Here is a 56667-nt window from a genome sequence, read left to right as displayed (position 1 = left end):
GCGGATAGTCCGGCCAGCGACCCGATACGACTGCTGCCCTCTCCGTCGCTGGGCTTTCCCGCCGGGGAAATCGTCCGCGCGGAGCCGGCTGACCCCGACACCGGCTGCCCACCGGTGCTGCGCACCACCTTTATGGGGCTTTACGGAGTCGACGCCGTGCTGCCCTATTACTTTCTGGACGATATCGCCGTCCGTCGCGAGGGCCACGAACCGCTTGCGGCGATGCTGGACTTGTTCAGCCATCGCCTCACCGCCCTGCTCTATCGCGCCTGGGGCAAATACCGTTATCCGCAAACCTTCAAGGCCGGCGGGCGCGACCCCTTATCCAAGGCCTTGCTGGGCCTGATAGGCATGGGTTTGGGCGAGGCGGCGGAACAGCGTCAACTGCCCGCCGGCCGCCTGCTGGGATTGCTGGCCCTACTGGGCCAGCGCACCCGCCCCGCCTCCGGCCTGGCCAGCGTCATCCGCCATGCGCTGCCCGGAGCCGGTGTCCGGGTGCGGGAGTTCCTGCCCCGCTGGGCGGCGCTGGACGAACCCGCCCCCCTCTCCGGACGGCCACCGCTGCGCGCAGGTGAATTCGTTCTGGGCCGCCGATTGCGCGCCGCCAATCACGCGATCGCCGTCACCGTGCGCCCAAGTCACGCAGACTGCGTACCCTCCTTGCTACCCGGCGGGCTCTTGCATCAGGACGTGCTGGCGCTGACCCGGGTTTACCTGGGATGGCGGCTGGAAGCTGAAATCTGGCTTGAATTGCCCGCCAGCTGGTTGCCGGCCAGCCGCCTCGACCCCAGCGCCCAGCCCAGGCTGGGCCTGGGCTCAACCTTGGCCGGGGCAGCGGGCGAACGCTGGCGCCGCTTGCGCATCGGCCATTATCAACCACTGCCGGACGCCTGCGCCCGGCAGCCAGGAGAACCCGGATGAAACACCTCTTTCCCTCCCTGCGCGCCGGACTGCTCTTGCTTGCCCTGACCCTGCCACTGAGCGGCTGCGGCCTGTGGCAAAGCACCAAGAACGTTACCGTCAGCGCCGCTCAAAAGATATTCCTGACCCGTATAGACCGCCTGAATCTGGATTTGATCGCTAGCGAGGAACTGAACGCCGAAGCCGGACAACGACCGTTGGCGGTAGTGGTGAGGGTGTACCAGTTGAAGGACAAGGCCGCCTTTCTCGCCGCCCCCTACTCAACGCTGCTGGAACAGGATCAATCCGCGTTAGCCGACGACCTGCTGGCCATCCGCCAAACGCTGTTGCGGCCCGGCGCGGCGGTCAGCCTGCGCGAGCCTTACCATCAGGACGCGACCTATGTCGGCGTGGTCGCGCTGTTCCGCCAAGTGGATGCGGAACGGCAATGGCGGCTGCTCTTGGATAAGAAGGAACTCGACAATGACAAGCCCCTGCAATTGGAGCTGCGCGGCTATGCGCTGGAGCGCCGTCAGACGGAGGGATGAATATGGGACCCGCATTATATGAAATGCTGACAGGGCAATTTTCCGACGGACAAGAGCTAGACGCTTTGGCGCCGGAACAGCAGTTCTCTCACAGCGTGATCGACAGCATCCGGCGCATCCTGAACGCGCGCGCGGGATCGCTCAAACATTTACCGGACTACGGCCTGCCGGATCTGGGCCACGTTTATCGCCATTTGCCCGCCAGCGCTCACCAGTTGATGCGCAGCATCGAGCAGACCTTGCTGCGCTACGAACCTAGGCTGGACGCGGTGGAAGTCGCTTTCCAAGGCGATCACGAGCAAATGGTGTTGCGCTACCGCCTGCGTTGCCGCTTGAAACAGCACGGCGAACTAATGCTGGACGCAAGCTTCACGCCCGAGGGCGGCGTCAGATTAAGGGATGGGTCACAGTCGTAAAAAAACTCTAAGCCGACGGGCCGCCAAGCGCCGCGTAAAAGCCTGTTCAAAGTCTCGCGAGCAAGAGAGAGACAAGGCGGAAACGACCGAAGAAGCGGAATGTACATACGGTACATGAGCATTCTGAGGTCTTTTCCAACGCCGTATCGCCGCAGCGCAGCAGATCGTAAACAGGTTATAAGAAAAAAGCCGGGGCTGGCCGCCCCGGCTTGATGCCGGCCAATGCGCGAACCCGGCTCAGACCAGGCCGCTGTCCTTCAATTTGCGTTCGAATGTCTCCATGCAACGCGCGGCCACGCCCAGCATTTCATCGATTTCAGCCTTGCTGATCACCAGCGGCGGCGCGGAGACGATGTGGTCGCCGCAGGCTCGCATGATCAGGTTGTTGCTGAAGAAGATGTCGCGGCACATCAGACCGACGTCGCCAAACTCAGGGAACAGCTCGCGCTTGCTCTTGTCCTTGACCAGGGTGAACGCCTGGATCAGGCCGACACCGCGCACATCGTCCACGTGTTCGAACTGGCTAAAGGTCTCGCGCCAGCGCTTCTGCATATAAGGACCGGTTTCGTTCTTGACGCGGTCGATGATGCCTTCATCGCGCAGGAGCTCGATATTGACGCGCGCCACGGCGCTGGCCACCGGGTGGCCGGAGTAGGTGAAGCCGTGGTTGAAATCGCCGCCGGCAATCAAACCCTGGGCCACGCGTTCGCCCACGAAAACCGCGCCGATGGGCAGATAACCGGAAGACAAGCCCTTGGCGGTGGTGAAAATGTCCGGGCGGAAGCCGAAGTGCTCGAAACCAAACCATTCGCCGGTGCGGCCAAAGCCGCAGATCACTTCGTCGGCCACCAGCAGCACATCGTATTTGCGGCAGATGCGCTCCACTTCCGGCCAGTAAGTGGCCGGCGGAATGATCACGCCGCCGGCGCCTTGGATGGGTTCGCCCACGAAGGCGGCCACTTTTTCCGGGCCGATTTCCAGAATCTTCTCTTCCACCCAGCGCGCGGCCACCACGCCGAACTCGTCCGGGCTCAGATCTTTGCCGTATTTGTACCACCATGGCTGCTCAACGTGGGCCATGCCTGGAATCGGCAGGTCGCCCTGCTCGTGCATATACTTCATGCCGCCCAGGCTGGAACCGCCGATGGTGGAGCCGTGATAACCGTTCCAGCGGCCGATCAGGGTTTTCTTGTCCTTCTTGCCCTGCACATCCCAGTAATGACGCACCATGCGTATCATGGTATCCACCGCCTCGGAGCCGGAGTTAGTGTAGAACACATGCTCGTAGCCGGCCGGCGTCACTTGCGCCAGCAGGTGGGACAGCTCCACCACCGCCGGGTGAGTGGTCTTGAAAAAGGTGTTGTAGAAGGGCAGTTCGTCCATCTGGCTCTTGGCCACGTCGGACAGTTCCTTGCGGCCATAGCCGATATTGACGCACCACAAGCCGGCCATGCCGTCGATGATCTTATTTCCCTCGGAATCCCACAGGTAAATCCCCTCGCTGCGAGTCATCACCCGCGCGCCCTGCTGGTTCAACGATTGGGTATCGGTAAACGGATGCAGATGATGCGCGGCATCCAGTTGGCGCCATTGTTCGGTCGTGCGTTGTTGATTCTGCATAGGACTTCCTTCCAGTATTCTCCAACGGGGCGTAGATGTTCTCTGCCGCCCCTCCTTCGCCATTGGCGTATTTTCAGTGCTTATCCTGGCTGTCCGGGCTGATTCTAACGGACAAATCAGCCCAATGTCATAGCTAAATCACACGTGCAGCAGCAGGAACTTGCGCTCCCACGGGCTGATCACGCGGAAGTATTCGGAGAACTCCTTCTCCTTCATCCCCACGTACATGCTGACGAAGCGTTCGCCCAGCACCTCGGCCATTTCCTTGCAGGAAGCCAGTTGCTCCAGGGACTCCTCCGAGGAGTTGGGGAACTGGTAAGGCAGCTCATACGCGTCCGTCTGGCGCGGCTCGCTGGGTTGCAGCTTGTTGATGATGCCCAGGTAGCCGCAGGCCAGCGTCGCGGCCATGGCGATATAAGGGTTGACGTCCACGCCGGGCACGCGGTTTTCAATGCGGCGCGCCGCCGGCGAGGAATGCGGCACGCGCAGCCCCACGGTACGGTTGTCGTAACCCCATTCGACGTTGGTCGGCGCCGCGGTATAGCGCGATAAACGGCGGAATGAGTTCACGTACGGCGCAAACAACGGCATGGACTGGGGCACGTATTTCTGCAGACCGGCGATGTAGTGGAAGAACAGATCGGACGGGCTGCCGTCTTCATTGGTGAACACATTGCGGCCGGTGTTCTTGTCCACCAGGCTCTGATGCATGTGCATGGCCGAGCCCGGCTCGTTCTCCATCGGCTTGGCCATGAAAGTGGCGTACATATTGTGACGGAACGCCGCCTCGCGCACGGTGCGCTTGAACAGGAACACCTGGTCCGCCAGTTCCAGCGGGTTGCCGTGCAGGAAGTTGATTTCCATCTGCGCGGTGCCCACTTCGTGAATCAGGGTGTCCACTTCCAGATTCTGCGCGTGGCAGTAATCGTAGATGTCCTCGAACAACGGGTCGAACTCATTGACCGCATCAATGGAATAAGAACGGCGGCCGAACTCGGCGCGGCCGGTTCGCCCCACCGGCGCGGCCAGCGGGATATCCGGGTCCGGGTTGGGGGACAGCAGGTAGAACTCCATTTCCGGGGCCAGCACCGGCTCCAGACCCATCTCGTCAAACAGGCCGATCACGCGTTTGAGCACATTGCGCGGCGCCACGTCCACCGGGCTGCCGTCGGCGCGCTGACAGTCATAGATCAATTGCGCGGTGGGATCGACGGCCCAGGGCACGAAGCGCAAGGTGTTCGGGTCCGGGGCCAGCACCATGTCCGGGTCGGTCAGGTCCAGCATGCTGTCGTCGGGGTAGTCCCCGGTCACGGTCTGGATCAGCACGACTTCGGGCAGGCGCATTTCCGGGTCGGACACGAATTTGTCCTTGGGCACGATCTTGCCGCGCGCCACGCCGGTCATGTCGGGGACGATACACTCGACTTCAGTGATTCGGTGCTCTCGCAGCCATTCATTGATCTGATGGGTCATGATGTTCTTCCTCTGTGTGTGTTATTCCGAGTGGTGACACAAGGTCTCGGTTAATTGCGGCCCGCGTTGCCGCTGGTTGCGGCGTTGGCGGCAGGCGTCGCCAAATGCTTTGAAGATGGCCATGGACAGCGGGTTGTCCCAGTACTTCCATTCCGGATGCCATTGCACGGCGAAGGCGAAGCCCTTGGCGTCGCGCACGCGGTAGGCCTCCACCAGGCCGTCGTCGGCCACCGCCTCGCAGATCAAGCGATCGGACAGCCGCTTGATGCCCTGCTGGTGCAGGGAATTGACCATGGCGGAGCCCTGCCCGGTCCATTGCCGCAGCAGGCCGTCATCGGCGAAACGCACCGAGTGGGACAAGGCGTACATCGCATCCACGTCCGGCGTGTCCGGCTCGCGGTGATCCCGCTTGCCCTCTTCTTCCTGCACGTGCTGGTACAGTTCCCCGCCCATCGCCACATTGATTTCCTGAAAGCCGCGGCAGATGCCCAGCAGAGGGATGCCTTGCTCCAGCACCTGCTGGATCAATGGCAAGGTGGTGGCGTCGCGCATCGGGTCGTGCATGGTGCCGGGCCGGCTGGGCGCGCCGCCGTAACGGTGCGGTTCGACATTGGACAGCGAGCCTGGCAGCAGCACGCCGTCCACCAGCTCCAGCACGTCCTTCAGCGCGGTCTTGTCGCCCAGCGCCGGCAGCAACACGGGCACGCCGCCGGCGCCGCCGGCCGCAGCGGCGATGTATTTTTCGCCTGCGGCGTGGAACGGCAACGGGCCTACCATCTTGATGTCACAGGGTATGCCGATGATAGCTTGCAACATTTCGAATCCTTGATACGGGTTAGGAAGCCGCCTTGATGGCTTCTATCGGGTCGATGAACGGGTGACCCAGCGCCTGAGCCACCGCCTGGTAAGTGAGCCGGCCGCGACAGACGTTGAGGCCGTTGCGCAGATGAGCGTTGTCCAACAAAGCTTGGCGCCAGCCCTTGTTGGCCAGTTCCAGCGTGTACGGCAGCGTGGCGTTGGTCAGCGCCTGAGTGGAGGTGCGCGCCACGCCGCCGGGCATATTGGCTACACAGTAATGGACGATGCCGTCCACCACATAAATGGGGTCTTGGTGCGTGGTGGGCCGGCTGGTTTCAAAGCAACCGCCCTGGTCTATGGCCACGTCCACCAGCACCGCGCCGGGCTTCATGATCTTCAGCATCGGCCGCGTCACCAGCTTGGGCGCCGCCGCGCCCGGAATCAGCACCGCGCCGATCACCAGGTCGGCCTCGCGCAGACAGTCTTCGATATTGGCGGAGTTGGACACCAGCGTCTTGATGCGGCCGCCGAACACCATGTCGATTTCTTTCAAGCGCGGCAGCGATTTATCCAGTATGGTGACCTCGGCGCCGGCGCCCATGGCCATGCGCGCGGCGTTCAAACCCACCACGCCGCCGCCTATTACCACCACTCGCGCCGGGGCTACGCCCGGCACGCCGCCCAACAGCACGCCGCGGCCGCCCTGGGCTTTTTCCAGCGCGTGAGCGCCAGCCTGTATCGCCATGCGGCCGGCCACTTCCGACATCGGCGCCAGCAGCGGCAGGCCGCCGCGTTCGTCGGTGACGGTTTCGTAAGCAATGGCAATAGCATCCGATTCCAGCAATAATTTGGTCTGTTCCGGATCCGGCGCCAAATGCAGATAGGTGAACAGGATCTGATCCCGGCGCAGCATCCGGCACTCCACCGGCTGCGGCTCTTTCACCTTGACGATCATGTCGCTGCGTTCGAAGGTTTCTTCGGCGCTGGAAGCAATGGAAGCGCCGGCCTGGATATACTGTTCATCGGTGAATCCGATGGCGAGGCCGGCCTGGGTCTGGACCAAAACCTTGTGACCGTTGGCGACTAACTCCCGGACTCCAGACGGGGTTAGGCCAACACGATACTCGTGGTTCTTGATCTCCTTGGGAACACCGATCAGCATGTCGCTCTCCTCACTTAGATTTGTTGCGGAAGTGCCGCGCAAGCGTTTAAGAAAATTCACAACACGCTTGCCCCTTGTTTCTGATTCTGACTATAAACCCCCAACGATGCAAAGATATTCGATTTTGCGTCGCAGCAAGTAGTGCAGAGTCCGTACAAAATAATTATCATAAAGCGTCTAAAATTATTAACATACTGACGGAGCAGGAATCCATGGACGTTGGCGCGAGATTACGCATGGTCAGGGATCGTTTCGGGCTGTCTCAGCGGGAGCTGGCCAAACGAGCCGGAGTCACCAACGGCACCATTTCGCTGATAGAGCAAAATCGGGTCAGCCCTTCGATCAGCTCGCTGAAAAAAGTGCTGGAAGGCCTGCCGATGACGCTGGCGGATTTTTTCACCTTCGATTCCGACCCGGAACAAGCCCGAGTGTTCTACCAAGCCCACGAATTACCCAATCTGGGCAATGAACAGATCCAGCTGCTGCTGGTGGGCACCGCCCACGACAAGCGCGACATCGCCATCCTGCGCGAAGTCTACGAAACCGGCGCAGACACCGGGCCGGACATGTTGACGCACGAAGGCCAAGAGGGCGGCGTCATCATCAAAGGCAGTATAGAAGTGACCGTGAACAACGAGAGCCGCATCCTGGGACCGGGCGACGCGTATTACTTCGACAGCCGGCTGCCGCATCGCTTTCGCAATACCGGGGCTGAAACCTGCGAAGTGGTCAGCGCCAGTTCGCCGCCCACATTCTGAGCATCATTGAGAACAAGAAGCGCCGGCAAGACCGCATCCGGCGACCAGCAGGCCATAAGGCCAGGCCGGGGAGCTTTGCCCGCCGCGCCGGCTCCAAGCCCACGACAGACGACAACGCAGTCAAACCCGCGTCAAGCGATACCGGCGCCGCCAACGAACGGCGCAGGATCAATCAAAGGAGAGAGTAAATGGCTAGAACGCATGCCGAATGGAAGCAATTCGCCGCTCAACTGAAGATCGAAGGGCGCGCCTTCATCGCCGGCGAGTACTGCGCGGCGCAAGACGGCAAAAGCTTTGCCTGCAACAACCCCGCCAACGGCGAGAAGCTGGCCGACGTGGCCTGGTGCGGCGAAGCCGACGTGGAGCGCGCGGTGCGCGCCGCCCGCCAAGCCTTCGACTCCGGCGCCTGGTCCGGCCTGCCGCCGCGCGAGCGCGGCCGCATCCTCAAGCGCTTCGCCGCGCTGATCCACGAGCATGGCGATGAGCTGGCGCTGCTGGAAACCCTGGATGTGGGCAAGCCCATCAGCGACACCCTCAGCGTGGACCTGCCCGGCAGCGCCTACTGCGTGGAATGGTTCGCCGAAGCCATCGACAAGATTGGCGGCGAAGTGGCGCCGGTTGACCCCAAGGTAGTGGGCCTGGTCACCCGCGAAGCCATCGGCGTGGTGGCCGCCATCGTACCGTGGAACTATCCCATCATGATGGCCAGCTGGAAGTTTGGTCCGGCGCTGGCCGCCGGCAACCCAGTGATCATCAAGCCTTCGGAAAAATCCCCGCTCACCGCCATCCGCCTGGCGGCGCTGGCCAAAGAAGCCGGCATCCCCAGCGGCGTGTTTCAGGTGCTGCCCGGCGCAGGCGACGTGGGCAAGCTGCTGGCGCTGCACATGGATGTGGACTGCGTCGCCTTCACCGGCTCCACCGGCGTGGGCAAATTGATCGCCGGCTACGCCGCGCAATCCAACCTCAAGCGCGTCTGGCTGGAGCTGGGCGGCAAATCGCCCAACATCATTCTGCCGGATTGCCCGGACATCGCCCAGGCGGCGCGCGCCGCCGCCGGCGGCATCTTCTACAATATGGGCGAAGTCTGCACCGCCGGCTCCCGCGTGCTGGTCCACCGCGACATCAAGGCCCGCTTCCTGCAGGAGCTGGAAGCGGCGGCCGCCCGCTATTACCCGCAAGATCCGCTGGACCCGGCCACCAATATGGGCGCCATCGTGGACCGCATCCAGTACGACAAGGTGCTGTCCTACATCGGCAAGGGCGACAGCGAAGGCGCGAAGAAGCTGTTCGGCGGCAAGCCGGCCCACGCCGACACCGGCCTGTTCATCGAACCGACGGCGTTTGACTGCCCCAGCGCCGACCTGACCATCTGCCGCGAGGAAATCTTCGGCCCGGTGCTGTCGGTGATCACCTTCGACGACGTGGAAGACGCCATCCGCATCGCCAACGACACCGAATACGGCCTGGCGGCCGCGGTGTGGACCTCCAACGTCAGCACCGCTCACCAGGTGGCGCGCCGCCTGCGCGCCGGCACGGTGTGGGTGAATTGCTATGATGAAGGCGGGGACATGAACTTCCCCTTCGGCGGCTTCAAGCAATCCGGCAACGGCCGCGACAAATCGCTGCACGCGCTGGAAAAATACACTGAGCTGAAGAGCACGCTGATCAAGCTGTAAACCGCGCGTACAGCGCCGCCGACAGGCTGCCCCTCCGGCAGCCTGTCTTGTTTTCATCCACCCTCGGCAAGGATGCGCCATGAGCAAGTACCTGACCGCCCTCCTCTGCCTTTGCGCCGCCGCCGCGCATGCCGCTTCCGCGCCGCCCGCCTGCCCGGCGGAAGGGCTGAAGGTTGGATACTACCCAACGGCCACCGCCTATGAAAACGGCAAGGGCTACGACGTGGACCTGGTCCACGAGCTGGCGCGCCGCTTGGGCTGCAAGATCCGCGAGGAGCGCGAATATCCGCGCTTGCGCGTGCTGCTGCTGGTGCAGCACGGCAAGCTCAATCTGGCCACCTCCACCATCCCCCTGCAAAAGCGGCTGCGCTACGCCTGGGTGCTGCCCTATACCCGCGACCGCAATATGACCCTGCTCAGTCCGGCGGTGCAGGGCAAGACGCCGGAACAATGGCTGAACGACCCCAAGCTGAAATGGGGCGCCGTCATCGGCTACCGCAACAGCCCGCTGCAGGACTATTTCCTGCAGCAGATGGCCAAGCGCGACAAGCTGATCTGCGCCGCCAACGAAGAAGACCTGCTGGACATGCTGCGCAGCGGCTCCATCTCCGCCGCCTTCTCCCAACCCCAGGTCTACGACCACTGGGTCAGCAGCCAGCCACGCGCCCGGCTGCAAGTCAAAGTCATGGACCCCTTCGGCGACAGCAGCCTGGAGAACGGCCTGGTGCTGTCCCACCGCGGCTTCAGCGAGCCCCAGATGCGCCTCTGGCGGGCGGAGCTGGAAAAAATGCGCGCGGACGGCAGCCTGCAACGCATTCTGCGCAAATACCTGAGCGAAGACAGCGTGCGCGGCATGCTTGAATAACAATCACTCTCACGCGGCAAGACCCGTCGAATCCGGCTATAGCTAAACGGAACGCGTACGGGAGAACGGCATGAAAGCACACTGGGCGGCGCTGCTTGGCGGCGCGCTGGCCTCGGCGGCGGCGCTGGGCGATTCGCCCTGCCCGGCGGACGGCCTGAAAGTGGGTTATTACCTGATCGGCAGCGCCTACGAGAACGGCCACGGCTACGACGTGGACCTAGTGCACGAGCTGGCGCGCCGCTTGGGCTGCAAAATCGCCCAGGAAGACGTCTATCCGCGCATCCGCGTGCTGAAAATGCTGGAGCACGGCCAATTGAATCTGGGCACCTCCACCGTTCCCACATCGGATCGCCGGAAATACGCCTGGATCTACCCCTACTTCTACAGCAAGAACATGATCTTGCTGTCCAAGCAGATCGGCTCGCGCACGCTTGATCAACTGCTGGCCGAGCCTGCAGTGAAATGGGGAGTGATCCGCGGCTACCGCCACAGCCAAGAACAGGACGCCTTCATCGAACAACTGGCCAAACGCGGCAAGGTGGTGATGGCCAACGACGAACGCGACCTCTACGCCATGCTGTCCCAACGCATCGTCACCGCCGCCTTCGCCCACCCTTTCAGCTACGACAGCTGGCTCAACTCCCCGGCCCTGGCCGGACAGGTGACGGTGCTGGACCTATTCCCCAGCTCGGAACGCATCGCCGGTGGCCTAATGCTGGCGCACAACGCCTTCAGCCAACAACAGGCTGAACAATGGCAGGCCCAACTGCAGCAAATGGTCAAGGACGGCTCCCTGCGCAAGATCTTCGGCAAATACCTGAGCGCGGACAGCGTGGCCCAACTGCAACTGCAGCCCTGATCCTTGTCCCAGCTTGCGCCTCCGCCGTCCGCTGCGGGACACTGAGTGGGTTTCGACCCAACGGACCCCGCGATGAAACTTTCCCGTCTCAGCCTGCTGCTGGCCATGCTGGCCAGCCCCCTGCTGCACGCCGCCCCGGCACCTCAGACCCAAACGCTCGTCATGCTGCGTCATGGAGAAAAGCCCGAGGGCGGCTACGGCCAGCTCAACTGCAAAGGCTTCAACCGCTCTCTGGAACTGGCCAAGCTGCTGCCCAAAAAATACGGCCGGGCCGACCAAATCTTCGCGCCCTCCACCGCCAGCCAGACCCGGGACCCCGCCGGAACTTTCAACTACATCCGGCCGCTGGCCACCATCGAACCCACCGCCATCTCGCTGGGCCTGCCGGTGAACAGCAACTTCGACATGGAAGCCATCGCCGCCTTGCAACAGCAGCTGGTCAACCCTCTGCAGCACGGCAAAGTCGTCTATATCGCTTGGGAACACAAACTGTTGCGCGAACTCGCCGTCAACCTGCTGCAGGACTACGGCGACAAGGGCGCGGCGGACAAAGTGCCCAAATGGGACAAGAACGACTTCGACAGCCTCTACGTCGTTACCCTCGACTACGGCCACAATCCGCCCAAAGCCAGTTTCCGCCATGAGCAGCAGGGCCTGGACAAGCTATCGGACAGCTGCAAACTCCCCTAAAGAACCGGTTACGCGTCCGCGGAATAACCCGACAAAGGCATTGAGCAGATTCTCCACTCGCACCGGACGCAAAACAGCCGGCCCATCAAGGGCCGGCTGTCTTCGTTTGCGGCAGGAGAATTACAGCGCCAGCTTGGCGATGGCGTCCTTGGCCGCGTGGATAGCGGTGGCGCGCTTGTCTTCGCCCATGTTCACCGCCTCGGCGCGGACAAAGGCCACGTCGTTTACACCCAGGAAGCCCATCACCGTCTTCAGGTAGTCTTCCTGGAAATCCATCAGTTGGCCTTGCTCGGTACTGTAAACGCCGCCGCGCGAGGACACCACGATCACCTTCTTGCCGCCGGCCAGGCCCACCGGGCCGTTCTCGGTGTACTTGAAAGTGCGGCCGGAGGCGGCCACGCGGTCCACCCAAGCTTTCAGCTGCGACGGGATGGAGAAGTTGTACATCGGCGCGCCGATCACCACCACGTCAGCGGCCAGGAATTCTTCGATCAGCTCATTGCTCAGCGCGGCTTCGCTGCGCTGGGCGGCGGTCCAATCCGCTTCGGCGGTGAAATTGGCGCCGATGATTTCGCCGGACAGATGGGCGATGGGCTGGCTGGCCAGGTCGCGGTAGGAGGTTTCCACATTGGCGTGGCGCTGGCGCAGAGTGTCGGCGACCACGGCGGTCAGTTGGCGGGATACCGAGTTGGCGGCGAGGATGCTGGAGTCGAGATGCAACAGTTTCATGGTCGGGTCCTTCGTGTCTTGGTAGAGAAAGTGATTGCATGATAGTTTTCCGAACCAATCCGCACTAGACTGCAAAAATCGGAAACATTGTTCCATCAGCGAGACAATCATGCAGGACCTGAACGATCTGCTCTACTTCGCCAAAGTGGTTGAGCACGGCGGCTTCATGGCCGCCGGCCGCGTGCTGGGCATCCCCAAATCCCGGCTGTCCCGCCGCGTGGCGGAGCTGGAGCAGCGGCTGGGCGTGCGGCTGCTGCAAAGAACCACCCGCCGCCTGTCGCTGACCGAAATCGGCCAACAGTATTACCAGCACTGCCAGGCGATGCTGGAAGAGGCCGAGGCCGCCGACGAAGCCATCGCCCGCAGCAGCGCCGAGCCGCGCGGCCTGATCAAGGTCAGCTGCCCGGAGCTGCTGTCCAAAACCCTGCTGGCCCCGGCGCTGCCCCGCTTCATGGCCCGCCACCCGCTGCTGCGGGTGCAGCTGGACTCCAGCAACCGACGGGTGGACTTGATAGAAGAAGGCGTGGACGTCGCCATTCGCGTGCGCAACGTGATAGAAGACAGCGCCAATCTGGTGGTGCGCCGGCTGGCCACCGCCCAGACCTCGCTGGTGGCCAGCCCGGCCTTGCTGGCCGAGCGCCCGGCTCCCAGACATCCGGCCGACATGGCCGGCTGGCCGGCGCTGACCATGAGCCGCCCCGACGGCCGCGGCCAATGGGCCTTGCTGGACCAGGCCGGCCACGCCTACACAGTACAGATAGACAGCCCGAGGCTGATGACCGACGACCTGATCGTCCTGCGCGACGCCGCCATCGCCGGCCTGGGCGTGGCCGCGCTGCCGGAGTTGGTCTGTCACGAGGCGCTGCAGACAGGCCAACTGGTGCGGCTGCTGCCGGACTACGACATACCCTGGGGCATCCTGCACGCCGCCTTCCCCACCCGCCGCGGCCTGCTGCCGGCGGTGCGCGCCTTCATCGACTTCCTCGCCAACGAGCTGATTCCGCCGGACCACCCGGTTTATCAGGTCGCGCCTTAGAACCTGTTTACGATCTGCCGCGCGTCGTAAGACGTGACACTTCGAAATGCTCATGCACCACTCGTACATTCCGCTTTCTCAGCCGCAACGCCTTATCTCGCTCTTGCTCGCGAGATCGTAAACACGTTCTTAAGGCCTGCTCGAAGTCTCGCGAGCTAAAGCGTTTGAACCGATGCTCAACCCAGCATCCACGGCCGTCTCCCGACGGCCGCCCCTCCGGACGGGCGCTCCCCGGCGGACGCCGCGCAGCCAGGATGATGACAGGCCCGCTCATTGCGCGCCGCGGCCCGGCTGGCCGCGCCCGGCAAGCTCAGCGCAGGCGCCGACAGCAGGCGCTCCAGGCTGGGCTGGCCGCAGCCGGGACAAACCGCCGGCTCGGCGCGTGCCGCCACCGCGCGCAGCAGCACGAAAGGACCGCAAACCGGACAACGGTATTCATAGCTTGGCATCGCGGCGTCCTCAGTTCCGGTCATAAGACAGCGGCAACGGCACGCCGTCCAACGGCCGCCGTTGCGGCCCGCCGGCCTGCGGCCGGATGTCGAAATCGAAGATGTCCGTCGGCAACCACAAGGTGGCGCAGGCATTGGGCACGTCCACCACCCCGCTGATATGCCCCTGCACCGGCGCGCAGCCGAGAATGCTGTAGGCCTGGGCGCGCGAATAGCCGAACTTGCCCAGATACTCGATGGCGTTCAGACAGGCCTGGCGATAAGCCACTTGCACGTCCAGATAATGCTGGCCGCCATGCTCGTCCACCGACACCCCCTCGAAAATCAGGTAGTCGCCTTGCCGCGGCGTCAACGGGCTGGGCTGGAACACCGGGTTGCGAATGCCGTAGGCCGCCACGCCGCCCTTGATCAGGTCCACCTTCAGATGGGCCCAGCCGGCCATCTCGATGGCGCCGCAGAAGGTGATTTCCCCGTCGCCCTGGCTGAAATGCAGATCGCCCACCGACAGGCCGGCGCCGTCGACGTAGACCGGCAGGAACACGCGGGCGCCGCGCGACAGATCCTTGATGTCGCAGTTGCCGCCATGCTCGCGCGGCGGCACCGTGCGCGCGGCTTCTTCCGCCGCCTCCCGCGCCGCCGCGCCGGCCAATTGCCCCAGATGGGCGCTGGAGGCGAAAGGCAGGTGGGCCACCGCGCGCGGATTGTCGCGCAGCAGCTCGGCCTCGCGCCGGTTCCATTCCCGCAGCAGCGGTCGGCTAGGCAAGCAGCCGATCAGCCCGGGATGGATCAAGCCGGCGAAACGCACGCCGGGAATGTGGCGGCTGCGGGCGTAAAGCCCCTGGAAATCCCATACCGTCTTTTGCGCGTGCTGAAAGTGCTCGCTGAGGAAACCGCCGCCGTTGCTGCGCGAAAAAATGCCGTTGAAGCCCCATTGCCGTTCCGGCAAGGCGCCGATGTCCAGCAAATCCACCACCAGCAGGTCGCCGGGCTGCGCGCCGGACACGCCCACCGGGCCGGACAGGAAATGCACGGTGCTCAGGTCCAGGTCGCGGATGTCGTCGGCGCAATCGTCGTTGCGCACATAGCCTCCGGTCCAGTCGTAGCACTCCAGCACGAAATCGTCGCCGGGCCGCACCCAGCACGCCATCGGAATGTCCGGATGCCAGCGGTTGTGAATCTGCGGATTGTCGTACGGGGATTGATCGAGATCGATCTTGATCAGGGTGGTCGCCATGACGCTTGCTCCTGCACGGTCGGGGCCACGCGGGCCCCGATTGCGAATGCCCGCAACCGGCGGCCGCCGGTTACGGTCCGTCCCCGCGCCGATGGCGCTGACGCCACGGCAATCCGCGGCCTGCGCCGCCTTGTTTTCTTTGTCGTTCGCGCAGCCCAGCAGACAGGCTGGCGCCAAGCCTAACAAACCACGACTTATCGCGCCGCCTTGCCTGGCGAGTCCTCCAGACACGCCAAGGCCCGCGCCGCCAGCGGAGCCAGGCCGCTCGCCGCGCCGGCGCTCCGCCAATGCGCCAGCAGGCCTTCCCGCATCGCCGGCGTCCAGAAGCGCCGCAGATGCTGGGCGACTTCGGCCGCCGCGTCGTCGCCCTGCGCGTTCTCGAAGAAGCGCGCGATTTCGTTGGCCATCTTCACCAGCGGCTGCGGCCTCATTCCGCCTCGCTCCCCGCCCGCCTGGCGGCGGCCAGCAGCTTTTGCTGCTCGTCGCCGAAACCATGGAAGCGGCGCTGCCAGTCCGACGGCCGCGCGGTCTTGTTCACCTCCACCGCGGTGACCTTGTATTCCGGGCAGTTGGTGGCCCAGTCCGAGTTGTCGGTGGTCACCACATTGGCGCCGGACTCTGGATGGTGGAAAGTGGTGTACACCACGCCCGGCGCCACCCGCTCCGTCACCTTGGCGCGCAAGGCGGTGTCGCCGGCGCGGCTGCGCACCGCCACCCAGTCGCCGTCGACGATGCCGCGGTCCTCGGCGTCGGTCGGATGGATTTCCAGCCTGTCCTCGGCGTGCCAGACCCGGTTATCGGTGCGTCGCGTCTGCGCGCCGACATTGTACTGGCTGAGAATCCGCCCGGTGGTCAGCAGCAAGGGAAAACGCTTGCCGGCCCGCTCTGTCGTGGGCACGTAGCGGGTGAGCACGAAGCGCCCCAGCCCGCGGGAAAAACTGTCGACGTGCATCACCGGCGTGCCCTCGGGCGCCGCCTCGTTGCACGGCCATTGCAGGCTGCCCAGCCGGTCCAGTTTGTCGTAGCTGACTCCGGCGAAGCTGGGCGTCAGCCGCGCGATCTCGTCCATGATCTCGGACGGGTGCGCATAAGCCATCGGATAGCCCAGCGCCGCCGCCAGCGCCGCGGTCACCTCCCAGTCCGCCTTGCCGGCCAGGGGGCGCATCGCCCGACGCACCCGCGAGATGCGCCGCTCGGCATTGGTGAAGGTGCCGTCCTTTTCCAGGAAGGAGCTGCCCGGCAGGAAGACGTGGGCGTACTTGGCGGTTTCGTTCAGGAACAGATCCTGCACCACCACGCACTCCATCGCCGTCAGCGCGGCGGCCACGTGCTGGGTGTTGGGATCGCTCTGCGCGATGTCCTCGCCCTGGCAGTACAGGCCCTTGAAACCGCCGTCCAGCGCCGCGTCCAGCATATTGGGAATCCGCAGCCCCGGCTCCGGCTGCAGCGAGACGCCCCAGTCCTCCTCGAAGCGCGCGCGCACGCCGTCGTCGGACACATGACGGTAGCCGGGCAGCTCGTGCGGGAAGGAGCCCATGTCGCAGGAGCCTTGCACATTGTTCTGGCCGCGCAGCGGGTTGACGCCGACGCCGGCGCGGCCGAGGTTGCCGGTGGCCATGGCCAGGTTGGCGATGGCCATCACCGCGGTGCTGCCCTGGCTGTGCTCGGTGACGCCCAGGCCGTAGTAGATGGCGGCGTTGCCGCCGCCGGCGTACAGCCGCGCCGCCTCGCGGATCAGCGCCGCCGGCACGCCGCAGACTTCGGCGACGCGCTCCGGCGCGTTGTCCGGCTCGGCGACGAAATCGCGCCAACGCCGGAAGGCCTCGGCCTCGCAGCGCCGGTCGATGAAGTCCTGATCCAGCAGCCCCTCGCTCACCACTACGTGGGCCAGCGCGTTGAGCACCGCCACATTGCTGCCGGGCCGCAGCGCCAGGTGCAGCGCCGGCGCCGCGTGCGGCGAATCCGCCAGATCAATGCGGCGCGGGTCGACGACGATCAGCCGCGCGCCCTCGCGCAGCCGCCGCCGCAACAGCGAGCCGAACACCGGGTGGGCGTCGCTGGGATTGGCGCCTATCACCAGGATCACGTCCGCGCTCAGCGCCGAATCGAAATCCTGGGTGCCGGCGGATTCGCCCAGCGTCTGCTTGAGGCCGTAGCCGGTGGGCGAATGGCAGACGCGGGCGCAGGTGTCGATATTGTTGTTGCCGAAGGCGGCGCGCACCAGCTTCTGCACCAGATAGGTTTCCTCGTTGGTGCAGCGGCTGGAGCTGATGCCGCCGATGGCCTCGCGACCGTAGCGCGATTGCAGCCGGCGGAACTCGCTGGCCACATGCTCCAGCGCCTGCTCCCAGCTCACTTCCCGCCAGGGTTCGTGGATGCCGGCGCGCAGCATGGGTTTGACGATGCGGTCCGGGTGGGTGGCGTAGCCCCAGGCGAAGCGGCCCTTGACGCAGGAATGGCCGTGATTGGCGCGGCCGTCCCGGTCCGGCGTCATCCTCACCACCCGCTCGCCCTTGAGTTCGGCGCGGAAGCCGCAGCCCACGCCGCAATAGGCGCAGGTGGTCGCCACGCTGCGCTCCGGCTGCCCCTGCGCAAGCACGCTTTTCTCCACCAGCGTGGCGGTGGGGCAGGCTTGCACGCAGGCGCCGCAGGACACGCACTCCGAGCCGAGGAAGTCCTCGCCGCCGACGGCGCGGACGCGGGAACCGAAGCCGCGGCCGACGATGCTCAAAGCGAAAGTGCCCTGGGTTTCCTCGCAGGCGCGCACGCAGCGGTTGCAGACGATGCACTTGGCCGGATCGTAATCGAAATAAGGGTTGGACTCGTCCTTGGCCTCGGCCAGGTGGTTGGCGCCGGCCAGGCCGTAACGCACTTCGCGCAGCCCCACCTGGCCGGCCACGGTCTGCAGTTCGCAAGCGCCGTTGGCGGCGCAGCCCAGGCAATCCAAGGGGTGATCGGACACGTACAACTCCATCACCCCGCGCCGCAGCCTGGCCAGCGCCTCGCTCTGGGTGCGCACCGTCATGCCCGCGCTCACCGGCGTGGTGCAGGCGGCCGGATAGCCGCGCTGGCCTTCTATCTCCACCAGGCACATGCGACAGGAACCGAACGGCTCCAGGCTGTCGGTGGCGCACAGCCTGGGCAGGCGCGCGCCCTGCAGCGCGGCGGCCCGCAGCACCGAGGTGCCGGCCGGCACGGTGATGTCGACGCCGTCTATGCTCAGGCTCACCGGCGCGCCCTCTCGCGCCGGCGTGCCCAGGTCCTCCGTCGGAACAAGCGTGGGGTCAAACTGGCAGCTCATGGCGCCTCCTCCTCGACGATGGCCGGGTCCAGGCCGAAATCCGCGGGAAAGCCCCGCGCCGCGCTCAGCACCGGCAAGGGCGTCAAACCGCCCAGCGCGCACAGCGAACCGTGCCGCATGGTCTCGCACAAATCGCGCAGCAAGGACCACTGCCGCCCTCGCTCCGCCGCGTCGCCGGCCGCCAGCAGCCGGTCTATCACCTCGACGCCGCGGGTGGAGCCGATGCGACAGGGCGTGCATTTGCCGCAGGACTCCTCAGCGCAAAACCGCATGGCGAAACGCGCCATGCGCGCCATGTCGACGCTGTCGTCGCACACCACCACCCCGCCGTGGCCCAGCATGGCGCCGACGGCGGCGAAGGCCTCGTAGTCCAGCGCGGTGTCGAACTGTTCCGGCCTCAGCCAGGCGCCCAGCGGCCCGCCCACCTGCGCCGCCTTGACCGGCCGGCCGCTGGCGCAGCCGCCGCCGTAGTCCTCGATCAACTCGCGCAGGCTCAGGCCGAAGCCGCGCTCCACCAGGCCGCCGCGCCGCACATTGCCGGCCAGCTGAAACGCCATGGTGCCGCGCGAGCGGCCGACGCCAAAGTCTCGATAAAACGGCGCGCCGCGGGCCAGGATGGTCGGCACCGAGGCCAGCGTCAGCACGTTGTGCACCAGGGTGGGACGGCCGAACAGGCCGCTGACCGCGGGCAGCGGCGGCTTGGCCCTGACTTCGCCGCGCCGGCCCTCCAGCGACTCCAGCATGGACGTTTCTTCGCCGCAGATATACGCGCCCGCGCCCAGGCGGACTTCCAGCTCCAGCTCGCGGCCGCTGCCCCGCAGATCGGGGCCCAGGTAGCCGCGCTGGCGGGCGATCGCCAGCGCCTGTTCCAGCGTCGCCGCCGCCGCCGCGTATTCGGAGCGGACATAGATGTAGCCGCGGCTCGCGCCCACCGCCAGCGCCGCGATGGTAATGCCCTCGATCAGCAGGAAGGGGTCGCCCTCCATCAGCATGCGGTCGGCGAAACTGCCGGAATCGCCTTCGTCGGCGTTGCATACCACGTATTTGCGGTCCGCCGCCGCCTCGCGGACAGTGCGCCATTTGAGACCGGCGGGAAAGGCCGCGCCGCCGCGGCCGCGCAGGCCGGACTCCAGCACGCAGTCCAGCGCGCCCTCTTCGCCCAGCTCCAGCGCGTGGGCCAGGCCGCGATAGCCGCCGTGGTCCAGATAATCGTCCAGCGACAGCGGCCGGGTCAGCCCGGCGCGCGCGAACAACAGCCGCTGCTGGCCGGCAAGGTAGGGCAGGCTCTCCAGCAGGCCCAGCGCCAGCGGGTGCTGGCCGTCCGCGCCCAGCACGGCGCCCAGCACGCTGTCCGCCTGTTCCGCCGTCAGCGGGCCGAAGCCGACGCGGCCTTGCGGCGTGTCCAGTTCCAGCAAGGGTTCCAGCCAGTACAGGCCGCGCGAACTATTGCGCCGGATCTCCACTCCCAGGCCGCGTCGCACCGCGGCGTCGGCCAGCGCCTGCGCGCTCAGGTCCGCGCCCACCGCCCGCGCCGCGGAATCACAGGGTAGATGGAAGCTCAGCATGCGCCGCCCTCCTCCAGACAGCCGGCCAGCAAGGCGTCCAACGCGGCGGCGTCGACGCGCGCGTGCAATTCGCCGTCCAGCAACAAGGCCGGCGCGCAGGCGCAGGCGCCCAAACAGTACACCGGCCGCAGTTCCAGGCCGCCGTCGGCGCTGCGGCCGGCGTCGTCCAGGCCGGTGCGCGCGCGCAGCCTTTGCGCCAGCGCCTCCGAGCCCATGCTCTGACAGGCCTCCGCCCGGCATAGCCGCAGCTCGTGGCGCGCCGGCGGCTCGCCGCGGAAATCGTGGTAGAAGCTGAGCACGCCGCGCACCTCCGCCTGGCTCAGGCGAAAGGCGCGGGCGATATCCGGCGTCGCCGCGTCCGGCACATGGCCCAACTCGTCCTGCACGGCGTGCAGCAAGGGCAGCAAACCGCCCGGCTGCGCTTGGTGATCCGATACCAGCGCGGCGATGCGCGACTGTTGTTCTGTAGTCAAGGGCATGGCGATTCCCAGTGAGTGCAAACAGGCCCCCTGCTTCGCTTACCTGATCTGCTCGGCCAGACGCAGCAGCCAAGCCGAATTATAGGTTTGCCGCGCATCGGGGCCGACCTCGTCCCATACTTTGAGGCTGTAAAGCTTTTGCCGGCTGGCCCAGCTCAGCTCGGACACCCGCTTGCCTGAGGGCGTGCTCCGGAGCTGAAAGCGGGCCGGATGACCCCGCACGCTCATGTTCATGTCTTCCCGCAGCGCCAGCACGCCGCCGCCGTCGGCGACGAAATCCCATTCGCTCAACACCAGCAACACGCCGTCGGGCCGGGTGAACACCCAGTCGAAGCTGCTCCAGGGCCCGCGCCGCTTCGGTCCCTGCGGCACGATGCCCTCGAGGCGGTAAGCGCTCAACTCGCTGGCGCTGAGGTCGCTGAGCCGGGATTCAGCATGCGCCCGAATCGCCTCGGGATTCAAGAGGCGGCTCCGGTAGGCCTCGGAGACCAGCGCGGCTTCGTCCTCCGGCGGAGAGACGTCGCTCGTCAAGGGCGTTGCCGGCAGCCCAGGACCCAGGCTCGCCCTGGGCGCCACAATGCGCTGCCCGGGCGCGATGCCGCCGGGCAGCGGGCTGGTCGCGGACAGGTCCCAGGCCTGCGCGTCCAGGACCAGGCCGCCCATCCCCAGCCAACAAAGCAGGCTAACGCAGCTGCCCATGCGGATCGATGACGAATTTCTTCGGCGCGCCGCCGTCGAACTCTGCGTAGCCCCTGGGCGCGTTGTCCAGGCTGATGACCTCCACGCCCACCACTTCGGCGATGGGAATGCGGTCCCACAGAATCGCCTGCATCAGCGCGCGGTTGTACTTCATCACCGGAGTCTGGCCGGTGAAGAAGCTGTGCGACTTGGCCCAGCCCAGGCCAAAGCGCACCGACAGGCTGCCCTGCTTGGCCGCCTCGTCCGCGGCGCCGGGGTCGTCGGTGACGTAGAGGCCGGGTATGCCGATGCGGCCGGCCTCGCGCGTCACTTCCATCAAGGCGTTGAGCACGGTGGCCGGAGCCTCCTGCCGCGAACCGGCGTGGCCATGGCCGCGCGCCTCGAAACCGACGGCGTCGATCGCGCAATCCACTTCCGGCGCGCCCAGGATGGCGGCGATCTGCTCGCCCAGCGACGCGTCCAGCGACAGATCCGCGGTTTCAAAACCGACGGCGCGGGCGTGGGCCAGCCGCGCCGGGTTGACGTCGCCGACGATGACCACCGCCGCGCCCAGCAGGCGCGCGGAAGCCGCCGCCGCCAAGCCCACCGGGCCGGCGCCGGCCACGTAGACCGTGCTGCCCGGCCCAACGCCGGCCGACACCGCGCCGTGATAGCCGGTGGGCAGGATGTCGGACAGGCAGGTCAGGTCTCGGATCTTGGCCAACGCCTGGTCCCGGTCCGGAAACTTCAGCAGATTGAAGTCGGCGTAGGGCACCATCACGTATTCCGCCTGGCCGCCCACCCAGCCGCCCATGTCGACGTAGCCGTAAGCGCCGCCGGCCCGCGCCGGATTCACCGACAGGCACACCCCGGTGTGCTGCTCCTTGCAGCAGCGGCAGCGGCCGCAGGCCACGTTGAACGGCACCGACACCAGGTCGCCGATGCGCAGCGTTTCCACGTCGCCACCCGCCTCGATCACCTCGCCGGTGATTTCATGCCCCAGCACCAGGCCGGACGGCGCCGTGGTGCGGCCGCGCACCATATGCTGGTCCGAGCCGCAGATATTGGTGCTCAGCACCTTGAGAATGACGCCGTGGCCGAGCTTCCGCCCGGCCGGGGACGCCAGTTCCGGAAAGGGAATCGGCCGCACTTCCACCTGGCCCGGCGCCAGGTACACCACTCCGCGATTGCCTGTCATCACTGTCTCCTCGCTGCCGCGCCGGCGGATTACCAGCGGCATCTGTTCCCGATGCTAGGAAAGAAACCGATGCCGGCCTTGAGTCAAAGCGACCCCTTTGCGATCAAACGCGCCATGCCGGCTCGGGACCGGTTCAAAGTCCCGCGAGCAAGGGCGAGACCAGGCGAGAGCCGCTGAGCAAGCGGCGTTTACAAGCGGCAAATGAGCAAAGCCGCAGCCGTTCGCAACGCCGCATCGCCAACGCGCAGCCGATCGTAAACAGCTTCTCAGCGCGCCAGCGCCTCACCGACGACGCTCAGCCCCGGCCGGCCGTCGAAAGTGTTGACCCCTGCCAGCCAGCCGGCCAGCGCGGCCGGATTCTTTTTCAGGTAATCCCGCGCCGCGGTCTCCGGCCTGATCTTGTCCATGATCGGCCCCATCACCCGGTTCTCCATATCGGTGCTGAAGCGCAGATTGCGCAACAGCCGGCCGACATTGGGACAGCGCGCCTCGTAATCCGGCGGCACCGCGGTAAACACCTTCGCCGCGCCGAAATGGGGACCGAACACCGCGTCGCCGCCGGACAGATAGCGCAGCTTGTGCCTGACGTTCATCGGATGCGGCTCCCAAGCCAGGAACACCATCCACTTTTTCTGACGCACCGCGCGTTCCAGTTCGGCCAGCATGCCGGCCTCGCTGGATTCCACCAGCCTGAAGCCGCCCAGCCCGTACTGCCGCGCGCGGATCATGCCGTCTATCAGCCGGTTGCCGTCGTTGCCGGCTTCGATGCCGTAGATCTTGCCGTCCAGCTGCGCCTTGAAGCGGGCGATGTCCTTGAAATCGCGCAGGCCGGCGGCGGCGACGTAGTCCGGCACCGCCAGCGTGTACTTGGCCCCGGTCAGATTGGGCTCGGCCAGCACCTTGACCTGGCCCGCCTTGAGGAAGGGCTCGATCAGCGGCGTCATCGACGGGTTCCAATACCCCAGGAAGACGTCGATCTGCTTGCTCTTGAGGCCGGAAAACGCGATGGGCACCGAGGCGATGGTGGTGACCGGGCGATAGCCCAAGGCCTCCAGCACCACGCTGGCCAGCCCGGTGGTGGCGGCGATGTCGGTCCAGCCCACGTCGACGAAACGCACATTGCGGCAGGCGGCAGGCTCCTGTGCCGCCGCGCTGCCGGCGATGGCCAGCAGCAGCGCCGCGGACATGGCTTTGATTCTATTCATGCATTCACTCCCCGGCAGCGAAGATGGCGAAAATCCGCGCGGCGGCCGCTGCCGCGCCGCGATGCGGCCGACCGTAGACCAGGCCTCAGGCGATCGCGCCCGCCGCCACCAGATATTGCTGTCGCTCGCGGCTGGGCGGGTAGCCGAACAGCCCGCGGTAGGACTTGGAAAAATGCGAGGAGGACAGAAAACCGCAGGCCACGGTGACTTCCATCACGCTCATATTGGTTTGCAGCAGCAGCTCGCGCGCCCGGCGCAGGCGGAGGTCCAGATAGTATTGCGCCGGCGTGGTGCTCAGATAGCGCTTGAACAGCCGCTCCAGATGGCGCAGCGACACGCCCAGCTCCGCCGCCAGATGTTCCAGCGAGCGCGGGTTCTCGATATTGCTCTCCATCGACAGCGCGGCGTCCAGCAAGGCCTCGTGTCCGGTGCCGATGCGCGCCAGCAGCGGGATGTGCTGACGGTCGCCGTCGTCGCGCAGCCGGTCCACGATGAATTGCACCGAGACATCGGCCGCCAGGCTCTTGCCGCCCTTGTGGCGGATCAGGTGGCACATGAAGTCCAGCGGCGCGGTGCCGCCGCTACAGGTGAAGCGGTCCCGGTCCAGCACGAACAGGTCCGAGGTGAACTGGGTGCGGGGAAACTCCTCGCTGATGGACAGCAGGTTTTCCCAGTGGATGGCGCAACGATAGCCGTTCAACACCCCGGCCCGGGCCAGCGCGAAGGTGCCGGTGCAGATGGCGCCCAAGGGCACGCCCTGGGCGGCGAAGCGGCGGATCAGCGACTGCACCTTGTCGGTGGCCGCATCGCGCACCTGGCAACCGCCGCAGACGATGAGCATATCGTACTGCTGCGGGCTGCCCGGCACCGCCACCGGCGACAGGCTCAGGCCGTTGCTGGCGCTGACCGGCTCGCCATCCGCCGACAGCAGGCTCCAGCGGTACAATTTCTTGCGCGACAGGTAGTTGGCCATGCGCAGCGGCTCCACCGCGTTGGAGAACGCGATCATGGAGAATTGATCGAGCAGCAAAAAGGCGATATGCGACAACGAGGCGATCTGTTGCGGTCCCATCACGACCTCCAGGGTGTGCGTTGCAAGGAGTGTTGCCGGCTCCCAAGCTGCTCGCGGCCTGCCGCGCGCGGTGGAGCCTGATACGGTGAGTGCACCTTATACGGTGAGTACGCCTTCGGAACTGCTCATGCGCCACTTGATCGAAGCCGCTTTCTCGGCGGTTCTTGTCTCTCGCTCTCTCCGCTCGCGAACTGGCGAACAGGCTCTCAGCCGTCGGCCTCGGCGCCCGCCGCCGGCGCGCGGCCGAAGCTTTCGGTGATCCGGTCCAGGATGATGGCCAGCAGCACCACCGCCAGCCCGCTCTCGAAGCCCAGGCCCACGTCCAGCCGCTGGATGCTGGCCAAGACATCGTTGCCCAGGCCGCCGGCGCCCACCATGGACGCGATGATCACCATGGACAGCGCCATCATGATGGTCTGGTTGACGCCCGCCATGATGGACGGCAGCGCGATGGGCAGCTGCACCTTGAACAGCAGCTGCCAGGAGGTGCAGCCAAACGCGTTGCCGGCCTCCACCTGTTCCTTGTTCACTTGGCGAATGCCCAGGCTGGTCAGCCGCACCGCCGGCGGCACCGCGAACACCACGGTGGCCAGAATGCCCGGCACCCGCCCCAGTCCGAAGAACATTGCCGCGGGAATCAGATAAACGAAAGCCGGCATGGTCTGCATGAAGTCCAGCGCCGGACGCACCAAGGCGTTGACCAGCCGCCGGCGCGCGCAGCAGATGCCCACCGGCACCCCAAGCAGCAGGCTGACGCAGGTGGCGGACAAGGTCAGCGCCAGCGTGGAGACGGTCTGGCTCCAGAAGCCGGTGGCCCAGATCAGGCCCAGCGCGGCGCAGACGAAGACGGCGAACTTCCAGCCCAGCCGCCACAGGCCGACGCCGGCGAACAGGCCGGCCAGCGCCAGCGGCGGCACGCCCAGCAACAGCGCCTCCACCTGGGTGGCGAACCAGTCGATGCCGCCGCCGATGGCGTCGAAGGCGCCGGCGTTGTTTTCCAGCAGAAAGTGGATGATCTGGTTGACCCAGCTGCCTATCGGCAGCGGAGTCTGGGGACTGATCTCAGCCATGCGGCGTGTTCCTCGTCTCGCCGGACGCGCCCGGAACCGCGAAGGCCGTTCCGCCTCCGTGGCCGCGGCGCCCCTTGGGTTCAGTGATGGGCGGCCGCGCTCAGGCGGTGCTGGGATAGCTTGTTGAGCACGCTGCTGGGCGTGATCACCCCCAGACAGCGGCCGTCGTCGTCGCGCACCAGCAAGGGCTCGGTCTGGCCCAATAGCCGCTGCAACACGTCGGACAGGCTACAGGACGGCGCCACGTGCGGCGCGCCGTCGACGCGCGACGGCGACGCGGCCTCGATCAGGTCCTTGGCCTGCAGATAGCGCGAGGTGTCCACGCTCTTGAAGAAGTCGCGCACGTAATCGTCGGCAGGACGTTCGATGATTTCGCGCGGGCTGCCCACTTGCACCAGCCGGCCGCCCTCCATGATGGCGATGCGGCTGCCTATGCGCAGCGCCTCTTCCAGATCATGGGAAACGAAGACGATGGTGCGGCGCTGCTCGCGCTGCAATTGCAGCAGCAGGTCCTGCATCTCGGCACGCTTGAGCGGGTCCAGCGCCGAGAAGGCCTCGTCCATCAGCATCAGCGAGGGGTTGACCGCCAGCGCGCGCACCAGGCCCACGCGCTGCTGCATGCCGCCGGAGAGTTCGTGCGGGTGTTTGCCGGCAAACGGCGCCAGCCCCACTTGCTCCAGCACTTCCAGCGCCCGCGCCTCGCGCGCCTTGCGCGCGACGCCGGCGATTTCCAGGCCGAAGGCGGCGTTGTCCAGCACCGTCCGGTGCGGCATCAGCGCAAAGCTCTGGAACACCATGCTCATGTCGCGGCGGCGCAGCGCCACCAGTTGCCTGGGCGTCAGCCGGGTCAGGTCCTGGCCGTCCAGCAGGATCTGGCCGGCGCTGGGCTCCAGCAGACGGTTGATCAGGCGGATCAGCGTGGATTTGCCGGAGCCGGACAAGCCCATCAGCACGAAGATTTCGCCGGCCTGCACCGAGAAGGACACGTCGTTGACGCCCACCACCGCCCCGGTGCGCCGGAACACTTCGTCCTTGCGTTCCCCGGCCCGCAGCAGGCGCATCACTTCCGCCGTCTTGCCGCCGAATACCTTGTAGAGATTCCTGACCTCGATCTTGCCCGACTGCATCCCTGTCTCCTTCGGCGCGGCCGCTGACGCGGCGACGGTGGATAAAGCGACGAATGTTTAATGTAAATCAAGGTTCACGATAGGAAGTAAGGGCTGCGCCAAATAACGGTATTCCGACAACAAGCCGTCTGAATCCGACATCCGCGCGCAAAACCAGCCGCTGCGGGCCTCATCGCCCGCTTTCATCGCCGCCGCGGTCCTTGCGGCGGCCGACAGTGTCGTAAAAAAACCGCAATCCGCCGCCCGCTGCGCAAAAAGCAAACGCCTGCCGCGGCCGGAGCGGGCAGGCGTGGAAGCGGAGCGGCGGCGAACGCGTTCTCTACGCCTCGCCAAAGTCTCGCGAGCGGGAGCGGAGTCAGATGAAAACCGCGGAGGAGGCGAAACGTAGTCGTGGCAGATAGCGTTTCGAAGCCTGACTCTCCGCGCCAGGCTCCACGACGCGCAGCAGATCGTCAACGGCTTCTCAGAGCCTGTTTACGATCTCGCGAGCTAAGGCGAGACAAGGCGAAAACAAGCGAAAAAGCGGAGTGTACATACGGTACATGAGCATTTTGAGTTTGTTTTTAACGCCGTATCGCCGACGCGCAGCAGATCGTAAACAGGTTCTCAGGGCCTAGCGGTCGATCACCAAATCGCTCAACGGCAAGCTGCAGCAAGGCAGGAAATAGCCCTGCTCCACTTCGCGCGGCCGGATGCCGCCCTGATGCCGCATATCCACCCGCCCCTCCAGCAGGCGGGTCTTGCAGCTGCCACACACGCCGCGGGTGCAGGAGGACGGCAGCCGCATGCCCTGGGCCAGCGCCGCCGCCAACACCGTCTGCCCCGGCGCCACCGCCAGCTCGTCCCCCATTTTGGCGAAACGCACCTTGAAGCCGCCCTCGGCTCCGGCCGGCGGGGTCCGCGCCGGCTGGTCCGGCTGCGCGGCGCCGAGTTCGGCGAAGCTGAAGCTTTCCTCGTGATAGCGGGCCATATCGAAACCGCACTGGCGCAGCAGCTCGCGCACCGCGGCCATATAGGGCGCGGGGCCGCAGCAAAACACCTGGCGCGCGTGCAGGTCCGGCGCCAGGCGTTCGATCAGCGCCCGGTCCAGCCGGCCGATCAGGCCGGCCCAGTCCGGCTCGCCCGTCCTGTGCTCGCAAATCACCGCCTGGCGGAAGCCGGGGTGGGCGCTGGCCAGCAGGCTCAGCTCCTTGCGGAACACGATGTCGCGCGGCGAGCGGGCGCTGTGCACGAACAGGATGTCGGCGTCAGCGGCCAGATCGGTCAACGCCCGGCTCATCGACATCAGCGGGGTGATGCCGCTGCCGGCGGACAAAAAAAGATACGGCGCGCCGGCGTGGCGCGCATAGCTGAATTCGCCGGCAGGCCCCAGCGCCCGCAGCGTCATCCCCGGCCGCAAATGCTCGTGCAGCCAGCCGGAGACGACGCCGCCGGGAATGCGCTTGACGGTGATGGACACCCGGTCCGGCCGGGTGGGCGTGGACGACAGCGTATAGCAACGGTTGACCGCGACGCCGGCGATGTCCAGCTCCAGCGTGAGGAACTGGCCGGGCTGGTAGTGGAAACGACGCGGCGGCTCGGCGCGGAACACGAAGGTTTTCACGTCATGGGTTTCTTCCCGCGCCTGCACGCAGACGAGCGCGCTGTCTTCGCCGGCCCGCCACAGCGGCGGGTCGGCGGGCATTGGCCGATAATCCGGCCGGCCGGCCGGCTGCACATTGTCCGTGCTCACGTTATCCTCGCTCCAGGCCATGGCCCAGCCGCTGCACATACCAGTCGGTGAATTTTTCCACCAGCGCCTCGGTGTACGGCGAGTAAGGCCCGGGGCGATAAGCGGAGCCGTTGACGCCGCGCTGCGACTCCTCCACCAGCCGGCGGTCCTGCAGATTGGTGGCCCGCCACACCCGGGTGAGGTTGTCCACCTCGTAGTCCACGCCCTCGACCGCGTCCTTGTGCACCAGCCAGCTGGTGCGCACCAGCGTGCTTTCCGCCGACAGCGGCAAGGCGGCGAAAGTAACGATGTGGTCGGCCATGAAATGGTGCCAGGAGTTGGGCTGGGTCCAGAACGACAGGCCGCCGGACGCCGGGTCGCGCAGCTCGCCCAGCAGCTTGCGGCAAGCCGCGCCGGTGTCCACGGTCTGGGACTGGCCCTTGCGGTCCAGCGGCATGCGCATGGCGCGATAGCCGGACGTCTCGGACAGGCGGTCGATTTCGGCCGACGGCAGCCCGCCGGCCTCCCAGCGCGCGTGGCTATCGGCGACGACGCGCTGGTAATCGGCCAGCCCGGCCGCCTGTTCCGCCCTGGGCGCGAAGCCGTAGCTGTAGGCGTACAGCGAGACGGTCAGCTCCGGATGGTTGCTGGTGCAGTGATAGCACTCGCGGTTGTTCTCCATCGTCAGCTTCCAGTTGCCGGCCTCGACGATGTCCACCTGGGCCGCCACCTTGCAGTCGTCGATGTGGTGCGGCGCGAGATAGGGCGCCATCCGGCCCATCATCTCGTCGATGTCCTCCGGCGGCTGTTCGGCCAGACAGATGAACAGCAGCCCTTCCAGGTTTTTCAGCGCCACCGGCTTGAGGCTGTGATGCGAGGGGTCGAAACCGTCCGCCATGTGGTCGGCGAAGATCAGCCGGCCGGACAGATCGTAAGTCCATTGATGATAGGGGCAGACCAGATTGCCCACCGAGCCCTGGCGCCCGGCGCACAGCCGCGAGCCGCGGTGGCGGCAGACATTGTGAAAGGCCCGGACGGCCATGTCGTCGTCGCGCAGGATCAGGATGGGGTCGCGGCCCAGTTCCACGGTCAGGTAGTCGCCCGGCTCCGGTATTTCCGCGCTGACGCCGACGTAAATCCAGTGACGGCGGAAGATGTATTCGAGGTCGGCTTCGAACACCTGCGGCGAATGGTAGAACGGCGCCTCCAGGCTGAAGCCGGGCCGGCGGCGGGCCAGCAGTTCGCGCAGCGGGGCCGCGGAAGGAACGGAAATGACGCTGTGGGACATGTATCTCACCTCCAAGGCGGGCCGCTCAAAAATCGACGAGCTGATGTTGCCGCAGGTAATCCAGCACCGCTTGCGCTTTCTCGACGGAATCCCCCTGTTTTACGACGCGCCCGCCGCCGGCCGCCTCGCCGGCGATCGCCCCCAGCAGACGCTCCAGGCCGCTGCCGCGCTGCGCCGCCAGCGCCCGCGCGCGCCGCGCCGGCTCCAGCCTGGGTGCGGGCATGGGCGCCCCCGCCGCCGTCCGCCGCGTCAGCACGCCGCGCTGCAAGCCGGCCCAGGACCAGCGCGGCTCCGCGCCGTCCGGCTTGACGCTGGCCAGCAAGGGCGCGTGGGCCGCCAGCCGCCGCCGCCGGCCCTTGGCCAGGCCCTGCAGCGCCCGCCACTCCCCGTCCGCCTCGCTCAGTTCCAGCACCCCGGGCAGCAAGGGACGGTCCAGGCCTTCCGCCAGCAGATAGGGCAGCAGCGCCGACGCCTCGCCGCCGCCGGAACGCTCGCCGCACAGAATCAGTTCGAAGCCGCCCAGCGCGGCGATCAGCGCCGGCGCCGGGTCGCTGTCCGCCGGCAAGTCCAGCACGGTGATGGCCGCCGCGCCCTGGGCCAGGTAGTCGGCCAGCGCGTCCTTGTCCGCGGCCCCGGCGTGCAGCACGACGAAGGCGCGGCCCAGGCGGCGCGCCAGCGCCAGCGCGGCCAGGTCGCCCGCGCCGGCGCAGGGCCGCCCGCTGACCGGATGCGCCGCCGGCGCCACCAACACCGCCGTTTTCGCTTCCGCGCCGGCGGCAAAGACTGTCTGGCTCATGAGCGCGCCTCCTTGCCTTCTCGCTCCAGCAAGGCCTGCAAGGCGTGGATGAAGGACTGGCAGTCGTCGATGACGCTCAGGTCCGCCCGTTTGACCATGGGCGCGGCCGCGTCCAGATTGACCGCGATCACGTGGCGACAGGCCTTGATGCCTTGCAAGTGCTGCACCGCGCCGGAGATGCCCAGCGCCAGATAGGCGCTGGCCTGCACGCTGCGGCCGGTGGCGCCCACTTGCTGCTCGCGGCGGAAGCGCCCGTCGTCCACCGCCACCCGCGACGCGCCCACCGCCGCGCCCATGGTTGCCGCCAGCCGCAGGAAGGCCGGCACGTCGCTGACCCCGTTGCCGGCGGCCAGAATCAGGTCCGCCTCCTCCAGCGCCAGCTGCGAAGCCGGGCTGACGACGCTGCCCAGGTCCCTCACCCGCTCCGCCGCCGCCTCCGCCGCGCCGGCCTGCCGGCGTCCCAGCCCGACGAAGGGCAGCCGGGCATCGGCGACGCCGCGCGCCAGCAGCAGCGTCTCGGCGGGGGCGTGCACGCTGAAGCCCGCGCCCGGCCGGCGGCGGCGCGCGCCGTCGGCGGCGATTTCCACGATGTCGGTCAACACCGACAAGCGCTCGCGGCAGGCGAAGCGCCGGCCCAGGTCGGCGTCGTCGCCGCGGTCGGCGAACAGGATGTGACGCGGCGTCTCTTGCCGCCACAGCCGCCGCAGCAAGGCCAGCTTGGCCTCCGGCGCGAAGCCCGGGTCGGCCAGCGTCAGCGCGCGGTCCAGCGCCAGTTCGGCCAGTTCGGCGTCGGCGCAGCCGTCCATGCCGAACAAGACCGCCAGCACCTCCTCCCGCGGGCCGGCCAACAGGGCGGCGGCGGCGATGGCCTCGCGCGCCGCCTCGTCCAGCTGGCCGCGTTCGGCGTGCGCCACCACCAGCACCCGGCCGTCGAACGGCCCGGCGCTGCGCAAGGGCTTGGCCGCCGCCATGTTTGCCGCGGGCGGCGCGTCGCGCCGGCCGCCGTCCTCGCCCAGCACGATGCGCTTGAGCCCGCCCGGCGAGCGCACCCAGGGCCGCCGCGGGTCCACCCGCAGCGCGGTTTGCGTCCTGCTCTTCATACCACCTCCCTCTCGACCGCGCCTTGCCCTTGCGCCGGCTCATGGCCGGCGTTCAGCAGACGCTCCGCCACCAGTTCCGCCAATTCCACCACCTCCGCCCGCGCGCCGCTGACGCCTTCCAGCATCGCGGTGCAATTGGGGCAGGCCACCGCGACGCGGCCGGCGCCGGCGGCGCGGACGTCGTCCATGCGCATGTCCGGAATCCGGCGCGGCCCGGGCACATCGGTAAAGGCCGCCCCGCCGCCCCAGCCGCAGCAGCGAGCGTCGCGGCCGGAGCGGCTCATCTCCACCACCTGGATGCCGATGCCGGCCAGCACCCGGCGCGGCGCGGCGTAGCCCTCGTTGTAGCGGCCCAGATAACAGGGGTCGTGATAGCTCAGCGGCTCGGCCGAGTCGCGGGAGCGCACGCGGATCGCCCGCGTCTCCAGCAGTTGGTCCAGCAGCCGGCTGTGATGCCAGACTTCGTAATGTCCGCCCAGCGCCGGGTACTCATTGGCCAGGCAATGAAAAACATGCGGGTCCGGCGTGACGATGCGGGTGAAGCGGTAGCGGCCCAGCGTGGCGATATTGGCCAGCGCCAGCCGCTGAAAACCCGCCTCGTCGCCCAGCCGGCGCGCCAGATCGCCGCAGTCGCGCTCGGCCTCGCCCAGCGCCGCCACGCGCAGGCCGGCGGCCTTGAGCACGGTCAGCAGGGCGCGCAAAGCGCGCTGATAGCGCATGTCGAACGCGCCCTCGCCCGCCAGCAGCAGCCAATCGACGGCCTCGCCCTCGCGCAGCAAGGGCAGCTCCAGATCCGCCGCCCAGTGGTAGCGGGCGCGCAGCGGATGGCCGCCGACGGTGTCGGTATGGCGCAGATTGGCCAGCGCCGCCGCGCCCTTGCCCGGCAGCTCGCCGCGCGCCAGGGTCAGATGCCGACGCAGATCGATCACCGCGTCGACGTGCTCGATCAGCATCGGGCAGCTTTCCACGCAGGCGCGGCAGGTGGTGCAGGACCACAAGGTGTCCGCCGCCAGCGCGCCGCCGACGATGTCCCGGTCCGCGCTCGCGGCCGCGGCCGCCGGCCGGCCCGGATGCGGGCTGCCGGCGTAGGCCGGGCCGCCGCCGCCCATCGCCGCCACCAGGTCCTGGATCAGACGCTTGGGGTTCAGCGGCTGGCCGGCGGCGAAGGCCGGACAGGCGGCTTCGCACTTGCCGCATTGCACGCAGGCGTCGAAGGACAGCAGGCGGTTCCAGGCGAAATCGGCCGCCCGCGCCGCGCCCAGCTCGCCGGCGGCCAGGTTCAAGGGCTTCAGGTCGGCGGACTTGCCGGCGAAGCGCTCGGCGCGCGGGTGGAAGGCCAGGTGCAGCAAGCCGGCCACCGCGTGCTTCATCGGCCGCCCCAGGCCTATGCCCAGCGCCAGCTCCGCGCCGCCCAGCGTCAGCAGCAGCAGAGCGACCGCGGCCAGCCCTTGCCCGGCGGCGCTCAGCCAGAGCTCGCCGCCTGCCAGCGCCGCGGCCAGCAGCGCGCCCAAGGCGAAACAGGCCAGCAAGGCCGGCAATTGCTGCCACGCGCCCTGCGACAGCCGGGCCGGCGGCGGGCGGCGGCGGGCGCGCATCAGCGCCGCGCCGGCCAGCATCAGCGCCGCCGCCGTCGCCAGCAGCAGATCCAGCCAGCGCTGGTGCAGCAACAGGCCGTAATTGAGCGCGATCAGCAGCAGCACCGCCGTTCCGCCGCCGGCCGCCGCCACGTGGGCGCGCGCCGCGGCCGGATCGCGGGCCACCACGCGGTGCAGATCGACGAAGTAGCGCCTGGGCGCGGCCAGCAGGCCGAGCCAGGACGCCGGCGCGGCGCGCCCCCGCCGCCACAGCCGCGCGCGCCGGAGCAGCCCGGCGGCCAGCAACAAGGCGCCCAGCCAGAACAGGCCGCTGAGAAGATGGGGAAAGCTCATGTCAGAAATCCTTGACCAGCCGCAGCGCGTCGTAGAGCGCGCCGTGGATATTGTGCATGGACACGCAATCGCCTACGCGGAACAGTAGGAACTCCCCGTCCTCCAGCGGCCAGTCCAGGCAGGGTTGCGGCTCGGCGGCGAACAGCGCCCGCACATCGGTCTGGCCGCGGTTCCTGGCCAGCGGCTTCAGTTGCCGGTACAAGGCGTCGTCGGGCAGCACGCCGTTGTCTATCACCACCTGGTCCACCTCCCGCTCTTCCAGCGCCTCGGTGTATTCATTGCGCAGCACGGCGATTCTCTTGTCGCCCTCGGCGTACACCCCTTCCAGCCAGACATTGGGGCTGGGAATGATGCCTTGCGCATACAGCCGGCGGTAGAAGATGGGAAAGGTGGTGCCGCCGGTGTCCTCGCCCACTTTCACCTCCGGGGTGGCGATTTCCACCAGGCTGCCGCGACTGGCCAGATAGTCGGCGACGCCGAAGCCGGCGTGGCCGCCCAGCGCGTCGTAGACCAGCACCTTGCCGGCCGGCTCCACTTGACCGGACAGAATGTCCCAGCTGCTGACGGCCAGCCCCTCGGCCACGCCCCAGGCCGGCACCTGGCCAGTGTGCGGACGGCCGCCGGTGGCCAGCACCACGATGTCCGGCCGCTGGTCCATGATCATGGAGCGGTCCGCCGCCGCGCCCAGCCTGCGGTCCACCCCCAGACGCTGGATTTCCATGTCCAGCCAACGCACGATGCCAGCCATCTGTTCGCGCTGCGGCGCCCGGGCCGCCAGCAGGATCTGGCCGCCCACCTGCGGCTGGCGCTCGAACAGCACCACCTCGTGGCCGCGCTCGCGCGCCACCCGCGCCGCCTCCAGACCGGCCGGACCGGCGCCCACCACCACGACCCGGCGCTGCCGCGGCGCCGGGGCGATGAGATGCGGCATGCTGGCCTCGCGGCTGGTGGCGGCGTTCTGGATGCACAGCACGTCCTGGCCGTAGTACTGGCGGTCTATGCAGTAGTTGGCGCCCACGCACTGGCGGATCTGGTCCTCCCTGCCGTCGCGGATTTTTATCACCAGGTGCGGATCGGCCATGTGGGCGCGGGTCATGCCCACCATGTCCACCATGCCGGCGGCCAGGATGCGTTCCGCCTGCACCGGGTCGCGTATGCTCTGCGCATGCATCACCGGCACCTTGGACACCGATTTGATGCCGGCGGCCAGGTGCACGAAAGGCTCGGGCGGCAAGGCCATGGGCGGCATGCAGTTGGCCAGGCTGTTGTGGGTGTCCGCGCCGGAGCCTATCACCGACAGGTAGTCGATCAACCCGGTTTCGGACATGCGGGCGGCGATCTCCTTGAGCATGTCGTGGCTGAGGCCGTCTTCGTGGAATTCGTCGCCGCACATTCGCAGGCCGACGCAGAAATCCGCGCCCACCTCGGCGCGCACCGCCTGCAGCACCTCCATGCCGAAGCGCAGCCGGTTTTCCAGGCTGCCGCCCCATTCGTCGTCGCGCTGATTGGTGCGCGGGCTCCAGAACTGATCGATCAGGTGCTGGTGGGCGGCGGCGATCTCGACGCCGTCCAGGCCGGCGGCCTTGACCCGCCGCGCCGCCAGCGCGAAATCGGCGATCACGCGGCGGATGTCCTCCACCTCCATGATCTTGGCGTTGCCGCGGTGCACCGGTTCGCGCACGCCCGAGGGGCTGAGCAGGTGCGGCCAGTGTTCGCCCTGGTAGCTGGAGCGCCGCCCCATATGGGTGGCCTGGATCATGATCTTGGCGCCGTGGCGGTGCATGGCCTCGGCCAGCCGCGCCAGCGGCTCGATCACCGCGTCGCTGGCCAGGTTCACCGATTTCCACCAGCTCTGCGGGCTGTCGATGGACACCGGGCTGGAGCCGCCGCAAATCGCCAACCCCAGCCCGCCCTTGGCTTTCTCCTCGTAATAGCGGATGTAGCGCTCCCCCGGCAGGCCGCCGGTTTCGGCGTAGACCTCGGCGTGGGCGGTGCTGACGATGCGGTTGCGCAAGGTCAGCCGGTTCAGGGTGATGGGTTCGAACAAGTGGGGGTAAGACATGGCCGGCTCCTAAGGGTCTGTTGACGTATGTTTTCCCCGCCGCGCTGACCGAGAAAAGTGCGCTCTACAAGGCGGAGGGCGCAGGCCTTGGTAAACCAAGGCCAAGCCTGACAACGCCGTAGAGGGAGCTTTCCTCGGTCAGCCCTCCGGGTTCGTCCCCAGCCGGCGCCTCGCTTTGTCGACCGCCTCTAGCAGTGAATAACACTGCGGCGAGGCGGCCTTCGCGCGCCGCATCCGGCTGGGGACGAACGCAGCGGTAAAACATACGTCAACAGACCCTAACTACAAGGGGTGGACCGTGAACGCGCAATGCGGCGCGCCCTGCCCGGCGCACTGGCTTTCGCGGCAGACGGTGCGGTAATCGCGCCCCAGGTCTTCCCCCACCCAATCCATCGCGCCGGCGAACCAGCCGGCGAACAGATAGCAGGCCATGTGTTCACTTTGCGGCGCGCCGGCCTCGCCCTGGGCCAGCACGAAACAGGAGTGGTCCAGCCGGATGTGGGCGTTGCCGCTGGCGGCGTCGGCCTCCAGAAGGCGGAAACGGCCCCAACCGCGCAAGGACAGCCGGCTCAGGTAGTGCTCGAACACCGCCAGGCCGGACAGGCCGTGGGTGGCCGCCTCGCTTGCGCACCAGAAATGGGCGGAGCGATAACCGGCCTGGTAGAGCGCGTCCGCGTACTGGCGGCGGCCCAGCGCCGCCTCCATGGCCAGGTGGTTGTTGATGAAGAAATGGCGCGGCACGTACAGCATGGGCAGGCCGTTGGTGCGCCAGACGCCGCTGTCCGGGTCCACGTCGATGGGAAGTTGCGGTTGCATGCCGTTCTCCTGTGCAAGCCGGGCGCAGCCCGTCATTGCCGGCATGTTGCCGCAGCCCATCCCGAGCCGGAGCCGCGGGCGCGACCGGTTTTTGCCCATTGCCGACACCGCGCGGCGCGAACGCAAAAAAGGCGGACCGCGGTCCGCCAAGGGGAGGAAGAACATTGAACACGCCCGACTCAGGGCGCCCATTCGGCCACCCGCGCCGGGTGGGCCTGCACCCAGGACGCCGCCGCCGCGGCCGGCTTGTTGCCGGTTTCCACCGCCAGCATCAGCGAGCCGATTTCCTCCGGCCGCCAGCGGAAACGCTGCAGAAAGGCCAGCACCTGCGGCGCTTTGGCGCTGAGGCCGGGGTGGGCCACGCTGTTGACGTGCTCGGCCTCGCCGAACACCTTTTGCGGATCGTCGAGAAAGCGCAGCTTCCATTTAACGAACATCCAATGCGGCACCCAGCCGGTGACCACGATGGGCTTGCGGGCGTTGATCGCGCGCGCCAGCTCCGCCGTCATGCCCGGCCCGGAACTGGGCATCAGCGTCAAATTCAGCCGGTAGGCCTTGATCGCCTCTTCGGTCTTTTGCATCACCCCGGCGCCGGCGTCGATGCCGACGATGCGCCCCAGCAGCGCCGTCCGGGCGGCGTTGAGATCGCCGATGGCGCGGGCGGCGACATAGTCCGGCACCACCAGGCCGATGCGGGCGTCGGCGTAATTGGGTCCCAGGTCCAGCACCTTGCCCTTGAACTGCCGGTAATACGCGCCCTGGGTCACCGGCAGCCAGGCCGACAGCGTGGCGTCCAGATCGCCGCGCGCCACGCCCTGCCACATGATGCCGGCGGCCACCGGCACCAGCTCCACCGGGTGGCCCAGCCGGCCGCGAATGATCTGGGCCGCCACCTGGGTGGTGACTACGCTGTCCGCCCAGCCTTCGACGTAGCCGATCTTGATGACGGGCTTGCCGGGCGGGGCCTCCGCCGCCTGGGCCGGCGCGCACAAGAGCAGCAGGATGATGCAACACCATTGCCTCAACATATTTGCTTCCTCCCTTAAGAGCCTGTTTACGATCTGCTGCGCGTCGGCGATACCCGCTTGCCAGCGGCGTGAGAATGCCCATCCGCCCCATTCCGCGCCTTCCAGCGCTTATTGAATCTGCTCTGGCTTCACCACCAGCCAGTTGCGGTCCGCCGTCGCCGGCTGCCCCAGCTTGCGCTGCTGCCTGGCCGCTTCCCGGCTCCAGCTGCGGATCTGATCCCAATAGCCCGCTTTGCGGTCGACCCAGATCCTCAAGCCGCCCTTGGCCGCATCGACGCCGTTCAGCAGCATGTAGCCATCGGATAGCGGCGTGTCCCCGGCCACCAGCACCGGCTTGCGCCACTGGTCTATCCAGCCCAGCATGGTCCCGGCCTTGCCCTCGTACCAGGTCATGGGGTTCATCAGATAGGGGGTCAGCTCCAGGTCCAAATTGCGTTCCGGCTCATAGCCGCCGCGCTTGATCTGCAAACGCGAGGTGGTCAGCGCGCCGCTGCTTCGATCTTTCAGCAGCAGATTGACGCCCAGCACATTCTGCGGCGGCACCCGGTAGCCGTAACGCGGGTCGCTGGCCACCATACGCACCAGTTCTTCGCTGGCCGCGGTCATCACGTAGACGGCGATGCCGTTCTCCCGTAGCTTGGTGTAGAGCTCGACCATGCCGCTGAACACGCGCGGCGCCGGCACGCTGCCCTCCACCGGCTTGCCCTGATGGAAATACCTGACCGGCACCGGGGCGCTGCTGGCCATCAGCGCGTCCACCTGGGTCTTGAGTTGGCGCAGCGTCAGCCCGGAAAACACCTGCGCGGCCCAGGGGTAGCAGATCAATTCGTCTATCTCGCACAGCCGCAGATAGTAGCTGTACAGGCTTTCCGGCCGGTCCGGCTCGTCGCGGAAGGGAATCAGCTTCAAGGACGGGGCCAGCCGCTCGCGGCTGAGCAAGCCCTTGGCTTCCAGATAAGGCAGCAGCGCTTCTTCCAGATCGTAGCGGTAACTGGTGTTGTCCATGTCGAACACCGCGTATTCGCCCTTATGAGCATTGGCCTTGATCATGGCGTTCAGCCGTTCCGCGATCTTGGGCGGCCAGTGCTTCAGCTCGGTCTCCGCCGCCGCCGGCTGGGCCCAAAGCGCGGCCGACAACAACAAAGCCCCCAATACTTTAAGTTGCGTCATAAATCCTCCTGAATGTGCATCGGATGCGGCGGGCCCGCCTTGGAACCTGTTCAAGGTCTGCTGCGCGTCGTGAAGCGTTGCACGGTGAGTACCAGCTCAAAATGCTCATGTACCCCGTGTACATTCCGCTTTTTCGCTAGTTTTCGCCTTGTCTCGCCCTTGCTCGCAAGACTTTGAACAGGCTCATAGAACCACCCATGCGCCGCTTGCGCGCAAGGCGGCTCAACGCAGGAGCAGCGCTTTTGTCAGGGGGCTAAGCCCCCCACACCTCGCCGAACACCCGCAGCCAGTTCTCGCCCAGCACTTTGCGTATCTTGCGTTCCGGCCAGCCGGCCCGCTGCATCGCCGCGGTCAGATTGGGGGTTTCGCCTATGGTGCGGATGCCCTCCGGGTTGAGGATGGGGCCGAAATCGGTCAGCCGGCGATAGCGGCCTTTGTCGTGGGTGATCCAGTCGAAGAAGCGCTGGTCGTAACCCTGGGTGAAATCGGTGCCGTAGCCGACGCAGTCTTCGCCGACCAGCGCTATCACGTAATCCATGGCCTCCACGTAATCGTCCACGGTGGCTGCGGTCCCCCGGCGCAGAAAGGGCGGAAACATGGTGACGCCGATGAAGCCGCCGTGATCGGCGATGAAGCGCAGTTCCTCGTCGCTCTTGTTGCGCGGATGCGGCTTGAGACCGGAAGGCAGGCAATGGGAATAACAGACCGGCTTCGTCGACGCCAGAATGGCTTCGCGCGAGGTGAGACCGCCCACATGGGACAGGTCCACCATGATGCCGACGCGGTTCATTTCGGCGATGACTTCGCGGCCAAAGCCGGACAGGCCGCCGTCGCGCTCGTAACAGCCGGTGCCGATCAGGTTCTGCGTGTTGTAGCACAGCTGCGCCACGCGCACCCCCATGTCGGCGAAGGTTTCGACATATTCCAGCCTGTCCTCGAAGGCGTGGGCGTTCTGGAAGCCCAGGATGATGCCGGTGCGGCCCTCCGCCTTGGCGCGGCGGATGTCCGCGACGCTGAGCGCCAGCGTCAGCAGCTCGTCGTGCTCGCGGATCAGCCGCTTCATCTCGGCGATATTGTTCATGGTGTCCTGAAAGCCCTCCCACACCGACACGGTGCAGTTGGCGGCGCTCAGCCCGCCGCGGCGCATGTCCTCGAACACCGGGCGCGCCCATTTGGCGATGATCAGCCCGTCTATCACCAGCGCGTCTGCATGCAAATCCATTGCCGTCTCCTAAAGACCGTAAACACTCCCTGCCAGCGCCGCCGCCGGCGCCGCTTGCGCCAATTGCGCCCACAGCGGATGGCCGGCGTCCGCCGGCAGTTCGCACACGGCGAAGCCGTAAGGCCGCGCCGCGCGCCGCAACAGCAGCCAGACGTAGTCGGCGAAGCTGCGGCGGCAGACCACGAACACGCCGTCGCCGTCCAGGCGCAGCACCTGAACCGCGGCCTTGCCCAGCAAGGTGCCCACGCACTGCCCCGCCCGCAGCGCTTCGAAATCGTAAGCGCCCAGATGGCGCAGCACCGCCAGGTGCGGCTCGCCGCACAGGTAGACGGCGGTGAAGCCGCCGCTGACATCCAGCGCCTGGGCGAACACCCGCCGCTCGGCGAAACCCCGCTCCAGCGCCGGCAACCAGCCGGCCAGCCGCTGGCGGCTGCTGATCAGCAGCCATTCGTCCGGCGACAGCCACAACAGCGCGCCGCCCTCGCCCTGGCTCAAGGCCTTGGGCCGGCGCGGCGGCTCCAGGCCGGTGATCCGCGCCGTCAGTTCCAGGAAGCCGGCCTCGGCGCCGTCGCCGCGCAGCAGCGCGTAGCCCAGATTGGGCGCCTCATTGCCCCAAACGCGGCTGTCGGCGCGGCGCGGCTCGGCCTCGTCCCGCAAGGCGAAACGATGCAAGGGCGATTCCAGCCAGGGCTTGAACGCGGACTCAGGCATGTTGACGCTCCCCTTCCTTGTCGACGAAGACCGCGGACACCACCCGCGCCGGCTCGCAGCGGCCGCGCCACCACACTTGCACGGTGTCGCCTTCGCGGCGGCTGCCGTCCTTCAACACCGCCATGGCGATGGAGCGGCCCAGGCATTCGCTGTGATAGCTGGAGGTGACGTGGCCCTGCATCGCCGCCGGCGCGGCGTCGTCGCGGTCGTTGAGGATTTGCGCGCCTTCCGGCAGCACCAGCCGCGGGTCCTCCGTCAGCAGGCCCACCAGCTGCTTGCGGCCCGCGCCGGCGGTGTCGGCGCGCAACAAGGAGCGGCGGCCGAGAAAGCTGAACGGTTTTTTCATGCCCACCGCCCAGCCCATGGCCAGATCGTTGGGGCTCATCGAGCCGTCGCTGTCCTGGCCGACGATGATGAAGCCCTTTTCGGCGCGCAATACATGCATGGCCTCGGTGCCGTAGGGCGTGATGCCGAATTCGGCCCCGGCCCGCATCACCTCTTCCCACAGATAGCGGCCGTAGCCAGCGTCCACATTGATTTCATAAGCCAGTTCGCCGGAAAAACTGATGCGGAACACTCGCGCCGGCACGCCGGCCACGGTGCCGACGCGGCCGTCCATGAAGGGGAAGGCCTGCGGGGCCAGGTCGATGTCGGCGCACAGCTTGCGCAGCACCGCCCGGCTTTGCGGGCCCACCAGCGCCGTGGTGGCCCAGTGGTCGGTGATGGAGCTCAGCCTCACCTTGAGCTCCGGCCATTCGGTCTGATGCCAACGCTCCAGCCAGCCGTAGACCCGCGCCGCGCCGCCGGTGGTGGTGGTCATGTGGAAATGGTCGTCCGCCAGGCAGGCGGTGACGCCGTCGTCCATCACCATGCCGTTTTCGTCCAGCATCAGGCCGTAGCGGCACTTGCCCGGCTCCAGCTTGCTCCAGGCGTTGCTGTAGACGCGGTTTAGAAATTCGCGCGCGTCCGGGCCGCGCACGTCGATCTTGCCCAGGGTGGAGGCGTCCATCGCCGCCACTCCCTGGCGCGCGGCGCGGCATTCGCGACGCACCGCCGCGTGCAGGTCTTCCCCCGGTTGCGGGAAATACCAGGGCCGCAGCCACTGGCCCACCAGTTCGTATTCGGCGCCGCGCGCCGCGTGGCTGTCGTGCATGGCGGTGTAACGGCGCGGATCGAAAGTGTCTCCGACGTTGGCGCCGGCCAGCGCGCCGAAGCTGACCGGGGTGTAGGCCGGCCGGTAGGTGGTGGTGCCCACCTCGGCGATGGGCTTGCCCAGCGCCTCGGCGGCGATGGCGAAGCCGTTGACGTTGGACAGCTTGCCCTGATCGGTGCCGAAGCCCAGCGCGGTGTAGCGCTTGACGTGCTCGATGGAGCGATAGTTCTCGCGCACCGCCAGGTGGATGTCTGCGGCGGCCACGTCGTTCTGGTAATCGACGAAGGCCTTGGCGCCGACGCCTTCGCGTCGGCCGTCCGGCAGACGGAAGATTTCGCGCGGCGCGGCGAGTTCCTCCGCCTCCACCCGCGGCGCGGCGCCCTGGCCGCCGGCGGCCAGGCCGAGCTGGGCCAGCATGGCGGCGTGGGCCTGGGCCAGGGCCTCGCCCAAGTCCCAACGCCCGGTGACCGCGCCGACGCAAGCGACGCCGGGCCGGCCCTCGTCCGGGCAGACAAAGGACAGGCAGTCCTGACGCCACAGCGGGCGGCCGCCGTTGTGGCAGAACAAATGCACGGTGGCGCTGAGCCCGCCGGAGGACAGCACCCCGTCCGCCTCCAGCCGCGGCCCCTTGCCGGCCACGCCCCGACCGTCCGCGGCCAGCTTCACCAGTTCCGCGCCGCTGACGCCGGCGCCGCCGTTCACCCGAGCGATGCCGTAACCGGTCAGCAGCTCCACGCCGGCATTCCGCGCGGCGCGGCCGCGCCATGCCGCCGCGCCGTCGGGGCGAGCGTCGGCCAGCGTCACCGCCACGCCGGACAGGGCCAGTTCCAGCGCCGCGTCGTAGGCGGCGTCGTTCTGGGTCTGCAACAACAGCCGGCGCCCCACCGCCACGCCGTAGCGGTTCAGATAGCTGTGGCCGGCGGCGGCGGTCATCACCCCGGGCAGGTCGTTGTTGCCGAACACCAGCGGTCGTTCGATGGCGCCGCTGGCCAGCGCCAGCTGACGCGCGCGGATCTTGTGCAGGCGCTGGCGCGGCCGGTCCGGATCGCGCTCGGACGGCGGCAGATGGTCTTGCAGCAGTTCCACCGCCAGCGCCAGATTGCCCTCGTGCAGCGCGAAAACGGTGGCGCGCGGCAGCAGCTGGACATTGGGCAGCGCCGCCAGCTCGCTCAGCCGCTGACGCGCCCAGTCCATCGCCTCCAGGCCGTCGATGCGCTGCCGGCGCTCGCTCAGCAGCCAGCCGCCCATCTCCGCCTGCTCGTCCAGCAACAGCGTTTTCAGGCCGGCGCGCCCCGCCAGCGTGGCCGCCCACAAGCCGGCCGCGCCGCCGCCCACCACCAGCACGTCCACATGGTGGTGCAGGTGATCGTAATGCTCGGCATCCGGCAGCCGCGGCGCTTCGCCGTAGCCGGCGGCTTCGCGGATGCGCCGCTCGTAGAACGGCCAGGCGCTCGCCGGCCGCATGAAGGTTTTGTAATAAAAGCCCGGCGGCAGGAAGCGCTCCAACCTGCCCAGCGCGCCCTTGAGCCGCATGCCCCAGGAGGCGTCCCCCAGGCCGCTGCTGGCCTGCAAGCCCTGGTACAGCTCCACCTGGGTGGCCTTGAGATCCGGCGTGCTCAAGGCTCCGCTCTCCAGCTGGACCAGCGCGTTGGGTTCCTCCGCGCCGAAGCCAACGATGCCGCGCGGTCTGCCGTACTTGAAGCTGCGGCCCAGCAGCCGCACGCCGTTGGCCAGCAGCGCCGAGGCCAGGGTGTCGCCGGCGAAGCCGTGATAGGCCGCGCGGTCGAAGTTAAAGGCCAGCGGCCGATTGCGGTCGATGCGCTCGCCGGGGCGATGGATGCGATAGCCGCTCACGCCTGATCCTCCTGCCGATAGCGGGCCTTGCCCTCGGCCAGCGTCCAGCTGCCGGCGATCTCGTAACTGACGGTGTGGCGCCGGACGGCGAACACCTTGCGGCAGCCGGCGGCGTGCTGCCATTGCTCCCAATGCCAGCCGCGCGGGTTCTTGCGGCCAAACAGATAATCGCCCCAGGTCTCGTCGTCCACCTGCTCCGGCGCCGCCGGGCGGACGATGAAGGCCTCCCCGGCGTAGGCGAACTCCTCCTCCTCCCGCGCCTCCCCGCAGTGCGGGCAGTGAATCAGCAGCATAAGCCTCCCCCTCAATGGGCCACGGCGGCGGCGCCGTGCTCGTCTATCAAGCGGCCGGAGGCGAAGCGCTCCAGCGCAAAAGCCGCGTTCAACGGGTGCGGCTGGTCATTGGCGATGGTGTGGGCGAACACGTGGCCGGAACCGGGCGTGGCCTTGAAACCGCCGGTGCCCCAGCCGCAGTTGAAATACAGGCCCTTGATCCGGGTCTTGCCGATGATGGGACAGGCGTCCGGCGACACATCGACGATGCCGCCCCACTGCCGATTCATCCTCACCCGCGAAAAAGAGGGAAACAGCTCGATGATGGCCGCCGCCGTGTGTTCGATCACATGCGGGCTGCCGCGCTGGCCATAGCCCAGATAGCTGTCTATGCCGGCGCCTATCACCAGTTCGCCCTTGTCCGACTGGCTGATGTAGCCGTGAACCGCGCCGGACATCACCACCGTGTCCAGGCAGGGTTTCAGCGATTCGGAAACGAAAGCCTGCAGGGGGTGGCTCTCCAGCGGCAGCCGCAAGCCGGCCATCCGCGCCAGCACGGCGCTGTTGCCGGCTGCCACGCAGCCCACCTTGTCGGCGCGGATCTCGCCGCGCCCGGTTTGCACCCCGCGCACCCGGCCGTCCTCGATCAACAGGCCGGTGACCTCGCATTCCTCGATGATGTCCACGCCCAACTCGCTGGCGGCGCGGGCGAAGCCCCAGGCCACCGCGTCATGGCGCGCCACCCCGCCGCGCGGCTGGTAGCTGGCGCCCAGGATCGGGTAACGGGCGTGTCCGCCGGTGGCGATCAAGGGCACCCGCTCCTTGATCTCCCGCGGCGACAGCAGCTCGGCGTCCACGCCGTTGAGCAGGTTGGCGTTGACCCGGCGCTCGATGTCGCGCATGTCCTGCAGGCTGTGGCCCAGGTTCATCACCCCGCGCTGGCTGAACATCACATTGAAGTTCAGCTCCTGGGACAGCCCCTCCCACAGCTTGAGCGCGTGCTCGTACAGCAGCGCGGATTCGTCCCACAGATAGTTGGAACGGATGATGGTGGTGTTGCGCGCGGTGTTGCCGCCGCCCAGATAGCCTTTTTCCAGCACCGCCACCTTGCGGATGCCGTGCACGCGGGCCAGGTAATAGGCGGTGGCCAGGCCGTGCCCGCCGCCGCCGACGATGATCACCTCGTAGTTTTTTTCAGGCTGCGGACTGCGCCAGGCCGGCTGCCAGCCCTGATGGTGGCTGAGTCCGTGCCGGATCAGGCTCCACAGCGAGTATCGGTTTGCCATCTGAGCTCCCGCTGCCGGGCCGCCATGGGCCCGCGCCGGTGATATCGGGGTTGAAGGAAGCCTCATTCTCAACGCGGCGCGGCCGGCGCATTTGGCTGAAAAGGACGGGCTCTTGCCCGCAGACGACACCGCGATGTCCGAAATCCACGCAAAGCGGACGCATCGTGAACAGCGCGCGAGCAGGGCCGCGTCTAGATTGGGACGCCATGCCGCCCATCACAAGGAAACGCCCATGAACGCAGACCTCCCCTCCTATGTGCTCAGCTTCGCCTGCCGCAGCGCCTCCGGCCAGGTGGCCGGCTTCTCCGCGCTGCTGGAACAGCAAGGCTGCTATATCGACGAGCTGGCGGTGTTCGACGACGCCCGCAGCCAACGCTTCTTCGTGCGCTGCGTATTCCACCCGCAGCGGCCGGACTTTGTCCCGGAACGGCTGAACGAGGGCATGGCGCGGATGGGCGGCCACTACCGCGACCTGCAATGGCAGCTGCACGACCGGCGCCAGCGCGCGCGGGTGCTGATCATGGTGTCCCGGCTGGATCACTGCCTGAACGACCTGCTCTACCGCCAGAAGATGGGCGATCTGGACATGACGGTGGCCGCCGTCGTCTCCAACCACCGCGACCTCGCCCCCATCGCCGCGGCTTACGGCCTGCCCTTCCATCACCTGCCGGTCAGCGCGGACAACAAGCCGCAACAGGAAGCCGCGCTGCTGGCGTTGATGGAAGACTGCCGCGCGGAGCTGCTGGTGCTGGCCCGCTACATGCAGGTGCTGTCCAGCGCCGCGGCCGCCAAGCTGGCCGGCCGCGCCATCAACATCCACCACTCCTTCCTGCCCGGCTTCAAGGGCGCGCGGCCGTATCAGCAGGCGCACGAGCGCGGCGTCAAGCTGATAGGCGCCACCGCCCACTACATCACCGACGATCTGGACGAAGGCCCGATCATCGAACAAGTGGTGGAACGGGTGGACCACGCCTACAGCCCGGAGCAATTGCAAGCCGCCGGCCGGGACATGGAATGCCAGGCGCTGGCGCGCGCGGTGCGCTGCCATCTGGAGCGGCGCGTCTTCATCACCGAGCGGCGCACTGTGGTATTACGCTGACACTTGAGCGGCCAAGCGACTGTCCACGATCCGCCGCGCGTCGTCAGGCGTGATACGGTGGGTGCCCCTTCGAAATGCTCATGTACCGCGGGTACATCGCGCTTTCTCAGCCGCAACGCCTTATCGCGCTCTTGCTCGCGGGGACGTGAACAGGCTCTGACAGGAACTTTGTCTATTGCAATGCAACAAAAGCAGGGTACAGTAGACAGTTATCCGTCATACCAACCATGAGGTGCCGTATGTGGTCGCAAACAGCCGTCTGGTCCAAGCTTTTCTCCTCCAACCCTGTCGCCGACTACTGGCGCGACGCCTGCGAGCGCAGCATCCTCTACTGGGACGTGCTGCATGACCGCGGCGCGGACTACCTGAAACACGTGCAAAGCGGCAAACCGCCGGTGTTGGTGTTCGACTACAAGATCATCCTGGACGGCCGCAGCCTGCCGGACCCGGCCAACTACGCGCTGGCCGCCATCCTGCCCCCGGCCGGCTGCCCGGCCACCAATCCGGCGCTGCGCCCCTTCGTGGTGATAGACCCGCGCGCCGGCCACGGTCCCGGCATCGGCGGTTTCAAGATGGACAGCGAGATCGGCATTGCGCTGCAACAGGGCCACCCCTGCTACTTCATCATGTTCTTCCCGCAACCGGTGCCCAGCCAGACCATAGAAAGCGTCAGCCGCGCGGAATACGTCTTCCTCAGCAAAGTCAACGAACTGCACCCGGACAGCGACGGCAAGCCCTTCGTCATCGGCAACTGCCAAGGCGGCTGGGCCGTGGCCATGCTCGCCTCCGTGGCGCCGGAACTGTTCGGCCCCATCCTGCTGGCCGGCACCCCGCTGTCCTACTGGGCCGGCGTCACCGGCAAAAACCCTATGCGCTACTCCGGCGGCATGCTGGGCGGCACCTGGACCGCCTCGCTGGCCGGCGACCTGGGCCACGGCAAGTTCGACGGCGCCCACCTGGTCAACAACTTTGAAAAGCTGGACCCGGCCAACACCCTGTGGAAGAAGCCCTACAATCTGTACGCCAAGGTGGACACCGAGCGCGAACGCTTCCTGGGCTTTGAACGCTGGTGGGGCGGGCACTACCTGCTGAACAAGCAGGAAATGGAATGGATCTCCCAGCAGCTGTTCGTCGGCAACCACCTGGTGGAAGGCAAGATCGTCAGCAGCGACCAGCACCGCGTGGACATGCGCAACATCCGCTCCCCCATCATCGTGTTCGCCTCCTGGGGCGACAACATCACCCCGCCGCAACAGGCGCTGAACTGGATACCGGACCTGTACGACAACGCGGAAGACATCCGCGACAACGAACAAACCATCATCTACTGCCTGCACAACAAAGTGGGCCACCTCGGCATCTTCGTTTCCGCCGGCATCGCCAACCGCGAACACAGCGAATTCGCCAGCGCGCTGGACCTGATCGACGTGCTGGCCCCCGGCCTGTACGAAGCCATCATCGAAGACGTGGCCCCCGGCACCCCCGGTCAGGAATACATCAAAGGCCGCTACATCATCCGTTTCGAAGCGCGCGAAGTGGCCGACATCCTGGCCCTGGACGACGGCCGCGAAGACGAACAAGCCTTCGAAGTGGTGCGCCGCGTCTCCGAGATCAACCAAGGCGTTTACAACCGCTTCATCTCCCCCGCGCTCCAGGCCGTCAGCAGCGAAGCCAGCGCCCAATGCCAGCGCCAACTCAACCCGGCGCGGCTGGAACGCACGCTGATCTCCCCGCTCAACCCCTGGCTAAGCTGGCTCAAGCCCGCCGCCGAATACGTGCACGCCCATCGCCATCCGGTGAGCGCGGACAACCCGCTGTGGCGGCTGCAAGAACAATGGTCCGGCTGGATGGCGCAAAGCCTGGACCGCTACCGCGACCTGCGCGACGCCGCCACCGAACACTGCTTCAAGGCCGTGTACGAATCCCCGTGGCTGGCCTCCGCTGTGGGCGTCCAACCGGCCCGCGAAGCCCGCGCCGCCCGCTGCGACAGCTGGGAAAAACGGGAACGGTTGCAACTCAAGCGCCAAACGCTGGACCCCGCCTACGAAACCGGCACCCTGGCGGACGGCTTCGTGCGCCTGCTCACCTACGTGGCGATTGGCCGCGGCATCATAGACGAGCGCCCGTTCAACGCCATCCGCCGCATCATGCGCGACATCCGCCACGAATACCCGCTGACCCTGATGCAGCTGAAAGAAATCGCCCGCAAGCAAGTCTTCCTGGTGCGGCTGGACGAAGCCCGCGCGCTGGCCGGCCTGCCCAAGCTGCTGCAGGAAGAGCACCGCCGCCGCCAGGCCTGGCAGCTGGCGCACGAACTGCTGGCGCTCAGCGGCGACATCGCCCCGGAACAACAACAGCGGCTGGACCAAGTGGCCCACGCGCTGCAACTGGACACCCGCGCGCCGTCGGCTCCGGCCATCCTGCCGCCCAACGAGCCCATAGCGACAAGCGCAACCGCTCCCGCTCCGGCCCCCGCCGTCAAAACCAGCGCGCCGGCCAAGAAAGCGGCGCCGCCGCGCAAACCAGCCGCCAAAGCCCCGGCCAAAGCAGCGACGGCCGACAAGCCCAGCGCCGCCGCCAAACCCGCCGGCAGCGCGCCGGTTGCGGCCAAGCCGGCCTCAAGCAAGCCCGCGGCGGCCAAAACCGCCAAAGCGCCTGCCGCCAAGGCACCCGCAGCCAAAGCCCCGGCCACGCGCAAACCCGCTGCCGGCAACGGCGCGGCCAAGCCCAAGACGCCTGGCAACTAAGAAGCAGCCCGCGTGAAAACGCCCGGACAGCCTAGCCGCCGTCCGGGCGTTTTCGTGAAGATGGCGCACTGCAACATTTTTGCCTTCCCCCATGTATACAGTCGTTGACTGAACAATACAGCAAACGCTAATATCCTTGCCTGCTGCGGGAGAGAGGGGCATACGGCCCCCGCCGAAGACGCAAACTCCCATAATCGCTCAGGCCACAGTACCGCAGCCCATGGATACCAGCCGATTGGAGAGAGGCCCTAAGCGCCCGTTCATCATCTGCTACGCTTCAGCAAGCGCGCGTCAGATTATGTAACCGGCCCTTAGCCGCCCACCGAAGGGGCAAGTGACATCCGGCAAAGCCCGCACACAGGCCGCGCCCGTCATCTAACTCTCAGGTAAAAGGACAAGGGGAGAGGCAATGCCGGCAGCGCCGCGCCCATGCGCAGCCCGCCGGCCATGCTCAGAACGTGTTTACGATCTCGCGAGCAAGAACGAGACAAGGCGAAAATAGCTGAGAAAGCGGAATGTACTCTTGGTACATGAGCATTTCGAAGCAGTACGCGCCGCGTCTCGCGAAGCGCAGCAGATCGTGCACCAGCTCTCAAGGAAAACCCGTGTTCGAAACTCTTGCCCAGGCCGCTCGCCACCTGGCATGGCCCGCCCATTGCCAACCCATTTTCCCACCCGGCTTCGCCGCTCATCTCGGCGCCAGCCTGTTTGACCACTGCAACTACATGCTTACCCTGATCTATCTGATCGCCATCACCGCGGAAGCGATGACTGGCGCGCTCGCGGCCGGCCGCCGCAATATGGACATCTTCGGCGTTACCGTCATCGCCTTCCTCACCGCCCTGGGCGGCGGCACCGTGCGCGACATCGTGCTGGGCCGCTACCCGATAGGCTGGACCCAGCACCCGGAATACGTCGGCCTCGTCATCGCCGGCGGCCTGGCCGCCGTGTTCGTGGCCCGCTACATGAAACGCCTCAGCCGCGTCTTCCTGGTGCTGGACGCGCTGGGCCTGATCGCCTTCACCATCATAGGCTGCGGCGTGGCCCAGTCCATGGACTACCACCCAGTGGTGGTGGTGATGGCCGGCATGATAACCGGCATTGCCGGCGGCATCCTGCGCGACGTGCTGTGCAACCGCGTGCCGGTGGTGTTCCGCCAGGAGCTGTACGCCAGCGTCTCCTTCGCCGTGGCCCTGCTCTACCTGGGCCTGATCAAGCTGGGCGTGCCGCATGACCTCAACGTGCTGGCCAGCTTCGCCGTCGGCCTCACCATCCGCCTGGCCGCCATCTGGCGCGAATGGCGGCTGCCGGTGTTCATGTATCGGCACGACCTGCACTGAACACGCGGACAACGCCCGGCAAAGGCACCGCCAGCCGCGCCGCGCGGTAGCGCTTTACCCTGCGCCGCCCGCTAGATAAAATCAGCTTTTTTTACCCCGTAACTGAAAGGAACACCCCATGCGTAACCGCTCTCCGCTCACCAACAAGGAACCCTTCATGACCAGACATTCCATAGGCATTGAGCTGAATGCGTACACTAAACTTGGGAATTCTCGCGCACATCGACGCTGGAAAAACTAGCCTTAGCGAACAACTGCTCTACACCACCGGAGCCATCCAGGCCGCCGGCAGCGTAGACCAGGGCAATACCCATACCGACACGCTCGCGCAAGAACGCCAGCGCGGCATCACTATCAAATCCTCCGTGGCGTCCTTCGCCATCGAAGACCTGTCCGTCAACCTGATCGACACCCCAGGCCACCCCGACTTCATCGCCGAAGTGGATCGCGTGCTGGACGTGTTGGACGGGATCATCCTCGTCGTCTCCGCCGTGGAAGGCGTACAGGCGCAAACCCGCATCCTGATGCGCGCCATCCAGCGCCAAGGGCTGCCCTGCCTGATTTTCGTCAACAAGATAGACCGCCGGGGCGCGCAACACGACAGCCTGCTGCGGCAAATCGCCCACAAGCTCAGCCCATCCGCCATCGCCATCGGCGAACCGCGGGACATCGGCACGCCTGGCGCCGGCTACCACGCCTATGACGCGGACCACATCGCCTTTCGCGCCCGACTGACCGAAACCCTGGCGGAAAACAACGACCGCATCCTGGCCGCCTATCTGGGCCAAAGCGCGCCGCCCTCCTACCAACGGCTGCGCGCGGAGCTGGCGCGGCAAACCCGGCGGGGCCAGGCGCACCCGGTGCTGTTTGGCTCCGCGGCCACCGGCGCCGGCTTGCCCGGCTTGCTGGCGGCCATCGCGGAACTATTGCCGGCAGCCGCCGGCGACGCAGACGGACCGCCGTCCGGCGCGGTGTTCAAGATAGAACGCGGGCGCGGCGGCGAAAAGATCGCCTATGCGCGGCTGTTTACCGGCAGCCTGCGGCTGCGCGAGCGGCTGTTGCTTGGCGGCCGCCAGGACAAGATCGCCGCCATCAAGGTGTTCGATCGCGGCCAAGCGCGCGTCGCCGCGTCCGTCCAGGCCGGCCAGATCGCCCTGCTGCACGGCCTGGAGGCCGCGCGCATTGGCGACGTCTTTGGCCCGGCGCGGCCGCGTACCGCGCGCGCCTTCTCCCCGCCCACGCTGGAAACCCGAGTGAGCGCACGTCATCCGGCGGACGCGCGGCGGCTATACGCCGCGCTGAGCCAGCTGGCGGAGCAAGACCCGCTGATCAATCTGCGGCAGGACGACGGCCTCCAGGAAGTGGCGCTGTCGCTGTACGGCGAAGTGCAAAAGGAGGTGATTCAGGAAACTCTGGCCAGCGACTACGGCATAGCGGCGGAATTCCGGGAGACCACCACGCTCTGCGTGGAGCGGCCGTCCGGCGTAGGTTTCGCGCTGATGGAAGCGCCCAACCCCTTCGTCGCCACCATCGGTTTGCGCCTGGAACCCGCGCCGGCCGGCAGCGGCGTCGAATTCCGCCTGGCCATGCATGAAGGCATGCTGCCGCCCGCCTACTTCAAAGCGGTGGAAGACGGAGTGCGCGCCGCCTTGCGCAACGGCCTGTACGGCTGGGAAGTCACGGATTGCCGCGTCACCATGACCCACTCCATCCGCCGCCGGCACTGGGGGCCGCTGACCACCGCGGCGGAGCACCGCGGCCTGGCGCCGCTGGTGCTCGCGGAGGCGCTACGCCTGGCCGACAGCCATGTGTGCGAGCCCATCCAGCGCTTCCGGCTGGAGGTGCCGGCCGACGCGCTCAGCGCAATGCTGTCCGCGTTGGCCTCTCTGCAAGCGCAGCCGGAACCACCGCAACAGCAGGCCGGCGGCTACCTGCTGACCGGCTACATCCGCGCCGCAAAGCTGCAGCAATTGCAAGGGCTGCTGCCGCCGTTGACCGGCGGCGAAGGCCTGCTGGAAACCATGTTCGACCGCTACGAGGCGGTGCAAGGGCCGCCGCCCAAGCGTCCACGCCCCGCCTCCGGCCCTCAGCCTCGGCCAGTAACGGCAGCGTCCCGCTAAACCCGCCCATCCCGGCGCTCCGGACTGCCCGCCTGGCGGGCAGTCTTTTACATCCAGGGAAACTTCCTCGCCACCGGCCAGCCTATTCACCAGCCCCTCGCTATCAGCAAGCACTGCATGACACTCAAATCCAACACACCTCAGGCCCAGCGCCTGAACGCCGCCATCGCCTGGGCGCAAAGCCGTACTGACGTGGACGCGCTGATCCTCACCGGCTCCTTCGCCCGCGACGACGGCAGCGCCGACATTCATTCGGACCTGGACCTGGAAATCATCGGGCCGACCCCAATAACGCTGGCCGACAACGACGGCTGGCTGCGCGACATCGGCCCCCTGCTCACCGTGCTGCGCCTGGGCGAAGGCCAGGCCTGGCCCACCCGCCTGGCCATCTACGCCGACGGCGTCAAAATCGACTTCACCCTGGCCGGCTCCGCCCGGCTGCAAGCCATGCGCGAGCATGGGCTGGACCCGCTATACCAACGCGGCTACCGCGTGCTGCTGGACAAAACCGGCGTGGCCCAAGGCCTGCCCGCGCCGCAAGGCCGCCCCGCCGCGCCGGCGCTGCCCAACGCTGAGCGGTTCCGCGAGCGAGTGGAGGAATTCTGGTTCGAGGCCTTTCACATCCCCAAATATCTGGCGCGCGGCGAGCTGTTCGTCGTCAAATTCCGCGACTGGACCATGAAGGAACTGCTGCTGGAAATGCTGGAATGGCATGCCCGCAGCCGCCCCGGCGCGGCGGCGGACTGCTGGCATATCGGCGCCCGGCTGCAACACTGGGCCGAGCCGGAACACTGGCAGGTGCTGCATCAGGTATTTGGCCGCTTCGACGCCGCCGACGCCGAACGCGCCTTCCTCGCCACCCTGCGGCTATACAGCCAAGCGGCGCGCGAAGTGGCCGCCCGCGCCGGCTTCGACTACCCGGAAGCGGTGGAGGCCGGCATCCGCGGCTTGATCCACGCGCCGTCCTAAGAGTCTGTTTACGATCTGCTGCGCTGCGGCGATACGGCGTTGAAAACACCTTCGAAATGCTCATGTACCCTATGTACATTCCGCTTTCTCAGCTGTTTTCGCCTTGTCTCGCTCTAGCTCGCGAGATCGTAAACAGGCTCTAAACCAACAGCGGCGCGGTGACCCCACGCGTCGCGCCAGGCGGAGGATGGTCCTTGGGCTTGACCTTTGGACATGGTTAGATAGAATTCCCTATCTTTTAGGCGTTCGCTGCCGTTCGCCTATCTTCCCAGCCACGCGCCTCCTCTCAACGGAAGCACGCCAGCCAAGCCATACCGCAAACCGCCACACCCCGTGGCCAGAAACTTTGTCAGGAACAAGATGCGTATCCACGCCCTTCTGCTGCCGCTAACGCTTTACAGTGCGGCCGTCAGCGCAGATTCACTCTCCCCCTCCCACCCGGCGTTTACCCAAATCAACAAGACCATGACGGATAGTTTTCGCATGCAGCAACAACTGATGCGAATGCCGCCCCCGCCCGAGATGTTCAAAAGAGAGAAGCAGGAAGCGCCGCTGCTTCAGGACGAGGCGGAAGCAGTTGATCGCCGGCAGGCTGAATCTGCGAGTACGCCGCAACCGCAGCCACGCCCTGATGAACAGAGCGATTAAAACAGGAGCGGAGTAAGCCCTGTCCCGCTTGGCGGCTTCGCCACCGGCAGCGCCGGACTGAAGCCGCGCCAAACGGGCTATTACAGCGGAGAGATCTCGCTGACCTCATGCTGAAACACATAAGGATCGGACAACAGCTCAAACTGCTCATCGTCCGGGTAAGTGACCGCCACATGGTAGTTGTCGCCGGCAAACGCCTTGACCGCCGCCAAGTCCACCCAATAAGTGGCCAAAAAGAAATGCATCCATTCCCCCTGCACTTCCTGGCGGACAAAAGCGCCTAAATTGCCCTTGGTGCTTCTGGAGTGCTGGACGCCAGTCCGCTCCAGATACTCGGCAAACCCCGCCTCATACGCTCGCGGCACACAGCCATGCCATGTTCTGACAATCATGTTCACACTCCAATGAGATAGAACGATCGATTCTAGCCCGCCGCCGCCCACATCCCCAGCCGGCGTGATCCGCTCTGCATGCCGGCTGAAACGCGACCACCGCGCCTTGACCCCGCCCGCATAGTGGGCAACAATCCCCGCGTGCCGCAAAAAACGGCACCGAGATTGGCATCTCGAATAGCGTTGCGTCAGCAAGCATGTGCGTTTACGCACATGCTTGTGTTTTGCCATGACCTGACGGCAGGTGCATGGTGGGAGAGCGCTATGCGCTCGCCGGTCGCAACGCTCGGTAAGATTGCGTCCGTCAAGGTGGTGTAAATAATTTGGCCTGAACTCCGGTCCGGTTTGTGGTTTACATCCCCAGTAACGGGGCGGTGTTATCGGTCAGCGTATCGGCAGGCTCGCCCATCGAATGCTGCGGCATATAGCGATTCTGTAACTGCCATTCCTCGTTCTGCTCCATCAGCACCGCGCCGATCAAGCGACGGATGCTGGCTTCGTTCGGAAAAATCCCGACCACATTGCTGCAGCGTTTGATTTCCTTGTTCAGCCTTTCCAGCGTATTCGTCGAATGGATCTTGACCCGATGCGCGGCCGGGAAGTCCAAGTGCGCCAGCACGTCATATTCCGCGTTGTCCATGATGGCTGCCGCCTTGGCGAACTTTGACCTCAATTTATCGGCCACTTGCCGCCATGCCTCATGGGCTCTGGAGGCATCTGGCTGCTGGAACACTTGCCGAATCAAGCTGCTGACCAGCCCCTGATGCGACTTGGCCACGCAAACCAGCACGTTGCGCATGAAATGCACGCGACAGCGCTGCCAGGTTGCGGAGAACACTTGCGCGATGGCGGCCTTCAAGCCCTCATGGGCATCCGAAATCACCAGCATGACGCCGGAGAGGCCCCGCTGGCGCAGCCCGCACAGAAACTCGATCCAGAACTCCTTCGCTTCGGATTCGCCTATCCCTAGACCCAGAATCTCCCGCCGGCCATCCTGATTCACCGCGCAAGCCACTATGGCGGCGACCGACACCACGCGCCCGCCCTTGCGCACTTTCAGGTAAGTGGCATCCAGCCACAGATAAGGCCATTCGCCTTCAATGGGCCGCGTCAGAAACGATTCCACACGCTCATCGATGCCTTTGCACAGCTCGGACACTTGGCTCTTGGAGATGCCGGTCATGCCCATCGCCTGAACCAGGTCGTCCACCTTGCGGGTGGAAACACCGTTGATCCAGGCCTCTTGCACGACGGCGGCCAGAGCCTGCTCCGACAGGCGACGCGGCTCGAGGAAAGACGGGAAATAGCTGCCTTGCCGTAGTTTGGGCACGTGCAGTTCCAGCGTGCCGAGCCGGCTGTGCAATATCCGGTCACGATAGCCATTGCGATAGGCTTTACGTTCACCATTGCGCTCGTGCCGATCCGCGCCGATCTGGTTGCTGACTTCGCAATCCATCAAGTCGGCCAGGATCGATTCCACCAGGGATCGCAAAAAGTCGCCCCCGCCTTGTTGCTTCAAGCGGTCAATAAATGCCATGCTGTCGTCGGCCATCGAGTTCTCCTTGTTGGTTTGGTTGGTCTTCGCAAACTCAACCTTACCGGAGTTCTTCGATGGCTTTCTGCCATCTGCCCTGCATTTACACCACTTCCGTGGACTCTATCCTCGGTAATGCCAATCCCATCACGCGCCTGCCAAATCCTCTAGTGGATAGGCAGCTTGTTAATCTTGTTTCACCGCAGGAGTAACGACATGCCGCAATCTCTCTTCCCGCGCCGACGGCGCTACCGCACCCCGATCCTCGAAGCTCAGGAAGTCCTGCTGCCCTTCGTCAGCCGCCTTCCCGGACGCACCTACCCGCACTACTGGCAAATGCCGCCCGCGCCGCCCACCGCCGCCGAGGCCCACGCCTACGGCCGGGAATGCGCCGCCCACGTGCTGCAATGGTTCAAGGACAACCCGGCTTACGTGGGCCAGGGCCTGCTCAGCCGCATCGCTCGCGATATCGACTTCAGCCTAAGCGAGCAGCGCGGCTACTGGCTGGGCTTC

Annotated in this window: 48 protein-coding genes, 1 pseudogene and 2 riboswitches (1 of these 51 only partly in view); of the genes and pseudogenes, 16 read left to right on the top strand and 33 right to left on the bottom strand. The window is 66.6% G+C overall.

Annotated features, from left to right (window positions below):
* The 3 genes in view from tssG to tssE are tightly spaced (at most 2 nt apart) and all read left to right on the top strand, a layout consistent with a single transcriptional unit that may run on beyond the window.
* Positions 1–921: the 3' portion of a type VI secretion system baseplate subunit TssG gene (gene tssG / locus MOV80_RS21530; protein WP_019104438.1), read on the top strand. It extends 108 nt beyond the left edge of the window; 921 of the gene's 1029 nt are visible here — the last part of the coding sequence; the start codon falls outside the window, past its left edge; the stop codon is at positions 919–921.
* The gene (gene tssJ, locus MOV80_RS21525; RefSeq protein WP_081576046.1) at positions 918–1448 is read left to right on the top strand and encodes a type VI secretion system lipoprotein TssJ; all 531 of its coding nucleotides are present in this window, start codon (positions 918–920) and stop codon (positions 1446–1448) included. The genes tssG and tssJ overlap by 4 nt, the downstream gene beginning before the upstream one ends.
* 2 nt (positions 1449–1450) lie before the next feature.
* Positions 1451–1864 (top strand): type VI secretion system baseplate subunit TssE, encoded by a 414-nt coding sequence (gene tssE / locus MOV80_RS21520; protein WP_039756810.1) that lies wholly within the window; start codon positions 1451–1453, stop codon positions 1862–1864.
* Positions 1865–2101: 237 nt separating this feature from the next.
* Here the strand turns inward: tssE and MOV80_RS21515 are convergent, their stop codons facing one another.
* The 4 genes from MOV80_RS21515 to ald all read right to left on the bottom strand — a co-directional run bounded on the left by MOV80_RS21515 (position 2102) and on the right by ald (position 6917).
* The gene (locus MOV80_RS21515; RefSeq protein WP_019104435.1) at positions 2102–3484 is read right to left on the bottom strand and encodes an aspartate aminotransferase family protein; all 1383 of its coding nucleotides are present in this window, start codon (positions 3482–3484) and stop codon (positions 2102–2104) included.
* 138 nt (positions 3485–3622) lie between these two features.
* The gene (locus MOV80_RS21510) at positions 3623–4957 is read right to left on the bottom strand and encodes a glutamine synthetase family protein (RefSeq protein ID WP_019104434.1); all 1335 of its coding nucleotides are present in this window, start codon (positions 4955–4957) and stop codon (positions 3623–3625) included.
* Between the two features lie 21 nt (positions 4958–4978).
* Entirely contained in the window at positions 4979–5773 is a 795-nt protein-coding gene (locus MOV80_RS21505; RefSeq protein WP_019104433.1) for a gamma-glutamyl-gamma-aminobutyrate hydrolase family protein, read from the bottom strand.
* 19 nt (positions 5774–5792) lie between these two features.
* Entirely contained in the window at positions 5793–6917 is a 1125-nt protein-coding gene (gene ald, locus MOV80_RS21500) for an alanine dehydrogenase (RefSeq protein WP_019104432.1), read from the bottom strand.
* 212 nt (positions 6918–7129) lie between these two features.
* Between ald and MOV80_RS21495 the strand changes: the two genes are divergently transcribed.
* From MOV80_RS21495 to MOV80_RS21475, 5 genes are all read left to right on the top strand, one after another.
* On the top strand, positions 7130–7675 hold the full coding sequence (locus MOV80_RS21495; RefSeq protein WP_039756808.1) for a cupin domain-containing protein: 546 nt from the start codon (positions 7130–7132) through the stop codon (positions 7673–7675).
* 188 nt (positions 7676–7863) lie between these two features.
* A complete protein-coding gene (locus MOV80_RS21490; protein ID WP_249605470.1) occupies positions 7864–9351 on the top strand; it encodes an aldehyde dehydrogenase in 1488 nt (495 codons plus the stop codon).
* 79 nt (positions 9352–9430) lie between these two features.
* A complete protein-coding gene (locus MOV80_RS21485; RefSeq protein WP_249605469.1) occupies positions 9431–10216 on the top strand; it encodes a transporter substrate-binding domain-containing protein in 786 nt (261 codons plus the stop codon).
* A gap of 70 nt (positions 10217–10286) precedes the next feature.
* Complete coding sequence (locus MOV80_RS21480; protein ID WP_249605468.1) at positions 10287–11075, top strand: transporter substrate-binding domain-containing protein; 789 nt, start codon at positions 10287–10289, stop codon at positions 11073–11075.
* Positions 11076–11147: 72 nt separating this feature from the next.
* Positions 11148–11765: a histidine phosphatase family protein gene (locus tag MOV80_RS21475; RefSeq protein ID WP_019104427.1), complete on the top strand. Its 618-nt coding sequence runs from the start codon at positions 11148–11150 to the stop codon at positions 11763–11765.
* Positions 11766–11885: 120 nt separating this feature from the next.
* Here MOV80_RS21475 and MOV80_RS21470 read toward each other — a convergent pair whose 3' ends face one another.
* Positions 11886–12494, bottom strand: coding sequence for an FMN-dependent NADH-azoreductase (locus MOV80_RS21470; protein WP_107732031.1), 609 nt, complete (start codon positions 12492–12494; stop codon positions 11886–11888).
* 109 nt (positions 12495–12603) lie between these two features.
* On the opposite strand from MOV80_RS21470, the gene MOV80_RS21465 reads away from it, so the two are divergent.
* On the top strand, positions 12604–13530 hold the full coding sequence (locus tag MOV80_RS21465; protein WP_118267057.1) for a LysR substrate-binding domain-containing protein: 927 nt from the start codon (positions 12604–12606) through the stop codon (positions 13528–13530).
* Between the two features lie 176 nt (positions 13531–13706).
* On the opposite strand, the gene MOV80_RS21460 is transcribed toward MOV80_RS21465, so the two are convergent.
* From MOV80_RS21460 to MOV80_RS21335, 26 genes are all read right to left on the bottom strand, one after another.
* The gene (locus MOV80_RS21460) at positions 13707–13979 is read right to left on the bottom strand and encodes a zinc ribbon domain-containing protein (protein ID WP_162897026.1); all 273 of its coding nucleotides are present in this window, start codon (positions 13977–13979) and stop codon (positions 13707–13709) included.
* 10 nt (positions 13980–13989) lie between these two features.
* Positions 13990–15213, bottom strand: a complete 1224-nt coding sequence (gene fmdA, locus MOV80_RS21455) for a formamidase (RefSeq protein WP_048412308.1) — start codon at positions 15211–15213, stop codon at positions 13990–13992.
* A 194-nt stretch (positions 15214–15407) separates the two neighbouring features.
* A complete protein-coding gene (locus tag MOV80_RS21450; protein WP_118267053.1) occupies positions 15408–15644 on the bottom strand; it encodes a formate dehydrogenase subunit delta in 237 nt (78 codons plus the stop codon).
* Complete coding sequence (gene fdhF, locus MOV80_RS21445; protein WP_249605467.1) at positions 15641–18514, bottom strand: formate dehydrogenase subunit alpha; 2874 nt, start codon at positions 18512–18514, stop codon at positions 15641–15643. Before fdhF ends, MOV80_RS21450 begins: the two co-directional genes overlap by 4 nt.
* On the bottom strand, positions 18511–20079 hold the full coding sequence (locus MOV80_RS21440; RefSeq protein WP_118267049.1) for a formate dehydrogenase beta subunit: 1569 nt from the start codon (positions 20077–20079) through the stop codon (positions 18511–18513). The genes fdhF and MOV80_RS21440 overlap by 4 nt, the downstream gene beginning before the upstream one ends.
* The gene (locus MOV80_RS21435; RefSeq protein WP_048412304.1) at positions 20073–20558 is read right to left on the bottom strand and encodes a formate dehydrogenase subunit gamma; all 486 of its coding nucleotides are present in this window, start codon (positions 20556–20558) and stop codon (positions 20073–20075) included. The genes MOV80_RS21440 and MOV80_RS21435 overlap by 7 nt, the downstream gene beginning before the upstream one ends.
* A 39-nt stretch (positions 20559–20597) precedes the next feature.
* A complete protein-coding gene (locus MOV80_RS21430; protein ID WP_249605466.1) occupies positions 20598–21257 on the bottom strand; it encodes a hypothetical protein in 660 nt (219 codons plus the stop codon).
* On the bottom strand, positions 21241–22434 hold the full coding sequence (gene fdhA / locus MOV80_RS21425; protein WP_118267044.1) for a formaldehyde dehydrogenase, glutathione-independent: 1194 nt from the start codon (positions 22432–22434) through the stop codon (positions 21241–21243). Before fdhA ends, MOV80_RS21430 begins: the two co-directional genes overlap by 17 nt.
* Before the next feature lie 266 nt (positions 22435–22700).
* Positions 22701–23639, bottom strand: coding sequence for a choline ABC transporter substrate-binding protein (locus tag MOV80_RS21420; RefSeq protein ID WP_118267042.1), 939 nt, complete (start codon positions 23637–23639; stop codon positions 22701–22703).
* A gap of 85 nt (positions 23640–23724) precedes the next feature.
* A complete protein-coding gene (locus tag MOV80_RS21415) occupies positions 23725–24711 on the bottom strand; it encodes a GlxA family transcriptional regulator (protein WP_048412300.1) in 987 nt (328 codons plus the stop codon).
* A 206-nt stretch (positions 24712–24917) separates the two neighbouring features.
* Complete coding sequence (locus MOV80_RS21410) at positions 24918–25781, bottom strand: proline/glycine betaine ABC transporter permease (protein ID WP_048412299.1); 864 nt, start codon at positions 25779–25781, stop codon at positions 24918–24920.
* Positions 25782–25861: 80 nt separating this feature from the next.
* The gene (locus MOV80_RS21405) at positions 25862–26908 is read right to left on the bottom strand and encodes a glycine betaine/L-proline ABC transporter ATP-binding protein (RefSeq protein WP_118267040.1); all 1047 of its coding nucleotides are present in this window, start codon (positions 26906–26908) and stop codon (positions 25862–25864) included.
* A gap of 613 nt (positions 26909–27521) precedes the next feature.
* Positions 27522–28640 (bottom strand): hybrid-cluster NAD(P)-dependent oxidoreductase, encoded by a 1119-nt coding sequence (locus MOV80_RS21400; RefSeq protein WP_249605465.1) that lies wholly within the window; start codon positions 28638–28640, stop codon positions 27522–27524.
* A 1-nt stretch (position 28641) separates the two neighbouring features.
* Positions 28642–29907 (bottom strand): aromatic ring-hydroxylating dioxygenase subunit alpha, encoded by a 1266-nt coding sequence (locus MOV80_RS21395; RefSeq protein WP_118267038.1) that lies wholly within the window; start codon positions 29905–29907, stop codon positions 28642–28644.
* A gap of 25 nt (positions 29908–29932) precedes the next feature.
* The gene (locus MOV80_RS21390; protein WP_118267036.1) at positions 29933–30703 is read right to left on the bottom strand and encodes an electron transfer flavoprotein subunit beta; all 771 of its coding nucleotides are present in this window, start codon (positions 30701–30703) and stop codon (positions 29933–29935) included.
* Complete coding sequence (locus tag MOV80_RS21385) at positions 30700–31803, bottom strand: electron transfer flavoprotein subunit alpha/FixB family protein (protein ID WP_107732017.1); 1104 nt, start codon at positions 31801–31803, stop codon at positions 30700–30702. The genes MOV80_RS21390 and MOV80_RS21385 overlap by 4 nt, the downstream gene beginning before the upstream one ends.
* Entirely contained in the window at positions 31800–33731 is a 1932-nt protein-coding gene (locus MOV80_RS21380) for a DUF3483 domain-containing protein (RefSeq protein WP_107732016.1), read from the bottom strand. The genes MOV80_RS21385 and MOV80_RS21380 overlap by 4 nt, the downstream gene beginning before the upstream one ends.
* A 1-nt stretch (position 33732) precedes the next feature.
* Complete coding sequence (locus MOV80_RS21375) at positions 33733–35793, bottom strand: NADH:flavin oxidoreductase (RefSeq protein WP_107732015.1); 2061 nt, start codon at positions 35791–35793, stop codon at positions 33733–33735.
* A 282-nt stretch (positions 35794–36075) separates the two neighbouring features.
* Positions 36076–36609: a DUF5943 domain-containing protein gene (locus MOV80_RS21370; protein ID WP_107732014.1), complete on the bottom strand. Its 534-nt coding sequence runs from the start codon at positions 36607–36609 to the stop codon at positions 36076–36078.
* 179 nt (positions 36610–36788) lie between these two features.
* Positions 36789–37637, bottom strand: coding sequence for a glycine betaine ABC transporter substrate-binding protein (locus MOV80_RS21365; RefSeq protein ID WP_249605464.1), 849 nt, complete (start codon positions 37635–37637; stop codon positions 36789–36791).
* 108 nt (positions 37638–37745) lie between these two features.
* Positions 37746–38807, bottom strand: a complete 1062-nt coding sequence (locus tag MOV80_RS21360; RefSeq protein ID WP_249605463.1) for a haloacid dehalogenase-like hydrolase — start codon at positions 38805–38807, stop codon at positions 37746–37748.
* Between the two features lie 253 nt (positions 38808–39060).
* Positions 39061–40029, bottom strand: a complete 969-nt coding sequence (locus tag MOV80_RS21355; protein ID WP_107732011.1) for a dipeptidase — start codon at positions 40027–40029, stop codon at positions 39061–39063.
* Between the two features lie 9 nt (positions 40030–40038).
* Positions 40039–40740, bottom strand: a complete 702-nt coding sequence (locus tag MOV80_RS21350; protein ID WP_107732010.1) for a sarcosine oxidase subunit gamma family protein — start codon at positions 40738–40740, stop codon at positions 40039–40041.
* Positions 40733–43747, bottom strand: coding sequence for a sarcosine oxidase subunit alpha family protein (locus MOV80_RS21345; RefSeq protein ID WP_107732009.1), 3015 nt, complete (start codon positions 43745–43747; stop codon positions 40733–40735). Before MOV80_RS21345 ends, MOV80_RS21350 begins: the two co-directional genes overlap by 8 nt.
* Positions 43744–44040 (bottom strand): sarcosine oxidase subunit delta, encoded by a 297-nt coding sequence (locus tag MOV80_RS21340; RefSeq protein WP_048412286.1) that lies wholly within the window; start codon positions 44038–44040, stop codon positions 43744–43746. The genes MOV80_RS21345 and MOV80_RS21340 overlap by 4 nt, the downstream gene beginning before the upstream one ends.
* An 11-nt stretch (positions 44041–44051) precedes the next feature.
* A complete protein-coding gene (locus MOV80_RS21335) occupies positions 44052–45305 on the bottom strand; it encodes a sarcosine oxidase subunit beta family protein (protein WP_048412285.1) in 1254 nt (417 codons plus the stop codon).
* Positions 45306–45537: 232 nt separating this feature from the next.
* Between MOV80_RS21335 and purU the strand changes: the two genes are divergently transcribed.
* The 6 genes from purU to MOV80_RS21305 all read left to right on the top strand — a co-directional run bounded on the left by purU (position 45538) and on the right by MOV80_RS21305 (position 54228).
* A complete protein-coding gene (gene purU / locus MOV80_RS21330) occupies positions 45538–46404 on the top strand; it encodes a formyltetrahydrofolate deformylase (protein WP_107732008.1) in 867 nt (288 codons plus the stop codon).
* Between the two features lie 239 nt (positions 46405–46643).
* On the top strand, positions 46644–49151 hold the full coding sequence (locus tag MOV80_RS21325; RefSeq protein ID WP_118267030.1) for a DUF3141 domain-containing protein: 2508 nt from the start codon (positions 46644–46646) through the stop codon (positions 49149–49151).
* 136 nt (positions 49152–49287) lie between these two features.
* A riboswitch (glycine riboswitch) is annotated at positions 49288–49375 on the top strand.
* Position 49376: 1 nt separating this feature from the next.
* A riboswitch (glycine riboswitch) is annotated at positions 49377–49559 on the top strand.
* A gap of 317 nt (positions 49560–49876) precedes the next feature.
* The gene (locus MOV80_RS21320; RefSeq protein WP_048412338.1) at positions 49877–50491 is read left to right on the top strand and encodes a trimeric intracellular cation channel family protein; all 615 of its coding nucleotides are present in this window, start codon (positions 49877–49879) and stop codon (positions 50489–50491) included.
* Between the two features lie 188 nt (positions 50492–50679).
* Complete coding sequence (locus tag MOV80_RS21315) at positions 50680–52611, top strand: TetM/TetW/TetO/TetS family tetracycline resistance ribosomal protection protein (protein ID WP_107732006.1); 1932 nt, start codon at positions 50680–50682, stop codon at positions 52609–52611.
* A gap of 117 nt (positions 52612–52728) precedes the next feature.
* Entirely contained in the window at positions 52729–53580 is an 852-nt protein-coding gene (locus MOV80_RS21310) for an aminoglycoside 6-adenylyltransferase (protein ID WP_118267028.1), read from the top strand.
* A gap of 360 nt (positions 53581–53940) precedes the next feature.
* Positions 53941–54228: a hypothetical protein gene (locus MOV80_RS21305; protein WP_118267026.1), complete on the top strand. Its 288-nt coding sequence runs from the start codon at positions 53941–53943 to the stop codon at positions 54226–54228.
* Positions 54229–54308: 80 nt separating this feature from the next.
* On the opposite strand, the gene MOV80_RS21300 is transcribed toward MOV80_RS21305, so the two are convergent.
* Positions 54309–54620: a hypothetical protein gene (locus tag MOV80_RS21300; protein ID WP_118267024.1), complete on the bottom strand. Its 312-nt coding sequence runs from the start codon at positions 54618–54620 to the stop codon at positions 54309–54311.
* Positions 54621–54972: 352 nt separating this feature from the next.
* A pseudogene (locus MOV80_RS21295) lies at positions 54973–56181 on the bottom strand (IS256 family transposase); the annotation flags it as partial.
* Between the two features lie 189 nt (positions 56182–56370).
* On the opposite strand from MOV80_RS21295, the gene MOV80_RS21290 reads away from it, so the two are divergent.
* The coding region (locus MOV80_RS21290) for a hypothetical protein (RefSeq protein ID WP_249605462.1) at positions 56371–56667 on the top strand (297 nt) is incomplete at its 3' end.

Origin of the sequence: Chromobacterium sp. IRSSSOUMB001, from assembly GCF_023507765.1 — a bacterium.
Lineage (GTDB): Bacteria > Pseudomonadota > Gammaproteobacteria > Burkholderiales > Chromobacteriaceae > Chromobacterium > Chromobacterium haemolyticum.
The sequence above is the reverse complement of the archived record's forward strand: the minus strand, read 5'-3'. Positions and strand labels throughout refer to the sequence as shown.

Excerpts from the sequence above, each read along its gene's own strand:
- tssE (WP_039756810.1), top strand. The coding sequence starts at position 1,451 with ATGGGACCCGCATTATATGAAATGCTGACAGGGCAATTTTCCGACGGA.
- MOV80_RS21340 (WP_048412286.1), bottom strand. The coding sequence starts at position 44,040 with ATGCTGCTGATTCACTGCCCGCACTGCGGGGAGGCGCGGGAGGAGGAG.
- MOV80_RS21395 (WP_118267038.1), bottom strand. The coding sequence starts at position 29,907 with ATGTCCCACAGCGTCATTTCCGTTCCTTCCGCGGCCCCGCTGCGCGAA.
- fdhF (WP_249605467.1), bottom strand. The coding sequence starts at position 18,514 with ATGAGCTGCCAGTTTGACCCCACGCTTGTTCCGACGGAGGACCTGGGC.
- purU (WP_107732008.1), top strand. The coding sequence starts at position 45,538 with ATGAACGCAGACCTCCCCTCCTATGTGCTCAGCTTCGCCTGCCGCAGC.
- MOV80_RS21390 (WP_118267036.1), bottom strand. The coding sequence starts at position 30,703 with ATGAGCCAGACAGTCTTTGCCGCCGGCGCGGAAGCGAAAACGGCGGTG.
- MOV80_RS21450 (WP_118267053.1), bottom strand. The coding sequence starts at position 15,644 with ATGAGGCCGCAGCCGCTGGTGAAGATGGCCAACGAAATCGCGCGCTTC.
- MOV80_RS21370 (WP_107732014.1), bottom strand. The coding sequence starts at position 36,609 with ATGCAACCGCAACTTCCCATCGACGTGGACCCGGACAGCGGCGTCTGG.
- MOV80_RS21310 (WP_118267028.1), top strand. The coding sequence starts at position 52,729 with ATGACACTCAAATCCAACACACCTCAGGCCCAGCGCCTGAACGCCGCC.
- MOV80_RS21430 (WP_249605466.1), bottom strand. The coding sequence starts at position 21,257 with ATGGGCAGCTGCGTTAGCCTGCTTTGTTGGCTGGGGATGGGCGGCCTG.
- MOV80_RS21405 (WP_118267040.1), bottom strand. The coding sequence starts at position 26,908 with ATGCAGTCGGGCAAGATCGAGGTCAGGAATCTCTACAAGGTATTCGGC.
- MOV80_RS21495 (WP_039756808.1), top strand. The coding sequence starts at position 7,130 with ATGGACGTTGGCGCGAGATTACGCATGGTCAGGGATCGTTTCGGGCTG.
- MOV80_RS21300 (WP_118267024.1), bottom strand. The coding sequence starts at position 54,620 with ATGATTGTCAGAACATGGCATGGCTGTGTGCCGCGAGCGTATGAGGCG.
- MOV80_RS21485 (WP_249605469.1), top strand. The coding sequence starts at position 9,431 with ATGAGCAAGTACCTGACCGCCCTCCTCTGCCTTTGCGCCGCCGCCGCG.
- MOV80_RS21385 (WP_107732017.1), bottom strand. The coding sequence starts at position 31,803 with ATGAAGAGCAGGACGCAAACCGCGCTGCGGGTGGACCCGCGGCGGCCC.
- MOV80_RS21470 (WP_107732031.1), bottom strand. The coding sequence starts at position 12,494 with ATGAAACTGTTGCATCTCGACTCCAGCATCCTCGCCGCCAACTCGGTA.
- fdhA (WP_118267044.1), bottom strand. The coding sequence starts at position 22,434 with ATGACAGGCAATCGCGGAGTGGTGTACCTGGCGCCGGGCCAGGTGGAA.
- MOV80_RS21510 (WP_019104434.1), bottom strand. The coding sequence starts at position 4,957 with ATGACCCATCAGATCAATGAATGGCTGCGAGAGCACCGAATCACTGAA.
- MOV80_RS21355 (WP_107732011.1), bottom strand. The coding sequence starts at position 40,029 with ATGGATTTGCATGCAGACGCGCTGGTGATAGACGGGCTGATCATCGCC.
- MOV80_RS21410 (WP_048412299.1), bottom strand. The coding sequence starts at position 25,781 with ATGGCTGAGATCAGTCCCCAGACTCCGCTGCCGATAGGCAGCTGGGTC.
- tssJ (WP_081576046.1), top strand. The coding sequence starts at position 918 with ATGAAACACCTCTTTCCCTCCCTGCGCGCCGGACTGCTCTTGCTTGCC.
- fmdA (WP_048412308.1), bottom strand. The coding sequence starts at position 15,213 with ATGGCGACCACCCTGATCAAGATCGATCTCGATCAATCCCCGTACGAC.
- MOV80_RS21435 (WP_048412304.1), bottom strand. The coding sequence starts at position 20,558 with ATGCCCTTGACTACAGAACAACAGTCGCGCATCGCCGCGCTGGTATCG.
- MOV80_RS21375 (WP_107732015.1), bottom strand. The coding sequence starts at position 35,793 with ATGTCTTACCCCCACTTGTTCGAACCCATCACCCTGAACCGGCTGACC.
- MOV80_RS21305 (WP_118267026.1), top strand. The coding sequence starts at position 53,941 with ATGCGTATCCACGCCCTTCTGCTGCCGCTAACGCTTTACAGTGCGGCC.
- MOV80_RS21465 (WP_118267057.1), top strand. The coding sequence starts at position 12,604 with ATGCAGGACCTGAACGATCTGCTCTACTTCGCCAAAGTGGTTGAGCAC.
- MOV80_RS21515 (WP_019104435.1), bottom strand. The coding sequence starts at position 3,484 with ATGCAGAATCAACAACGCACGACCGAACAATGGCGCCAACTGGATGCC.
- MOV80_RS21380 (WP_107732016.1), bottom strand. The coding sequence starts at position 33,731 with ATGAGCTTTCCCCATCTTCTCAGCGGCCTGTTCTGGCTGGGCGCCTTG.
- MOV80_RS21480 (WP_249605468.1), top strand. The coding sequence starts at position 10,287 with ATGAAAGCACACTGGGCGGCGCTGCTTGGCGGCGCGCTGGCCTCGGCG.
- MOV80_RS21460 (WP_162897026.1), bottom strand. The coding sequence starts at position 13,979 with ATGCCAAGCTATGAATACCGTTGTCCGGTTTGCGGTCCTTTCGTGCTG.
- MOV80_RS21475 (WP_019104427.1), top strand. The coding sequence starts at position 11,148 with ATGAAACTTTCCCGTCTCAGCCTGCTGCTGGCCATGCTGGCCAGCCCC.
- MOV80_RS21320 (WP_048412338.1), top strand. The coding sequence starts at position 49,877 with ATGCTTACCCTGATCTATCTGATCGCCATCACCGCGGAAGCGATGACT.
- MOV80_RS21505 (WP_019104433.1), bottom strand. The coding sequence starts at position 5,773 with ATGTTGCAAGCTATCATCGGCATACCCTGTGACATCAAGATGGTAGGC.
- MOV80_RS21415 (WP_048412300.1), bottom strand. The coding sequence starts at position 24,711 with ATGGGACCGCAACAGATCGCCTCGTTGTCGCATATCGCCTTTTTGCTG.
- ald (WP_019104432.1), bottom strand. The coding sequence starts at position 6,917 with ATGCTGATCGGTGTTCCCAAGGAGATCAAGAACCACGAGTATCGTGTT.
- MOV80_RS21440 (WP_118267049.1), bottom strand. The coding sequence starts at position 20,079 with ATGCTGAGCTTCCATCTACCCTGTGATTCCGCGGCGCGGGCGGTGGGC.
- MOV80_RS21325 (WP_118267030.1), top strand. The coding sequence starts at position 46,644 with ATGTGGTCGCAAACAGCCGTCTGGTCCAAGCTTTTCTCCTCCAACCCT.
- MOV80_RS21365 (WP_249605464.1), bottom strand. The coding sequence starts at position 37,637 with ATGTTGAGGCAATGGTGTTGCATCATCCTGCTGCTCTTGTGCGCGCCG.
- MOV80_RS21315 (WP_107732006.1), top strand. The coding sequence starts at position 50,680 with ATGCGTACACTAAACTTGGGAATTCTCGCGCACATCGACGCTGGAAAA.
- MOV80_RS21335 (WP_048412285.1), bottom strand. The coding sequence starts at position 45,305 with ATGGCAAACCGATACTCGCTGTGGAGCCTGATCCGGCACGGACTCAGC.
- MOV80_RS21350 (WP_107732010.1), bottom strand. The coding sequence starts at position 40,740 with ATGCCTGAGTCCGCGTTCAAGCCCTGGCTGGAATCGCCCTTGCATCGT.
- MOV80_RS21420 (WP_118267042.1), bottom strand. The coding sequence starts at position 23,639 with ATGAATAGAATCAAAGCCATGTCCGCGGCGCTGCTGCTGGCCATCGCC.
- MOV80_RS21360 (WP_249605463.1), bottom strand. The coding sequence starts at position 38,807 with ATGACGCAACTTAAAGTATTGGGGGCTTTGTTGTTGTCGGCCGCGCTT.
- MOV80_RS21490 (WP_249605470.1), top strand. The coding sequence starts at position 7,864 with ATGGCTAGAACGCATGCCGAATGGAAGCAATTCGCCGCTCAACTGAAG.